48 protein-coding genes are annotated in these 57,162 nt (G+C 73.7%); 27 read left to right on the top strand and 21 right to left on the bottom strand.

Going from position 1 to position 57,162, the window contains the following annotated elements; translation table 11 throughout:
- The first annotated feature begins 53 nt into the window (after positions 1-53).
- The 3 genes from pcaDC (at position 54) to ACVWNX_RS05460 (ending at position 2,949) form a co-directional block, all read left to right on the top strand.
- Positions 54-1,343, top strand: a complete 1,290-nt coding sequence (pcaDC, locus tag ACVWNX_RS05470; protein WP_454412728.1) for a bifunctional 3-oxoadipate enol-lactonase/4-carboxymuconolactone decarboxylase PcaDC — start codon at positions 54-56, stop codon at positions 1,341-1,343.
- A 78-nt stretch (positions 1,344-1,421) separates the two neighbouring features.
- Positions 1,422-2,054 (top strand): MBL fold metallo-hydrolase, encoded by a 633-nt coding sequence (locus tag ACVWNX_RS05465; RefSeq protein WP_454412727.1) that lies wholly within the window; start codon positions 1,422-1,424, stop codon positions 2,052-2,054.
- 115 nt (positions 2,055-2,169) lie between these two features.
- Complete coding sequence (locus ACVWNX_RS05460; protein WP_454412726.1) at positions 2,170-2,949, top strand: exodeoxyribonuclease III; 780 nt, start codon at positions 2,170-2,172, stop codon at positions 2,947-2,949.
- 152 nt (positions 2,950-3,101) lie between these two features.
- On the opposite strand, the gene ACVWNX_RS05455 is transcribed toward ACVWNX_RS05460, so the two are convergent.
- Entirely contained in the window at positions 3,102-4,955 is a 1,854-nt protein-coding gene (locus tag ACVWNX_RS05455; protein WP_454412725.1) for a GDSL-type esterase/lipase family protein, read from the bottom strand.
- 683 nt (positions 4,956-5,638) lie between these two features.
- On the opposite strand from ACVWNX_RS05455, the gene ACVWNX_RS05450 reads away from it, so the two are divergent.
- The 5 genes from ACVWNX_RS05450 (at position 5,639) to ACVWNX_RS05430 (ending at position 9,600) form a co-directional block, all read left to right on the top strand.
- Positions 5,639-6,079: a DUF6278 family protein gene (locus ACVWNX_RS05450; RefSeq protein WP_454412724.1), complete on the top strand. Its 441-nt coding sequence runs from the start codon at positions 5,639-5,641 to the stop codon at positions 6,077-6,079.
- A gap of 143 nt (positions 6,080-6,222) precedes the next feature.
- On the top strand, positions 6,223-6,966 hold the full coding sequence (locus tag ACVWNX_RS05445) for an amino acid ABC transporter ATP-binding protein (protein ID WP_454412723.1): 744 nt from the start codon (positions 6,223-6,225) through the stop codon (positions 6,964-6,966).
- A gap of 11 nt (positions 6,967-6,977) precedes the next feature.
- Positions 6,978-8,024 carry a glutamate ABC transporter substrate-binding protein gene (locus ACVWNX_RS05440; protein ID WP_454412722.1) on the top strand — a complete coding sequence of 349 codons (1,047 nt, stop codon included), beginning with the start codon at positions 6,978-6,980 and terminating at the stop codon, positions 8,022-8,024.
- 11 nt (positions 8,025-8,035) lie between these two features.
- The gene (locus ACVWNX_RS05435; protein WP_454412721.1) at positions 8,036-8,680 is read left to right on the top strand and encodes an amino acid ABC transporter permease; all 645 of its coding nucleotides are present in this window, start codon (positions 8,036-8,038) and stop codon (positions 8,678-8,680) included.
- On the top strand, positions 8,677-9,600 hold the full coding sequence (locus tag ACVWNX_RS05430) for an amino acid ABC transporter permease (RefSeq protein ID WP_454412720.1): 924 nt from the start codon (positions 8,677-8,679) through the stop codon (positions 9,598-9,600). Before ACVWNX_RS05435 ends, ACVWNX_RS05430 begins: the two co-directional genes overlap by 4 nt.
- 254 nt (positions 9,601-9,854) lie before the next feature.
- On the opposite strand, the gene ACVWNX_RS05425 is transcribed toward ACVWNX_RS05430, so the two are convergent.
- From ACVWNX_RS05425 to ACVWNX_RS05415, 3 genes are all read right to left on the bottom strand, one after another.
- Entirely contained in the window at positions 9,855-12,494 is a 2,640-nt protein-coding gene (locus tag ACVWNX_RS05425) for an ATP-dependent Clp protease ATP-binding subunit (RefSeq protein ID WP_454412719.1), read from the bottom strand.
- A gap of 262 nt (positions 12,495-12,756) precedes the next feature.
- Positions 12,757-14,004 (bottom strand): L,D-transpeptidase, encoded by a 1,248-nt coding sequence (locus ACVWNX_RS05420; protein ID WP_454412718.1) that lies wholly within the window; start codon positions 14,002-14,004, stop codon positions 12,757-12,759.
- A gap of 762 nt (positions 14,005-14,766) precedes the next feature.
- Positions 14,767-15,522 carry a hypothetical protein gene (locus ACVWNX_RS05415; RefSeq protein WP_454412717.1) on the bottom strand — a complete coding sequence of 252 codons (756 nt, stop codon included), beginning with the start codon at positions 15,520-15,522 and terminating at the stop codon, positions 14,767-14,769.
- A 145-nt stretch (positions 15,523-15,667) separates the two neighbouring features.
- Here ACVWNX_RS05415 and ggt point away from each other — a divergent pair, with 145 nt between their 5' ends.
- A complete protein-coding gene (gene ggt / locus ACVWNX_RS05410; RefSeq protein ID WP_454412716.1) occupies positions 15,668-17,473 on the top strand; it encodes a gamma-glutamyltransferase in 1,806 nt (601 codons plus the stop codon).
- A 268-nt stretch (positions 17,474-17,741) separates the two neighbouring features.
- Here ggt and map read toward each other — a convergent pair whose 3' ends face one another.
- Positions 17,742-18,509, bottom strand: a complete 768-nt coding sequence (gene map, locus ACVWNX_RS05405) for a type I methionyl aminopeptidase (protein WP_454412715.1) — start codon at positions 18,507-18,509, stop codon at positions 17,742-17,744.
- Between the two features lie 32 nt (positions 18,510-18,541).
- Here map and ACVWNX_RS05400 point away from each other — a divergent pair, with 32 nt between their 5' ends.
- From ACVWNX_RS05400 to ACVWNX_RS05375, 6 genes are all read left to right on the top strand, one after another.
- Complete coding sequence (locus ACVWNX_RS05400; protein ID WP_454412714.1) at positions 18,542-18,793, top strand: helix-turn-helix domain-containing protein; 252 nt, start codon at positions 18,542-18,544, stop codon at positions 18,791-18,793.
- Positions 18,794-19,410: 617 nt separating this feature from the next.
- Positions 19,411-21,477 carry a hypothetical protein gene (locus tag ACVWNX_RS05395; protein ID WP_454412713.1) on the top strand — a complete coding sequence of 689 codons (2,067 nt, stop codon included), beginning with the start codon at positions 19,411-19,413 and terminating at the stop codon, positions 21,475-21,477.
- 367 nt (positions 21,478-21,844) lie between these two features.
- Positions 21,845-22,687, top strand: coding sequence for a nitrilase-related carbon-nitrogen hydrolase (locus ACVWNX_RS05390; RefSeq protein WP_454412712.1), 843 nt, complete (start codon positions 21,845-21,847; stop codon positions 22,685-22,687).
- Entirely contained in the window at positions 22,684-23,967 is a 1,284-nt protein-coding gene (locus ACVWNX_RS05385) for an aspartate aminotransferase family protein (protein WP_454412711.1), read from the top strand. Before ACVWNX_RS05390 ends, ACVWNX_RS05385 begins: the two co-directional genes overlap by 4 nt.
- A gap of 145 nt (positions 23,968-24,112) precedes the next feature.
- Complete coding sequence (gene hydA, locus ACVWNX_RS05380; RefSeq protein WP_454412710.1) at positions 24,113-25,501, top strand: dihydropyrimidinase; 1,389 nt, start codon at positions 24,113-24,115, stop codon at positions 25,499-25,501.
- A 72-nt stretch (positions 25,502-25,573) separates the two neighbouring features.
- On the top strand, positions 25,574-26,575 hold the full coding sequence (locus ACVWNX_RS05375) for a TIGR03842 family LLM class F420-dependent oxidoreductase (RefSeq protein WP_454412709.1): 1,002 nt from the start codon (positions 25,574-25,576) through the stop codon (positions 26,573-26,575).
- A gap of 255 nt (positions 26,576-26,830) precedes the next feature.
- Here the strand turns inward: ACVWNX_RS05375 and ACVWNX_RS05370 are convergent, their stop codons facing one another.
- On the bottom strand, positions 26,831-27,622 hold the full coding sequence (locus tag ACVWNX_RS05370; protein WP_454412708.1) for a VOC family protein: 792 nt from the start codon (positions 27,620-27,622) through the stop codon (positions 26,831-26,833).
- A 290-nt stretch (positions 27,623-27,912) separates the two neighbouring features.
- On the opposite strand from ACVWNX_RS05370, the gene ACVWNX_RS05365 reads away from it, so the two are divergent.
- From ACVWNX_RS05365 to ACVWNX_RS05315, 11 genes are all read left to right on the top strand, one after another.
- Positions 27,913-29,073, top strand: coding sequence for a serine hydrolase domain-containing protein (locus tag ACVWNX_RS05365; protein ID WP_454414644.1), 1,161 nt, complete (start codon positions 27,913-27,915; stop codon positions 29,071-29,073).
- Positions 29,070-29,843, top strand: coding sequence for a DUF4232 domain-containing protein (locus tag ACVWNX_RS05360; RefSeq protein WP_454412707.1), 774 nt, complete (start codon positions 29,070-29,072; stop codon positions 29,841-29,843). Before ACVWNX_RS05365 ends, ACVWNX_RS05360 begins: the two co-directional genes overlap by 4 nt.
- A gap of 111 nt (positions 29,844-29,954) precedes the next feature.
- Positions 29,955-30,782 carry an inositol monophosphatase family protein gene (locus ACVWNX_RS05355; protein ID WP_454412706.1) on the top strand — a complete coding sequence of 276 codons (828 nt, stop codon included), beginning with the start codon at positions 29,955-29,957 and terminating at the stop codon, positions 30,780-30,782.
- A gap of 59 nt (positions 30,783-30,841) precedes the next feature.
- Positions 30,842-32,281 (top strand): phytoene desaturase family protein, encoded by a 1,440-nt coding sequence (locus tag ACVWNX_RS05350; protein WP_454414643.1) that lies wholly within the window; start codon positions 30,842-30,844, stop codon positions 32,279-32,281.
- Between the two features lie 425 nt (positions 32,282-32,706).
- Complete coding sequence (locus tag ACVWNX_RS05345; RefSeq protein ID WP_445397348.1) at positions 32,707-32,862, top strand: hypothetical protein; 156 nt, start codon at positions 32,707-32,709, stop codon at positions 32,860-32,862.
- Positions 32,863-33,002: 140 nt separating this feature from the next.
- Positions 33,003-34,262, top strand: coding sequence for a phenylacetate--CoA ligase family protein (locus tag ACVWNX_RS05340; RefSeq protein WP_454412705.1), 1,260 nt, complete (start codon positions 33,003-33,005; stop codon positions 34,260-34,262).
- Positions 34,259-34,771: a glycine-rich domain-containing protein gene (locus ACVWNX_RS05335; RefSeq protein ID WP_454412704.1), complete on the top strand. Its 513-nt coding sequence runs from the start codon at positions 34,259-34,261 to the stop codon at positions 34,769-34,771. Before ACVWNX_RS05340 ends, ACVWNX_RS05335 begins: the two co-directional genes overlap by 4 nt.
- A gap of 63 nt (positions 34,772-34,834) precedes the next feature.
- On the top strand, positions 34,835-36,172 hold the full coding sequence (locus ACVWNX_RS05330) for an MFS transporter (protein WP_454412703.1): 1,338 nt from the start codon (positions 34,835-34,837) through the stop codon (positions 36,170-36,172).
- A gap of 112 nt (positions 36,173-36,284) precedes the next feature.
- Positions 36,285-37,769, top strand: a complete 1,485-nt coding sequence (locus tag ACVWNX_RS05325; protein ID WP_454414642.1) for an AlkA N-terminal domain-containing protein — start codon at positions 36,285-36,287, stop codon at positions 37,767-37,769.
- A gap of 46 nt (positions 37,770-37,815) precedes the next feature.
- A complete protein-coding gene (locus ACVWNX_RS05320) occupies positions 37,816-38,319 on the top strand; it encodes a methylated-DNA--[protein]-cysteine S-methyltransferase (RefSeq protein WP_454412702.1) in 504 nt (167 codons plus the stop codon).
- A 137-nt stretch (positions 38,320-38,456) separates the two neighbouring features.
- Positions 38,457-39,524, top strand: a complete 1,068-nt coding sequence (locus ACVWNX_RS05315; protein WP_454412701.1) for a hypothetical protein — start codon at positions 38,457-38,459, stop codon at positions 39,522-39,524.
- A gap of 74 nt (positions 39,525-39,598) precedes the next feature.
- Here ACVWNX_RS05315 and ACVWNX_RS05310 read toward each other — a convergent pair whose 3' ends face one another.
- The 5 genes from ACVWNX_RS05310 to ACVWNX_RS05290 form a co-directional block, all read right to left on the bottom strand.
- Complete coding sequence (locus tag ACVWNX_RS05310) at positions 39,599-39,781, bottom strand: DUF397 domain-containing protein (protein WP_454412700.1); 183 nt, start codon at positions 39,779-39,781, stop codon at positions 39,599-39,601.
- 119 nt (positions 39,782-39,900) lie between these two features.
- Positions 39,901-40,092 carry a DUF397 domain-containing protein gene (locus tag ACVWNX_RS05305; RefSeq protein ID WP_454412699.1) on the bottom strand — a complete coding sequence of 64 codons (192 nt, stop codon included), beginning with the start codon at positions 40,090-40,092 and terminating at the stop codon, positions 39,901-39,903.
- Positions 40,082-40,936: a helix-turn-helix domain-containing protein gene (locus tag ACVWNX_RS05300; RefSeq protein WP_454412698.1), complete on the bottom strand. Its 855-nt coding sequence runs from the start codon at positions 40,934-40,936 to the stop codon at positions 40,082-40,084. Before ACVWNX_RS05300 ends, ACVWNX_RS05305 begins: the two co-directional genes overlap by 11 nt.
- A 275-nt stretch (positions 40,937-41,211) precedes the next feature.
- Complete coding sequence (locus tag ACVWNX_RS05295; RefSeq protein ID WP_454412697.1) at positions 41,212-41,667, bottom strand: hypothetical protein; 456 nt, start codon at positions 41,665-41,667, stop codon at positions 41,212-41,214.
- A complete protein-coding gene (locus ACVWNX_RS05290; protein WP_454412696.1) occupies positions 41,601-42,227 on the bottom strand; it encodes a helix-turn-helix domain-containing protein in 627 nt (208 codons plus the stop codon). The genes ACVWNX_RS05295 and ACVWNX_RS05290 overlap by 67 nt, the downstream gene beginning before the upstream one ends.
- A 104-nt stretch (positions 42,228-42,331) precedes the next feature.
- Here ACVWNX_RS05290 and ACVWNX_RS05285 point away from each other — a divergent pair, with 104 nt between their 5' ends.
- The gene (locus ACVWNX_RS05285; RefSeq protein WP_454412695.1) at positions 42,332-43,123 is read left to right on the top strand and encodes an alpha/beta fold hydrolase; all 792 of its coding nucleotides are present in this window, start codon (positions 42,332-42,334) and stop codon (positions 43,121-43,123) included.
- Positions 43,124-43,428: 305 nt separating this feature from the next.
- Here the strand turns inward: ACVWNX_RS05285 and ACVWNX_RS05280 are convergent, their stop codons facing one another.
- The 10 genes from ACVWNX_RS05280 to ACVWNX_RS05235 all read right to left on the bottom strand — a co-directional run bounded on the left by ACVWNX_RS05280 (position 43,429) and on the right by ACVWNX_RS05235 (position 56,888).
- On the bottom strand, positions 43,429-45,171 hold the full coding sequence (locus ACVWNX_RS05280; RefSeq protein WP_454412694.1) for a BCCT family transporter: 1,743 nt from the start codon (positions 45,169-45,171) through the stop codon (positions 43,429-43,431).
- Positions 45,172-45,486: 315 nt separating this feature from the next.
- Complete coding sequence (pssA, locus tag ACVWNX_RS05275; RefSeq protein WP_454414641.1) at positions 45,487-46,269, bottom strand: CDP-diacylglycerol--serine O-phosphatidyltransferase; 783 nt, start codon at positions 46,267-46,269, stop codon at positions 45,487-45,489.
- Between the two features lie 91 nt (positions 46,270-46,360).
- A complete protein-coding gene (locus tag ACVWNX_RS05270; RefSeq protein WP_391307391.1) occupies positions 46,361-47,008 on the bottom strand; it encodes a phosphatidylserine decarboxylase in 648 nt (215 codons plus the stop codon).
- 180 nt (positions 47,009-47,188) lie between these two features.
- Positions 47,189-48,394 (bottom strand): acyl-CoA dehydrogenase family protein, encoded by a 1,206-nt coding sequence (locus ACVWNX_RS05265; RefSeq protein ID WP_454412693.1) that lies wholly within the window; start codon positions 48,392-48,394, stop codon positions 47,189-47,191.
- Between the two features lie 4 nt (positions 48,395-48,398).
- Positions 48,399-48,926 carry a MaoC family dehydratase gene (locus ACVWNX_RS05260; RefSeq protein WP_454414640.1) on the bottom strand — a complete coding sequence of 176 codons (528 nt, stop codon included), beginning with the start codon at positions 48,924-48,926 and terminating at the stop codon, positions 48,399-48,401.
- A 5-nt stretch (positions 48,927-48,931) separates the two neighbouring features.
- The gene (locus ACVWNX_RS05255) at positions 48,932-49,897 is read right to left on the bottom strand and encodes an HpcH/HpaI aldolase/citrate lyase family protein (RefSeq protein WP_454412692.1); all 966 of its coding nucleotides are present in this window, start codon (positions 49,895-49,897) and stop codon (positions 48,932-48,934) included.
- On the bottom strand, positions 49,894-51,921 hold the full coding sequence (locus ACVWNX_RS05250) for a protein meaA (RefSeq protein WP_454412691.1): 2,028 nt from the start codon (positions 51,919-51,921) through the stop codon (positions 49,894-49,896). Before ACVWNX_RS05250 ends, ACVWNX_RS05255 begins: the two co-directional genes overlap by 4 nt.
- On the bottom strand, positions 51,921-53,270 hold the full coding sequence (gene ccrA, locus ACVWNX_RS05245; protein ID WP_454412690.1) for a crotonyl-CoA carboxylase/reductase: 1,350 nt from the start codon (positions 53,268-53,270) through the stop codon (positions 51,921-51,923). Before ccrA ends, ACVWNX_RS05250 begins: the two co-directional genes overlap by 1 nt.
- Positions 53,271-53,965: 695 nt before the next feature.
- Positions 53,966-54,799, bottom strand: coding sequence for a TetR family transcriptional regulator (locus ACVWNX_RS05240; RefSeq protein WP_454412689.1), 834 nt, complete (start codon positions 54,797-54,799; stop codon positions 53,966-53,968).
- Positions 54,800-55,031: 232 nt separating this feature from the next.
- Positions 55,032-56,888 (bottom strand): 3-hydroxyacyl-CoA dehydrogenase family protein, encoded by a 1,857-nt coding sequence (locus ACVWNX_RS05235; protein WP_454414639.1) that lies wholly within the window; start codon positions 56,886-56,888, stop codon positions 55,032-55,034.
- Positions 56,889-57,162: the final 274 nt, after the last annotated feature.

Here is a 57,162-nt window from a genome sequence, read left to right as displayed (position 1 = left end):
GAGTTTTTCGACCCCTTCCTGTGGGCGGTGGTGAGATATGGGAGCGTGAGCGGGTGAGCGACACGACGACGAAGACCCTGCAGTACCGCGTTGACGGGCCGGAGGACGCGCCGACCCTGGTGATCGGCCCCTCCCTCGGCACCACCTGGCACATGTGGGACCGCCAGGTGCCGGAACTCTCCGGTCAACTCCGGGTGCTCCGGTTCGACCTGCCGGGTCACGGCGGCGCCCCGGCCCGGCCCGCCGCCTCGGTGGGCGAGCTGTCGGACCGGCTGCTCGCCCTGCTGGACGAACTGGGCGTGCAGCGCTTCGGGTTCGCGGGCTGCGCCTTCGCCGGGGCCATAGGACTCGACCTGGCGCTGCGCCATCCGCACCGGGTGGCCTCGCTGGCGCTGATCGCCTCCTCCCCCCGGTTCGGCACCTCCGACGAGTTCCGCCAGCGCGGCGTCGTCGTCCGCACCAACGGGCTGGACCCGATCGCCCGCTCCTCGCCCGAGCGCTGGTTCACCCCCGGTTTCGCCGCCGCCCAGCCCGCGATCACCGAGTGGGCCGTGCAGATGGTCCGCACCACAGACCCCGGCTGCTACATCGCCGCCTGCGAGGCGCTGGCCACCTTCGACGTGCGGTCGGCGCTGGGCCGGATCGGGGTGCCCACCCTGGTCCTCGTCGGCTCCGAGGACCAGGTCACCGGCCCCGCCGAGGCCCGGACCCTGGTCGCCGGGATCCCCGACGCCCGCCTCGCCGTCGTCCCCGGCGCCTCGCACCTCGCCCCGGTCGAGCAGCCCGCGGCCGTCACCGACCTGCTGGTGCGGCACTTCGCCACGCCCTGGGGCGGCTCCGTGGACACCACCGGGCAGCACCGGGTGGTCGCCCAGGCCGCCGCCCCCGCCGCCGTGCCCCCGCCCGCCCCGGTCCCGGTCGCCGCCATAGCGCCCGCCGCGGAGCAGTCCGGCGGGCTCCGGTCCGGGGACCGCTACGACACCGGCCTCAAGGTGCGCCGCGACGTCCTCGGGGACGCCCATGTGGACCGCACCCTGGAAGCCGCCGACGGGTTCTCCGAGGACTTCCAGCGCTTCGTCACCCGCTACGCCTGGGGCGAGGTCTGGGACCGGCCCGGTCTCGACCGCCGCACCCGCAGCACCGTCGCCCTGACCGCGCTGGTCGCCGGGGGCCACATCGACGAGGTCGCCACCCACACCCGGGCCGCCCTCCGCAACGGGCTCACCCCCGACGAGATCGCGGAGGTCCTCCTCCAGACCGCCGTCTACTGCGGGGTGCCCGCCGCCAGCCGGGCCTTCAAGGCCGCGCAGGAGGTCATCCGGGAGGAGACCACCCCCCAGTAGGCCCGGCGGCCCGGTACGCGCCGCGCGGCGGGCCGCACCCGGCGCGCCGCCGCCGGGGCCGCCCGCCAGGATGGTCCCATGCAGCTCACCAAGCACACCCACTCCTGCGTCCGGCTGGAGAAGGACGGTCAGAGCCTGGTCATCGACCCGGGCGGGTTCACCGAGGCGGACGCGGCGACCGGGGCCACCGCGATCCTCGTCACCCACGAGCACCCCGACCACTTCGACGAGGAACGGCTCCGCGCCGCCCTGGACGCGGACCCGGCCACCACCGTGTGGACGCTCCGGTCGGTCGCCGAGCGGCTGTCGCCCGCCTACCCGGGACGGATCAGGGTGGTCGGCCACGGCGACGCCTTCACGGCGGCGGGCTTCGACGTCCGGGTGCACGGCGAATGGCACGCCGTCATCCATCCGGACATCCCGAGGGTCGGGAACGTCGGCTTCCTGGTGGACGGCGCGCTCTTCCACCCGGGGGACGCGCTGACCGTCCCCGACGAGCCGGTGGACACGCTGCTGCTCCCGGTGCACGCCCCCTGGAACAAGATCTCGGAGGTCATCGACTACGTCCGCGAGGTCGCCCCGCGCCGCGCCTACGACGTCCACGACGCCCTCCTCACCGATCTGGCGCGCCCCATCTACGACCGTCAGATCGGCGCCCTCGGGGGAACCGCGCACCTGCGGCTCGCGCCGGGCGCCACCGCCGAGGTGTAGCGCCCCTCCGCACGCCCCTCTTCCCGTCCTTCCCGTCCTTCCCGCGCGCCCGACCCCGCCGGGAGGCCGCGCGGGAAGGCGGGGGCTGTCACACCCGCCCGGTAGGTTGGGGGACATGCGTATCGCCACCTGGAACGTGAACTCGATCACCGCGCGGACCCCCCGGCTGCTGGCCTGGCTGGAGAGCACCGGGACGGACGTGCTGTGCCTCCAGGAGGCCAAGACCACCGAGGCGCAGTTCCCGGCCGAGGCGCTGCGGGAGCTGGGCTACGAGGCGGCGGTGCACGCCACCGGCCGCTGGAACGGCGTCGCGGTGATCTCCCGGGTCGGCCTCGACGACGTCGTCAAGGGCCTCCCCGGCGACCCCGGGTACGAGGGCGTCCAGGAGCCCCGCGCGATCTCCGCGACCTGCGGCCCGGTCCGCGTCTGGTCGGTGTACGTGCCCAACGGCCGTGAGGTCGGTCACCCCCACTACGCCTACAAGCTGGAGTGGTTCGAGGCGCTGCGGGCGGCCGTCGCGGGCGACGCGGCGGGCGACCGTCCGTTCGCGGTGCTCGGCGACTACAACGTCGCCCCCGCCGACGAGGACGTGTGGGACCTCGCCGCCTTCGACGGGGCCACCCACGTCACCCCGGCCGAGCGCGCCGCGCTCGCCGCGCTCCGGGAGACGGGGCTGTCCGACGTGGTCCCGCGCCCCCTCAAATACGACCACCCCTACACCTACTGGGACTACCGCCAGCTCTGCTTCCCCAAGAACAGGGGCATGCGGATCGACCTGGTCTACGGGAACGCGCCCTTCGCCAAGGCCGTCTCCGACGCCTACGTGGACCGCGAGGAGCGCAAGGGCAAGGGCGCCTCCGACCACGCCCCGGTCGTCGTCGACCTCGACGTCTGACCCCCGACCGACCTGACCCGTCCCGTCCCGACCAGGCTTCGGCGTCCGCCCCTGACCCGACCCGCTCGACCGCCTCGGCCTGATCCGGTCCCGCCCCCGCGCTCTCCCTCGGCCCCTCGCCCACGGCATCCGGGCCCCGGCACCGGACCGGGTCAGGGCGCGAGGAGCGGTAGGTCCACGGAGTCGGTCAGGGCGACCAGTCCCGGGTCGTTCGGATGCAGATGGTCCCCGCTGTCGTAGTCGGGCGCCAGCCGCTCCGGACGCGCCGGATCGCGGAGCACCCGGTCGAAGTCGAGGACCGCGTCGAAGTGCCCCGGATCGGTGCGCAGGGCCGCGTTGACGGCCCGCCGCCGGACGTCCACGGCGGCCGTGCAGCGCCGCTCCCCGCCGCAGGGGGCGAGGGTCGTCACCACCGTCCGCAGCCCGTGCGCCCGGGAGCGCGCGGCGACGGCCCGCAGCCCGGCGACGACCTCCTCGGCGGTCGCCCCCCAGCGCAGGTCGTTGACGCCCTGGAAGACGAGGACCGTCCGCGCCGAGGTCTGGGCGAAGACGTCCCGGTCCAGTCGGCTCAGCACGCTCACGCCCGAGTTGTCCGCCGACTCGCCGTCCCCGGGGTACCGGTCGCTGATGACCCGGTTGGCGGAGATCCCCTGGTTGAGCACCCCGTACCGGGGCACCTGGCGCTGCCGGGCCAGCCGGGCGGCCAGCAGGTCCGTCCAGCGGCGGTCGGTGTCACGGGTGCGGCTGGAGGCGTCGGTGACCGAGTCCCCGACCACCACCACCGTTCCGGCGCCGCCGCGCACGTCCACCCCGGTCAGCAACGGCCAGAAGGCGATCGTCTCCGGGTACCCCGCGCCGCCCGTCTCCCGGGTGCGGTCGCCGCCGGGCGCGCCGACGTACGAGGTGTGCGCGGCCTCCCGGTGCAGCGGCGCCGCCCGGACGGTGCCGGGCAGGTGGAAGCTCACCAGCAGCGTGCCGCCGGGCGGGACGTCGAGGTCCACCGGATCGCTGACCGCCCGGGCCCCGGCCGGGACCCCGGTGCCGCTCCGCCCGTCGAACGTCACCGGCACCGGCCGGGCCCGGGCCGCCGCCCCGGCGGCCCGCAGGGCGACGCTGGCCGCCCCGATCCGCACCGGCTCGCGGGCGAACGTGTTCTCGAACCGCAGCCGCACCCGGGAGCCGCCCGCCGTGGTCCGGGTCACCAGCCGCAGGGTGCGGTCGGTCCACGGACCCACCCGGGCGTAGGTGCCGGTGGCGGCCGACCAGCCGCCGGTCCAGCCGTTCGCGGCGGGCCGGACGGCCAGCGCGAACACATGGAGGTCGGGTTTCCCCGGGTCGCGGGGGAGGGTCACCGAGACGACCTCCCGCTCCGGGTCCAGCGGCACCGTGACCGGGTACAGCCGGGCCCGCTCGGGGAGCCGCCCGGACCGGGTGAGGACCCCGGGGACCGTCACCGCCTTCCTCGCCAGCGGGCCGGTCCGCCAGTCGGGCGCGGTCAGCCGGAACGGGACGTCCGCCCCGGCGCGGTAGCGGACGGTGCCGGTGCCGGTGGCGGTGCCCCGGGTCCCGGCGGCCAGCAGGACCAGCGCGTCGCCCCGGCCGCGCACCCGCACCGACTGGCCGTCGGCCCGGACGTTGTCGAAGCCTGCGCGGGTCGGTCGGGGCCAGGTCAGCCGTGCGCCGCCCAGGCTCAGGACCCGTCCCGGCGTCCATCCGGCGGCCCGCAGACCGCGCGCTGACAGGGCGGAGCCCGCACCGTCGAAGTCCGCGCGCCGGGCGCGGTCGTCCTCGTCGACGCCCCGGTTGTCGAAGAGCTGGCGCAGGGGGCGCGGCCCGGTGCCACGGACGCCGTCCCCGCCGGTCGGCGCGCCCGCCGCCGGGACCGGTGCCGTCTCGGGAAGGGGCGGTGCCGTCCGGGCCACGGCGGGCGTCATCGCGGACACGGCGGCGAGGAACACCGTCGCCGTCCGGGTCGGCCAGCGTCCGGCCCGTCTCGCCCGGTGCATGATGCCGTTCCTTCCGCTCGGTGCCGTGCTGTGCCGATGCCTGTCATGCCTGTCGTGTCGTTCGCCGCCCGCCGCCCGCCGTCGTTGGTCGTCGTTCCCGCCTGCCGCCTGCCGCCTGCCGCCTGCTGCCTGCCGTCGTTGGTCGTTCCTGCCTGCTGCCTGCTGCCTGCTGCCTGCTGCCTGCTGCCTGCTGCCTGCTGCCTGCTGCCTGCTGCCTGCTGCCCTGCTGTCGTCGTCCCGGGGCCTTCCCCGGGCCGCCGTCCGTCCGCCGGGAGCCGTACTCCCCGGCCGGTGGAACCCGCGCGGTCGGTGGAACCGGTTCGGGCGGTACGGGCCCGACGACCCCGGCCCGCCGCCCGGCCGGGACCGCGCCGCGCCCCCGCCGTGACCAGGCCACGACGAACGCCGTGTCCGCGCCCGGCCGCGCCCGGTCGTGCCGTGGCCGCCCCGGACCCCCGGCGGGTCCGGCCGCCCCGCGCGGTCCCGCCGACGCTAGGCAGCGCGCCCCGACGCGTCAACGTACGACGCGCCTTCACCCGAGTATCACCCCACGGGCCCCATCGACCTCTCCCGGCCTCCCCGTCCCCGGGTCCCGACCCTCGCCGCCCCGCCCCCGCCACCCCGGCGGACGGTTCCGAGCGTGGCTGTCCGGCGGCGGCCGGACGGGATGTCAGGCTGCGGATATGAAGATTCACATCCTGGACAAATGGCGCGCCCGGCACGGTGATCGGCCGGGCCCCGGACCCGGGAGTGCGTTCGAGGGTGACTCCGAGGGGGTGGCCGAGCTGTTCGGGGAGTGTGCCCTGCTGCGCTCCCAGGCGGAGGCCGCCGGGGTGGAACTCGACGACACGGCGGCCTCGTTGAGCGGTCTCGACCAGCTCTCCCCGAGCTGGCGCGACGACCCCGAGACGCTGCCGTGGCTCGGTAACGACGCCGGGCTCTACCTCGGTACGGTGATCGTCCGCACGGTGCCCGGTGCCTCCTGGCGGCTCCGGTCGGACGGGACCCCGCTGGTGCGGCTCGCCTCCGGGCGGGAGGTGCCCGTGGTGCGGGCGGGGCTCGACTGGGCGGCCTACGGCACCCCCGGGCTCTCCCAGGTGTACGCGGAGGCGGCCGAGGGCTGAGGTCCCCGTCCGCCCCGGGCCCGCCCCGGGTCGCTTGCCGGGAAATACGGTTAATGCCCATACGTGCGTGTCGTCTGTTAAGTCCCATATTGACGTGGATAGTTTGCGCGGACCGAGACCGCCGAGAGTGGGCAGGGCAGGGCATGGCCGTCGATCCGTTGATCGAACTGCGTGACGTGAACAAGTACTACGGGAAGCTGCATGTCCTCCAGGACATCAACCTCACCGTCGGCAAGGGGGAGGTGGTCGTCGTCATCGGCCCTTCGGGGTCGGGCAAGTCCACGCTGTGCCGGACCGTCAACCGGCTGGAGACCATCCAGTCCGGAACGATCCTCCTCGACGGACGGCCCCTGCCGGAGGAGGGCAAGGCGCTCGCCGGACTCCGCGCCGAGGTGGGCATGGTCTTCCAGTCGTTCAACCTCTTCGCCCACAAGACCGTGCTGCAGAACGTCTCCCTCGCCCAGATCAAGGTCCGGCGGCGGGGCAAGGCGGAGGCCGAGACCCGCGCCCGGGAACTGCTCGACCGGGTCGGCCTCGCCAGCCAGGCCGACAAGTTCCCCGCCCAGCTCTCCGGCGGTCAGCAGCAGCGCGTCGCCATCGCCCGCGCCCTGGCGATGGACCCCAAGGCCCTGCTCTTCGACGAGCCGACCTCGGCCCTCGACCCGGAGATGATCAACGAGGTGCTGGAGGTCATGCAGCAGCTCGCCCGGGACGGGATGACCATGGTGGTCGTCACCCACGAGATGGGCTTCGCCCGCTCCGCGGCCAACCGGGTCGTCTTCATGGCCGACGGCCGGGTGGTCGAGGACCGCACCCCCGAGGACTTCTTCACCCACCCGGAGAGCGAACGCGCCAAGGACTTCCTCTCCAAGATCCTCAAGCACTGAGGGGGGACCGCATGAGCCGCACCCTTCCCCGGCCGCCCCGCTTCTCCCGGCTTCGCCGCACCCCGCCGCACCCCGCCGTCCACCCGCCCCGCGCCCACCGGCCCCTCCCCGCCCGGGGGTCCGCCGCCGGGGAACCGGTAGCCCGGGGCCCGCTGACCCGGGGGCTGGCCGCCCTGCTGTTCGCCGCCCTCGCCCTGCTCGGCGCGGCCTGCGGCAAGGAGGGCAGCCCGCCGGTCAAGGGCCCGTCCCCCGGCACCCTGCCCCAGTACACGGTGGACCGGGGCTTCCAGCTGCCCGACTCGCCCACCTGGGAACGCGCCCAGCGGCGCGGCCACTTCACCGTCGGCGCCAAGGAGGACCAGCCCTACCTCGGCGAGAAGGACCCGGCGACCGGCGTCTACTCGGGGTTCGACATCGAGATCGCCCGGATGATGTCCGCGTCCCTCGGGCTCGCCCCGGACACCATCCGCTTCCGCACCATCGCCTCCGCCAACCGCGAGACCGCCCTCCAGAACGGCCAGATCGACTACTACGTCGGCACCTACACCATCAACGACAACCGCAAGAAGCTCGTCGGCTTCGCGGGGCCCTACTACCTCGCCGGACAGGGCCTGCTGGTCCGCACCGACGAGGACGACATCCACGGCCCCCAGGACCTCGCCGGCAAACGCGTCTGCTCGGCCGCCGGATCCACCCCGTACCAGCGCATCCAGCAGGACTACCCGAAGGCCACGCTCGTCGCCTACGACACCTACTCGGTGTGCGTGGACAACCTGCTGACCTACCAGGTCGACGCCGTCACCACCGACGACGCGATCCTCATCGGTTACGCGGCGAAGGTCCCCGAGGAGCTGAAGGTCGTCGGCAAGCCCTTCTCCGAGGAGCCGTACGGCATCGGGGTCCCCCGGGGCGACAACGCCCTGCGCTTCGCCCTCGACGACGCGCTCGCGGCCCGCGAGAAGGACGGCGACTGGAAGAAGGCGTACGACGCCACCCTCGGCCTGTCCGGCGTCCCCGCGCCGAAACCGCCCGCCATCGACCGCTACCCGGCGAGCTGAACGAGGCCCCCGTGAACGTACTGATCGACAACTTCGACACCTACGCCGAGGGATTCCTCGGCACCGTCGAACTCACCGTGTACTCCTCCGTGCTCGCCCTGCTGCTCGGCTTCCTGATGGCGTCCTTCCGGGTCGCCCCCGTCGGCTCGCTGCGGGCCTTCGGCACCGCCTGGGTCGCGGTGCTCCGCAACACCCCGCTGACCCTGCTGTTCTTCGCGGTGCTCCTCGGACTGCCGCGCTTCGGGCTGGTGCTGCCCTTCGAGGTGTTCGCCGTGCTCGCGCTCGGCTGCTACACCTCCGCGTTCATCTGCGAGGCGCTGCGCTCCGGGATCAACACCGTGCCCCGGGGCCAGGGCGAGGCCGCCCGCAGCCTCGGCATGACCTTCGGCCAGACCCTGACCCTGGTGGTGCTGCCGCAGGCGTTCCGCTCCGTCATCCCGCCCGTCGGCTCCACCCTCATCGCCCTCGCCAAGAACTCCGCCATCGCCGGGGCGTTCAGCGTCACCGAACTGCTCGGCACCTACAAGACGCTCAGCGAACTCGGCTACAACATCATCTGGACCTTCGTCTGGATCGCCGTCGGCTACCTGATCATCACGCTCACCATCAGCGCCCTGTTCCATCTGATGGAACGCCACTGGGGGGTCGCCCGATGACCACCACCACGCCCACCTCCCCGGCCGTGGAGAGCGGCCCCGCCGAGGAGGCCACCGCCCTCTACGACGTCCCCGGCCCCCGGGCCCGCCGCAGGCACCGCCTCTACGGGCTGATCGCCACCGCCGTCCTCGTCGCCCTGTTCGGCTGGCTCCTCTACCTGCTGTTCGACACCGGACAGTTCACCGCGACCAAGTGGACGCCCTTCGAGTACAAGGGCATCCAGGAACTGCTGCTGCACGGGCTCGGCAACACCCTCAAGGCGTTCGCGATCGCCGCCGTGCTCTCCCTGGCGCTCGGCGCGCTGCTGGCCACCGGGCGGCTCTCCGACCACGCCCCGGTGCGCTGGGCGGCCACCCTCGTCGTGGAGTTCTTCCGCGCGATGCCGGTGCTGGTGATGATCTTCTTCATCTTCGTGGCGCTGAAGGTCCAGCCGCTGCCCGCCCTGGTCGCCGGGCTCACCCTCTACAACGGGAGCGTCCTCGCCGAGGTCTTCCGCTCCGGTGTCAACGCCGTGGAACGCGGCCAGCGCGAGGCCGCCTTCGCGCTCGGCATGCGCAAGACCCAGGTGATGACGTACGTCCTGGTGCCGCAGGCGGCGCGGGCGATGCTGCCCGCGATCATCAGCCAACTGGTGGTGGCGCTCAAGGACACCTCGCTCGGCTACCTGATCACCTATGAGGAGTTCCTGCACGCCGGGAAACTGATCGCGTCGAACCTCGACTACGATCTGCCTTTCATCCCCGTCGTGATGGTGATCTCACCGATCTACATCGGGATGTGCATGCTGCTTTCGTGGTTCGCCCACTGGGTGGCCCGCCGTCAGCGCCGCAATCCCCGGACGGAGGCCGTCGAGATCGCACCGGCCGAACCAGGGACGCTGCTGCCGGGCGGGGGTCCCCCCGCGGCCCCGAGGCTGTAAGGGGGGCAGCGGTTCACCGGGCCATGCCCGGACCGGTGGCGGCCGGAGATCACCCCCCTGCGGGGGGAAGGTCAGCCGCGCGCCGGACGGGCCGCTCCGAGCGGGTCGGCCGCGCCAGGGCCGGGACGTCACCGACGTCCGGTCACCACGGCGCGCCGACCGGCTGCCGAGGCCGAACGGCCCCCCGGCGCGGAAACCCCGCGCCGGGGGGCCGTTCGGGTTCCCGGCCCATGTTCGCGGACCGGACCGGGGCGTCACGCCGTGCCGGGCCCCTCAGGGCCTTCAGCGGCCGTCTCGGGCGCTCCGGGCGGCACGGACGGCTCAGGGGCCTCCGTGGGCTCCGGGGCCGCCCGTGGGGCCTCCCCGGCCTTCTCCGGGGCTCCGGTGGCGTCCTCCGGCTTGCGCACCAGACAGACCAGCGCGTCGTCCCGGACGTCGGCGACGACCGTGTCGCCCGGGTCCGCCTCCCCGCCGAGCAGCAGCGCCGCCAGCCGGTTGTCCAGCTCCGACTGGATCGTCCGGCGCAGCGGACGCGCCCCGAACTCCGGCTTCGTCCCGTGCGCCACCAGCAGCCGCTTCGCCGCGTCCGTCACCTCCAGCCGCAGCCCCTGCGCCCGCACCCGGCGCTCGCTGCGGTCCAGCAGCAGGTCCAGGATCCGGCTCAGATCGTCCGGGCCGAGACCGTGGAACACGATGATCTCGTCGATCCGGTTCAGGAACTCCGGCAGGAACCGCTCCCGCAGATCCTCCATCAGCCCGTCCTTGAGGTCGCCGCTCAGCACCCCGCTGGCGTCGTCCACCTCCCCGTGCCGGGCGAGGATGCGCTGCGCGCCGATGTTGCTGGTCATGATGACCACCGTGTGCCGGAAGTCGACCGTCCGGCCCCGCGCGTCCGTCAGCCGCCCGTCGTCCAGCACCTGGAGCAGGGCGTTGAACACGTCCCGGTGCGCCTTCTCGATCTCGTCGAACAGCAGCACGCTGTACGGCTGCCGCCGCACCTTCTCGGTGAGCTGACCGGCCTCCTCGTGGCCCACGTACCCGGGCGGCGCGCCCACCAGCCGGGAGACCGTGTGCCGCTCCTGGAACTCGCTCATGTCGAACCGCACCATCCGGTTCTCGTCCCCGAACAGCAGCTCCGCCAGGGCCTTCGCCAGTTCCGTCTTGCCGACCCCGGTGGGGCCCAGGAAGAGGAACGAGCCCACCGGCCGGTCCGGGTCGCCCATCCCGGCGCGGCTGCGGCGCACCGCCTCCGAGACGGCCACCACCGCCTCGTCCTGGCCGACCACCCGGGAGTGCAGGGCGTCCTCCAGCTTGAGCAGCTTCTCCTTCTCGCTGCTCGTCAGCTGGGAGACGGGGATGCCGGTCCGCCGGGACAGCACGTCCGCGATGTCGTCGGTGGTGACCTTCAGCACCCCCTCGCGCCGCTCCGCCACGCCCGCGATCTCGTCCTCGGCGGTGGCGATCTCCCGCTTCAGCTCCGAGGCGCGCTCGAAGTCCTCCGCCGCGACCGCCTGGTCCTTCTCCCGCTGGAGCCTCGCGATCCGGTCCTCCCGCTCCACCACCTCGGTGGAACGGCCCAGCGACCGCAGCCGGACCCGGGCCCCGGCGGTGTCCATCAGGTCGATCGCCTTGTCCGGCAGGAACCGGTCGGTGAGGTAGCGGTCGGACAGCTCGGCGGCGGCCACCAGCGCCTCGTCGGTGAACCGGACCTGATGGTGGGCCTCGTAGGTGTCCCGCAGGCCCTCCAGGATCTCGACGGTCTCCGCCACCGTCGGCTCGGGCACGGTGACCGGCTGGAAACGGCGCTCCAGCGCGGCGTCCTTCTCGACGTGCTTGCGGTACTCGTCGATGGTGGTCGCGCCCACCACGTGCAGCTCGCCCCGGGCCAGCGCCGGTTTGAGGATGTTGCCCGCGTCCATGGCGCCCTCACCGCCCGAGCCCGCGCCGACCACGGTGTGCAGTTCGTCGATGAACAGGACGGTCGACTCCGAGGCCGCCTTCACCTCGTCGATGACGTTCTTGAGCCGCTCCTCGAACTCCCCCCGGTACTTGGACCCCGCCACCAGCCCCGACAGGTCCAGGGTCACCACCCGGCGGTCCTTGAGGGTGTCGGGGACCTCCCCGGCGACCACCCGCTGGGCGAGGCCCTCCACGATCGCGGTCTTGCCGACGCCGGGCTCGCCGATCAGCACGGGGTTGTTCTTGGTGCGCCGGGAGAGCACCTCGACGGTCTGCTCGATCTCCTCGGCGCGGCCGACCACCGGGTCCAGCCGTCCCGCCCGCGCCTCCTCCGTCAGATCGCGGCCGTACTGGTCCAGGGTGGGCGTGGCGCTCTCCCGGGCCGGTTCCGCGCCGCCCCTGGCCGGGGCGTCGGCGGCCCGGCGCAGCCCCGCGGAGTCCGGCACGTGGCGGGCCAGGGTCCGGGCGGCGCCGGAGTCCCGGTCCTCCAGCAGGGCGCTCAGGATGTGCTCGGGGCCGATGTACGAGGACCCGGCGGCCCGTGACCGGGCGTGCGCGCCGATGAGGACCCGTTTGGCGGCGGGGGTGAGCCCCGGTTCGGAGGAGGCCGCGGCCGACTCGCCGGGCAGGGCCGCGGCCAGCCGCTCGCCCAGCGCGTCGGGGTCGGCCCCGGCGGACTCGATCAGCGAACGGGTGGGTTCGGTGCGGGTGGCGGCCCACAGCAGGTGCTCGGTGTCCAGGTCGGGGCTGCCGTCCTGTTCGGCCCGGGCCGAGGCGGTGGCCAGCAGTTCCCGCGCCGAGTCGCTGAGCAGCCGTCCGATCGGGACCCGCTGGACGGCCGGGGGAGCGGTTCCCGGGTCCATGCCGAAGAAGCGGTTCAGCAGGTCGGAGAAGGGGTCCGGGCCGCCGAGAGACCCGAAGGAGGACAGCGACATGGCACGCTCCGGAGACGTTCGTACGGGAACACACCCACACAAACACCGCGTGACACGCCTCGCAATCGGGCTCCGCGAACGGCTTCTCATGAGGACGGCGCGTACGGACGGTACGAGCGGACAGGGCGAGCGGGCAGGGCGAGTGGACGGTACGAGCGGACGGGGCGAACGGGCGAACGGGTGGGCCAACGGGCGGCGCCCCCGTCCGGGCCCGGTTCCACGGGGGAGCGGGTCGGACGGGGGCGCCGTGATCCCCCGGGCCTCAGCCCAGCGCGCTCCGCTGCTTCCACTCGGCCCACGACAGGTTCCACTCGCCGTAGCCGTTGCCCGCGGCGGGCTCGCCCTTGTGGCCGTCGCCGGACACCTCGAAGGGGTCACCGGGGCGGACCTGCCCGTACAGCCAGGCGGCGTTCTCGGTGCTCATCCCGAGGCAGCCGGAGCTGCGGTTGGCGTTGCCGAAGTACGCCGCGTTCCACGGGGCCGCGTGCGCGTACATCCCGGACCAGGTCAGCCGCATCGAGTAGTCGACCATCTTGTCGTACGCGTCGCCGAGGCCCACCGTCTCCGAGTTCATCCGGATGGTGCCCTCCTTGGCGATCAGCACGGTGGTGCCGCCCCAGGACCGCTTGACGCCGCCGGGCGTCCCCGCCGACATCGGCAGGGAGCGCACCACCTTGCCGTTCCGCACCAGCCGCAGCTGCTTGGCGTCCAGGTCCGCCTTGACGACCTGCGCCGCGCCGATGGTGAACGAGGTGTCGTAGTCGCGGACGAAGAAGCCGCCCTCGGGGCCCGAGTCGACGCCGTTGAGGTCCGCCTGGAGCCGCACGGTGGTGCCCGGCTTCCAGTACTCCTCGGGCCGCCAGTCGATGCGGTCCTTGCCGTCGTAGTGCTCGATCCAGCCCCAGGAACCGGTGGTGTTGTTGGAGGTGGTCACCTTCAGCGCCCGCTCCACGGCCGCCTTGTCCTTCACCGGGTGGTCGAAGACGACGGAGACCGGCTGGGCGATGCCCACGGTCTTCCCCCGGCCGGGGGCGAGGACGAGCTTGTTGACCTTCGTCGCGGCGGCGGTGGCGAACGACGCCGTCGCGGAGCCCCCGTCCTCGGTGGTCGCCCGCACCCGGTACGAGGTGCCGGGGGCGGCGGGCCGCTCGGAGGTCCAGCTGCGGCCGTCCTCGGCGACCTTCCCGCGCAGTGCGGCGCCCTCGGTCCCCTTGACCGTCACCCCGCTCAGCTCGCCCTCGGCCAGCCGGACCGTCACGGGCTTGCCCGCGGCGGCCTTCCGTCCCTTCAGGTTCACCGATATCTCGGCCTTCGCCGGGGCGGCGGCCGTGCTCCCGCCGCCCTTGCCGTCGTCGCCGGTCCCGCCGGAGGACGAGGAACAGGCGCTGACCAGGACGGCGAGACCGGTCGCCGCGGTGACGCTCAGCAGTCGTCCACGGCGGCGGGTCGCGGCGGCCGTGGGCGTCCGGGTGGTGCGGGGTGGTGCGGAGGGGAGCGGGGAGCGGGACATGGTCGTACCTCCGTGCGATTGGGGATCGACCGAAGAGAGTCCGTGCGCGGGCGGAGGGTTCCCGTTCGTCCGCCCGTGACCGCCGTTGTCACAGAACCGGGACATACGGGTGGCGGAACGCCCCGCGGCCGGACGGTCCGTCCGACCCGTACGGGGCCTGGGGCTGTCGCCGTCCGGCCCTGTCGGCAGGCGCGCTTGGGCCGCTCGCGCGGTTCCCCGCGCCCCTTCGGGCCCGTCGCGCCTGACCTCTGTCGTCCGGTGCGGGTGCGCCGTGGCCGTTCGCGCCGTTCCCCGCGCCCCTTCGGGCGCCCCGGTCGGTGTGCGCGGTCCGGTACGGGACACGGGGGTCCGCTCCCGCCGCTCCGTTTCCGCCCGCGGCTTCGGGTGGGTTGCTCGCGCCGTTCCCCGCGCCCCCCTTCGGGTGCGCGTCACTTGGTCCGGTGCGGGTGCGTCGGGGCTGTTCGCGCGGTTCCTCGCGCCCCTTCGGGTGCGTGCCGCCTGGTCCGCGTGGTCTGGTGCGGGTCCGTTGGGGCTGGTCGCGCAGTTCCCCGCGCCCCTGGCGGGGCCCGACACCCCTGGGCCGGTCGGGCGCCCAACAGGGGCGCGGGGAACTGCGCGAGCGGCCGTCCCCGGCGGGGAGTCGACGACCGGCCCCCGGGAGGTGCCCACCCGGGCGCCCGCCCGGGGACAACGCCCCCGAGCCCGCATCCCGCCCGGCAGGGCGACCAGCCACGGGCGGAGCCGCGCCCGCGCCCCGGGGCCTCAGGAGGCGCGGTGGGAGGTCCGGGGGGTCGGGGACGGGACGGGTTCCTGGGCCTCGCGGGTGACGTCCGCGACCAGCTCCACGACATCGGGCCCGTACGCCTGGGAGTTCACCACCTTCAACAGCAGCACCAGCGAAGCGCCCCCGTGCTTGCGGGCCAGCCGCTCGTGGTGGCGGGCCAGATAGCGGGTCGCCGCCTGGTTGGTGATGGCGCGCTGTCCGCAGAAGAGGAACACCGGCCGGGCCCGCTCCCCCTGCCCCGCCGTCAGCCGCGCCAGCAGCACGTACTCGGTGCGGCCGGTCTCCAGCCGGTACCGTTCCGCGCCGACCTGGAAGGCGCCCCGGTCCGGGCCCGCCTCCGGGTCGGCGTTGACCCGCACCCCGGGCAGCAGGCTCGCCATGTGGGCGGCCATCCGACGGTGCACGGTCGGATTTCCCACGCAGAACTCGGTGCGTTCGCCGAAGCCCTGCCGGGCCCCGTCGTGGGCGACGACCTCGGCGTGCGCCCCGCAGTCCTGCACCAGCGCGGCGAGTTCGAGCAGCGCGGACATGTCGTACCGGTTGACGGAGAGTTCCTGACCGCCCGGGTCGCGGCTGACGACGAGCAGCGACTCGGCGTGCTCGGGCAGCCCGAAGAACGCCTGCTTGCGGCGGAGTCTGCGCCGCCACGCCTGGGTGCGGACGGTCCATCCGATCAGGATTCCGCCGAGGGCGGCGGCGGTCCCGAGGACGAGGAGGGGGGCGACGTCGTTCATGGCCGGGCATGCTAGCGCCCACCCGTACGGAAGTTCGAGTCGGGACCGTACGGCTGGAATCGAGGGGGCAGTGGCGCGAAGCCGTGCTGTGAGTGGATGGGTGGTGAAGCTACGCTGCGCGGACGTCCGCTGACCGGAGGTACGCATGCGCCGTTCCGCCACCCGGAACCTGTTCTCGCTGACCGTCGCCGTCACCAGCGTGGTCTGTCTCGGTGCCGCGGCCCCGCCCGCCGCCGGGAGCCCCGCCCCGGTGAAGACGCCGGTGGCGGTCGGCCACGGGGGAGCGGTCGCCAGCGTGGACGCGGACGCCACCGCCGCGGGCATCGAGGTGCTGCGCGCGGGGGGCAACGCGGTGGACGCGGCGATCGCCACCGCCGCCGCCCTCGGGGTGACCGAGCCGTACTCGGCGGGCATCGGCGGGGGCGGCTACTTCGTCTACTACGACGCCGCCACCCGTACCGTGCGCACCGTCGACGGCCGGGAGACCGCGCCCCGTTCGGCGGACTCCGGGCTCTTCCTGGAGGACGGACGTCCCGTCCCGTTCGCGGAGGCGGTCACCAGCGGGCTCGCCGTCGGAGTCCCCGGCACTCCGGCGACCTGGCGCGCCGCCCTCGACGCCTGGGGCACCCGGAGCCTGGCCCGGCTGCTGCGGCCCGCCGAGCGGCTGGCCCGGGACGGCTTCACGGTGGACGAGACCTTCCGGGCGCAGACCGCGTCCAACGAGTCCCGGTTCCGGGACTTCCCGGACAGCGCGGAACTCTTCCTGCCGGGCGGGGAACTGCCCGTCGTGGGCTCCACCTTCACCAACCCCGACCTCGCCCGCACCTACGCCGAGCTGGCCCGCGAGGGCGTCGGCGAGCTGTACCGGGGCGACCTCGCCGAGGACATCGTCCGGACGGTGAACGCGCCGCCCGTCGACCCCGCCTCCGGCCGGGTGGCCCGGCCCGGTGACCTCACCGAGCGGGACCTGCGCGCGTACCGGGCGAAGTTCCAGGAGCCGACCCGGACCTCCTACCGGGGCCTCGGGGTGTACTCGATGGCGCCCTCGTCCTCCGGCGGGACGACGGTGGGGGAGGCCCTCAACATCCTGGAGGGCACCGATCTGTCGGAGGCCGACCGGACCGGGTATCTGCACCGGTTCGTCGAGGCGAGCCGGATCGCGTTCGCGGACCGGGGCCGCTGGGTCGGCGACCCCGCCTTCGAGGACGTCCCGGCCCGCGAACTCCTCTCCCAGCGGTACGCCGACTCCCGGGCCTGCCTGATCAAGGACGACGCGGTGCTGACCAGCCCGCTGGCTCCCGGCGACCCCCGGCGGCCGGTGCCCTGCGCGACGGGCGGCGAGCCCGCGCCGACGACGTACGAGGGGGAGAGCACCACCCATCTGACGACCGCCGACCGCTGGGGCAACGTCGTCTCCTACACCCTCACCATCGAGCAGACCGGCGGCAGCGCGATCACCGTCCCGGACCGGGGTTTCCTGCTCAACAACGAGCTGACCGACTTCTCCTTCACCCCCGCCAACCCGGCCGTCCACGACCCGAACCTGCCGGGGCCGGGGAAGCGCCCGCGCTCCTCGATGGCCCCGACGATCGTCCTGGACCGGGCCTCCCGGCCGGTGCTGGCGCTGGGCTCGCCGGGCGGGGCGACGATCATCACCACCGTGCTCCAGACCCTGACCGGGGTGGTGGACCGGGACCTGCCGCTGGTCGACGCGATCGCCGCGCCCCGCGCCAGCCAGCGCAACCAGACCACCACCGAACTGGAGCCGGGGCTGTGGGACAGCGCGGTGCGGGGCGAACTGGAGGCCATCGGGCACGGTTTCCGGCGCAATCCGGAGATCGGCGCGGCGACCGGGGTGCAGCGGCTGCCCGACGGCCGCTGGCTGGCGGCGGCCGAACGCGAACGCCGGGGCGGCGGTTCGGCGATGGTGGTCCGCCCGACCGGGGGCTGAGGGACGGCCCGGGACCGCTCTGAGGGCCGGGGGACGGAGCTTCCGGACCGGGTGGACGACGGCGGTCCGCTACCCGTCGGCGTCCCGGCTCCCGCGCCCTCCGCGCTGAGCGGCGGGCCGGGTCCGGGTCGTGGTCCGGGCAACGGTCCGGGTCGTGTTCCGGACCCGGCCGGACGGGGAAGTCCCGACCGGGTCGCGGCGGTGCCGACGGCTGCCGTCACGTCGGTCGCACCGGTGGCGGGGCCCCCGGCGCCAGTGCCACCGGCGCTCAGAGCGCCGTGAGGATCCGGGGGCCGTCGTCGGTGATCGCCACCGTGTGCTCCGCGTGGGCGGCCCGGCTGCCGTCGGTGGTGAACAGGGTCCAGCCGTCGGCGCCGGTGACGTAGTCGTTCCCGCCGCCCCCGATCACCATCGGCTCGATGGCGAGGACCATGCCGTGCCGCAGCGGCACCCCCCGCCGGGGACGGCCCTCGTTCGGCACCGACGGGTCCTCGTGCATCCGGCGGCCGATGCCGTGACCGCCGAAGCCGTGCGGGATGCCGTATCCGGCGGCCCGGCAGACCGTGCCGATCGCGTGGGCGATGTCCCCGATCCGGTTGCCGACGACGGCCGCCTCGATCCCCGCCGCGAGCGCCCGGTCGGCGGTGGCGATGAGGTCGAGGTCCGCCGGACGGGCCCGGCCCACGGTGAAGCTGACGGCCGAGTCGCCCGCCCAGCCGTCGAGCAGGGCGCCGAAGTCGGCGGAGACCAGGTCGCCGTCCCGCAGCGGCACGTCGGTCGGGATGCCGTGCACGATCGCGTGGTTCACCGAGACGCAGAGCACCGCCGGGAACGGCACCGGGGCGAACGAGGGGTGGTAGTTCAGGAACGGGGACCCGGCCCCCGCCCCGTCGAGCACCGCCCGGGCCACCTCGTCGAGCCGGCGGGGCGTGACCCCCGGTTCCGCCGCTTCCTTCACGGCGGCCAGGGCCTGGGCCACCACACGTCCCGGCGCGCGCATGGCATCCATGTCCGCGTCCGTCTTGAGTTCGATCATGCCAATTACTATACCGGTATTAGAATGGGCTCATGGTGCGGACACCCCTGACCCCGGAAGAGCGCGAGCGCGGCGAGCGGCTCGGGCTGCTGCTGCGCGAGGCGCGCGGCGCGCGCAGCATGGCGGAGGTGGCCGCCGAGGCGGGCATCTCCGCCGAGACCCTGCGCAAGATCGAGACGGGGCGCGCCCCCACCCCGGCCCTCTTCACCGTCGCCGCGCTGGCGCGGGTGCTCGGTCTCTCCCTCGACGAACTGGTGGTGCGCTGCGCCCTGGTCCCCGTCTGAGGTCCCTGCCCCGACTCCCGCCCCGACTCCCGCCCCGGGTTCCCGTTCCGGCTTCCGTCCCGGTTCCCGCCCCGGTTCCCGTTCCGGCTTCCGTCCCGGGGGTGCCCCTGTCCGGCTCTCCCCGTTGAACGTCCCGGTTCGCGGGGTCCTGGCGTGGGGTCGTCCGGTTTGGTGGCGTACATCCGGCCTGGGGGGCGGTGGGTGCTCTGGGTGGGCTCGGTGGCGTATCCTCCCCGCCTCCCGCGCCCGGCTCCGGAGGCGGTGGGGCGGGGGTGGCGGATCGTTGGTTTAGACACCTTTCCCGGTGTCTCATGTGCACCCCGTAGGAAGTTGTCCGCAGAGTGGCGTAGGCCGACTGCGCAGAACGAGGTGTTTCCGGATCTGGTGGCGTCGTGTTTTGTGTGCGCGCCCCGTGGTGCGGGAGCGCTCCCGTACCCGGACGACACCCGGTTCTCTGTCCGCTCTGTGGCGCTTCGCCGGGAGTTCCGTGTCCGGCGGGAGAACCGCGCGTAGTCATGCTGTAACACCGTGGGTGCCGGCCGCGGGGGCGGCACCGGATGGAAACCGGACTGCTAGCGGACTGGCGGGGACTCCAGTTCGGCACGGGGGTGGCATCGATGAACTTGCATCAACTCCCCGAACAGGTGAGGGAGTTCGCCGCATACCTCAAGGGCCTTCTGGCGCGCGTCGACCAGGGCGCCGGATGGTGCGGGGTGTTCTGGCAGCGCGATCCCGACGGGATGCGGGCCTGCCTCGACGGACGGGAGGTACCGCCCTGGGACGTGGTGGAGGCGCTGCTCCAGGACCTCGGGGCGAATCAGGGAGCGCGCGTCGCGCGGCTGGAGACCGCCCGCGCCCGCGCGCTGCACGCTGCCGCGCTGGCCGCCTTCGACGCCCGGCCGGGCGGGCGCGACATCCTCGGCGACCGGCTCGACGCCATGCTCAGGGAACAGCGCTACGCGGCCGGCCGACGGCAGGAACTGAGCCGGCTGCTGGACGCCGCCGAGCACCCCGAGGAGGCCGAGGCGCACCGTCGTGACCTGGCCTGGGCCCAGGACGACCACGAGCGCGCCACCGCCCGTTGCGCGGAACTGCGGGCCCGGCTGGCGGCGTACGACCGCCTGGCGGGACCGGGCGGGCGGACGGTCGCCCCCGCCGTCCCCTGGGAGACGGACGTGACGCCGCGTCCGGTCCGGGCGGTCCAGCGGACCTGGCCGGATCCGACGGGTCCCACCGGCCCCGCGGGGCCCTCGGGAACGGCGGGCGCGGCGGACCGGGACACCGGGGCCGTACCCCGCGTCCCGGACCCGGGGTTCGCCCACCGCGCGGCCCCGGCCGTCCGCCCGGCCCCCGGTGACGGACCGGGCGGCCCGGTCGGCGGGGCATCCGGGCCGAACGCCCCCGAGCACCCCCAGCGGTCCCGTCCCGCCCGTTCCTACCGCTCCGGCCCGGACGGCGAGCGCACCACCGACCCGGACTCCGGCCGCCAGTTCCGTACCCGGGAGCGCCCCGCGCCCAACCCGTACGGGCCCGGCACCCCCGCCGGGGGCACCCCGCTGTACGACCCGCGCGGTCACGCCGCGCCCGCCCCGGGCGGCCCGTACGGCACCCCCGGCGGCCCCGGCACCCCCGGCGGCCCGTCCGCCGGACCGGGTGGACCGGCCGGACCGGGTGGCCCGGGCTCCGATGGCCCCTGGCCGGAAACCGAGGCCCCCGAGGGCGGACGGCCCGGCCCGGGCCGCGCCGGCGGCCCCCGCTCCGTCCCGGCCGCCGCCGGGCCCCGCCCGGGGCCCGGCGCCTTCGACGACCGGTGGACCTCCCCGGACGACACGGGCGGCACCCCCGTTCCCCCGGACCTCACGGCCTCCTGGCCGCCCCCCGAGGCACCCGTCCCCCGCCCCTCCGCGCCCGAGCCCGCCGCCCCCGGCGGCCCCGCGCCGGAGCCGCCCACCGGCCGTCGCGGTCTGCTCCGCTCCGGACGCAGACCACGGGGTGCCCGGGGCGCCGGGGTGGAGGACACCGAGTCCACCGGAGGGACCGTCATCCCGCCCACGGGCGGCAAGCCCCCCAAGGGAGCCCGGTTCGCCGGGGCCCTCCGGCGCCCCGAGGCCCCGGCCGGTCCGGCCGGACCGGAAGGCGGCGACGGGGGCGGGGGCGGGGCCGCCGGGATCACGGCGGCGGCCGTGGAGTCACTGGTGCGGCTGCGCGCCGAGGGACGCGGCGGCGAGGCGCACGGGGTCCTGGTGGAGGCCGCCTACGGCCCCGCCGAGCACTTCCCGCTGCTCGCCGTGGAACTCCACCGGGCCGGGCTCGCCGCCGACTGGGCCACCCTGCTGTGGGAGGCGGCCTCCCTGCCGGTGGAGCGGCTGGTCTCCATCGCGGACGTCCTCGCCCTCGCGGGGCGCGCCGACGACGGCGCGCTGCTGCTGCGCCAGGGCGTGGGACGCCCCCCGGCCGAGATCGGAGAGGTGATCAGCGACCTGGTGGCCGAAGGGCGGCGGCGGGAGGTGAAGACCCTGGTCGAGGTGTACGCGCGGGTCCGCACGCCGGAGGAGATCGCCCGGTGCGCCGGGACCGATCCGACCCGGCTGGTGCCGCTGCTCCTGGAGGCGGCCGGACGGGTCTCCGAGTCGCGGCGGCGCGACCTGGTCCACGCGCTACGGGTGGCCGGACTCCACGGCTGAGCCACCGAGCGGCTGAGCCGTCAGGCGGTCGAACCCACCGGTCGCCGAGCCGCCGAGCCGCTGAGCCATCGAGCCGCCGAGCTGCTGAGACGCCGAGCCGAGCGGGCGGGCGCCGATCGCCGGATCGGGCGCCGGGTGCCGCGCGGCGGCGTGCCGTCCGGCGTGCCCGCCCCCTCCCCGGGGCGGGCCGCCGGGGCGTCTCCTGGTCCGCCCGGGTGCCAAACGCCGACCGGCCCGGCCGGTCCCCGGCGATGGCCTTGCCCCGTCCCGTCGACGGCCCTAGGTTCGTCCTTCTACGCCCCTTTATGTCCGGGTGGTGGTCTCCGACGCCCGTCGAAGGGCGTCGCAGGGGTCGAAGGAGCAGCCCATGGCCGACGTCGTCCGCGCCGCACTCGTCCAGGCCGCCTGGACCGGCGACACCGAATCCATGATCGCCAAGCACGAGGAGCACGCCCGTGAGGCCGCCCGCCGGGGCGCGCGGGTCATCGGCTTCCAGGAGGTCTTCAACGCCCCGTACTTCTGCCAGGTGCAGGAGCCCGAACACCACCGGTGGGCGGAACCCGTCCCGGACGGCCCCACCGTCACCCGGATGCGACGGCTCGCCGCCGAACTGGGCTTGGTGATGGTCGTCCCGGTCTTCGAGACCGAGGGGCCCGGGTTCCACTACAACACCGCGGCGGTCGTCGACGCCGACGGCCGCTACCTCGGCAAGTACCGCAAGCACCACATCCCCCAGCTGAAGGGCTTCTGGGAGAAGTACTACTTCCGCCCCGGCAACCTCGGCTGGCCGGTCTTCGACACCGCCGCCGGACGGATCGGCGTGTACATCTGCTACGACCGGCACTTCCCCGAGGGCTGGCGGCAACTCGGCCTCAACGGCGCCCAGCTCGTCTACAACCCGTCCGCCACCTCGCGCGGGCTCTCCGCCCACCTCTGGCGGCTGGAACAGCCCGCCGCGGCCGTCGCCAACGAGTACTTCGTGGCCGCGATCAACCGGGTCGGCCGGGAGGAGTACGGGGACGACGACTTCTACGGGACCAGCTACTTCGTGGACCCGCGCGGCCGGCTCGTCGGCGAGCCCGCCGGGGACCGGGAGGACGAACTCCTCGTCCGCGACCTCGACTTCGGGCTGATCGACGAGGTCCGCGCCCAGTGGGCGTTCTACCGCGACCGCAGGCCCGACGCCTACGGCGGGCTGGTGGCCCCGTGAACGGACTGCACGCCCGGCACCGGGCCGTCCTGCCTGAGTGGCTGACCCTGTACTACCGCGAGCCCCTGGAACTGGTCCGGGGCGAGGGCCGTCACGTCTGGGACGCCGACGGCACCCGCTACCTCGACTTCTTCGGCGGCATCCTCACCACGATGACCGCCCACGCCCTGCCCGAGGTCACCCGGGCCGTCGCCGGACAGGCCGGACGGCTGCTGCACTCCTCGACGCTGTACCTCGACCGTTCGATGGTCGAACTCGCGGAACGGGTGGCCGTCCTGTCCGGCATCCCCGACGCGCGGGTCTTCTTCACCACCTCCGGCACCGAGGCCAACGACACGGCCCTGCTGCTGGCCACCGCGTACCGGGGCTCCCGCCAGGTCCTCGCGATGCGCAACGGCTACCACGGCCGTTCCTTCGCCACCGTCGGCGCCACCGGCAACCGCGCCTGGTCCCCGACCGACCTCTCCCCCCTCCAGACCCTGTACGTCCACGGCGCGGTCCGCACCCGGGGCCCCTACGCCCGGCTGTCCGACGCGGAGTTCACCGCCGCGTGCGTAGCCGACCTGGAGGACCTGCTCGGCCAGGTCCACGGCCGGGTGGCCGCGCTGATCGCCGAACCCGTCCAGGGCGTCGGCGGGTTCACCTCGCCCCCCGACGGGCTCTACGCGGCCTTCCGCGAGGTGCTGGCCCGGCACGGGGTGCTGTGGATCAGCGACGAGGTGCAGACCGGCTGGGGCCGCACCGGCGACCACTTCTGGGGCTGGCAGGCGCACGGCGCGGCGGGCCCCCCGGACCTGCTCACCTTCGCCAAGGGCATCGGCAACGGCATGTCGGTCGGCGGGGTCGTCGCCCGCGCCGAGGTCATGAACTGCCTGGACGCCCACTCCATCTCCACCTTCGGCGGCTCGCCCGTCACCATGGCGGCGGGCCTCGCCAATCTGGGCTACCTCCTCGACCACGACCTCCAGGGCAACGCCCGCCGGGTCGGCGGACTGCTCATCGAACGGGTGCGGGCCGCCGCCGCCCGGGTCCCCGCCGTCCGGGAGGTCCGGGGCCGGGGCCTGATGATCGGCGTCGAACTCACCCGGCCGGGCACCGACGAGGCCGACCCCGACGCGGCCTCCACCGTCCTGGAGGCGGCCCGCGAGGGCGGACTGCTGATCGGCAGGGGAGGCGGCCACGACACCAGCGCGCTGCGGATCGCCCCGCCGCTCTCCCTGACGGTCACCGAGGCGGAGACGGGCGCCGGAATCCTGGAGGCCGCGCTCCACACCCTCTGACCGGCCCATCGGGCCCATCGGCGGCACTCGCGGTAGACCGGCGCGATGCTGGCCCCTGTGACCGACGGGGATACCGCATTCCGTGCGGTATCCCCGTCGATGGCCCTCCGCCTCCGGAATTCTGACGGGAAGGGATTCTTCGGATATGACCAGAACTCTCATCACCGGCGGCCTCGTGATCACCGCCGCCGAAGAGCTGCACGCGGACGTTCTGATCGAGGGCGGCCGCGTCGTGGCCATGGCGACCACGGGCAGCCAGGGCTGGACGGCCGACCGGGTGATCGATGCCTCCCATAAATACGTGATCCCGGGCGGGGTCGACGCGCACACGCACATGGAGATGCCGTTCGGCGGCACTTTCGCGTCGGACACGTTCGAGACGGGGACGCGAGCCGCGGCGTGGGGCGGCACGACGACGATCGTCGATTTCGCGGTCCAGTCGCGGGGGCAGTCCCTGCGGGCCGGCCTGGACTCCTGGTACGGCAAGGCTGACGGCAACTGCGCGATCGACTACGCGTTCCACATGATCGTGTCGGATGTGAACGAGCACACTCTCAAGGAAATGGACGGACTCGTCGAAGAAGGCGTGAGTTCGTTCAAGTTCTTTATGGCGTATCCGGGAGTGTTCTACTCGGATGACGGTCAGATCCTGCGCGCGATGCAGCGGGCGTCCTCCAACGGCGGGCTGATCATGATGCACGCGGAGAACGGCATCGCGATCGACGTGCTGATCGAGCAGGCCCTGGCCCGTGGCGAGACCGACCCCCGGTATCACGGCGAGGTGCGCAAGGCGCTGCTGGAGGCGGAGGCCACGCACCGGGCGATCCAGCTGGCCCGGGTGGCCGGCTGCCCGCTGTACGTGGTCCACGTGTCCGCGGAGGAGGCGTTGGCGGAGCTGGCGGCGGCCCGGGACCTGGGGCTGCCGGTCTTCGGGGAGACGTGTCCGCAGTACCTGTTCCTGTCCACCGACAACCTGGCGGAGCCGGACTTCGAGGGCGCCAAGTACGTCTGCTCGACGCCCCTGCGGCCGCGCGAGCACCAGACGGCCCTGTGGCGGGGGCTGCGGACGAACGACCTCCAGGTGGTGTCCACCGACCACTGCCCGTTCTGCTTCTGCGGGCAGAAGGAGCTGGGTCGCGGGGACTTCTCGAAGATCCCCAACGGCCTGCCGGGTGTGGAGAACCGCATGGACCTTCTCCACCAGGCCGTCGTGGAGAGGCGCATCAGCCGCCGCCGCTGGATCGAGATCGCCTGCGCGAACCCCGCCCGGATGTTCGGCATGTATCCGCAGAAGGGCACCATCTCGCCCGGTTCCGACGCCGACATCGTCCTCTACGATCCGCACGCCGAGCAGGTGATCTCCGCCCAGACGCACCACATGAACGTGGACTACTCGGCGTACGAGGGCAAACGGATCACCGGCCGCGTGGACACCGTGCTCTCGCGCGGTGAACTCGTCATCGACCGCCGCGAGTTCACCGGCCGGGCCGACCACGGAGCCTTCGTCCCCCGCTCCACCTGCCACTACCTCTAGCGGACGGCGGGCCCGCACTCCCCGGCGTCCGCACTCTCCGGCGTCCGCACCCCAGCAAGGAGCAGCCCGACCATGGACTTCGGCCTCGTCCTGCAGACCGACCCACCCGCCGCCCAAGTCGTCAGCCTCATGAAGCGAGCCGAGCGCAACGGCTTCCGCTACGGCTGGACCTTCGACTCCGCCGTGCTCTGGCAGGAGCCCTTCGTCATCTACAGCCAGATCCTCGAACACACCCGCGAGCTGCGCGTCGGCCCCATGGTCACCAACCCGGGCACCCGCACCTGGGAGGTGACCGCCTCCACCTTCGCCACCCTCAACGACATGTTCGGCAACCGCACCGTCTGCGGGATCGGGCGCGGCGACTCGGCGATGCGGCTCGCCGGGCGCCGGCCCAACACCCTCGCCCGGCTCGGCGAGGCCATCGACGTCATCCGGGACCTGGCCGAGGGGCGCGAGGCCCTCGTGGACGGCAACCCGATCCGCATCCCGTGGATCCGCGACGGGAAGCTCCCCGTCTGGATGGCGGCGTACGGGCCGAAGGCCCTCGCGCTCGCCGGCCGGAAGGCGGACGGCTTCATCCTCCAGCTCGCCGACCCCTACCTCACCGAGTGGATGATCAAGGCGGTCCGCGAGGCGGCGGTGGAGGCCGGCCGGGATCCGGCCGCGATCACGATCTGCGTGGCGGCCCCCGCGTACGTGAGCGAGGACCTCGCGCACGCCCGCGACCAGTGCCGCTGGTTCGGCGGCATGGTCGGCAACCACGTCGCGGACCTGGTCGGCCGCTACGGCGAGCACTCCTCGATGGTCCCGGACGAGCTCACCGGGTACGTCAAGGCCCGCCAAGGCTACGACTACAGCCACCACGGCCGCGTCGGGAACCCCTCGACGGACTTCGTCCCGGACGAGATCGTCGACCGGTTCTGTCTGCTGGGCCCGGTGGAGGCGCACATCGAGAAGCTGGGGGCCCTGCGCGATCTCGGCGTGGACCAGTTCGCGGTCTACGACATGCACGACGCGAGGGAGGCCACGATCGACGCCTACGGGCAGTACGTCATCCCCGCGCTCAACCGGTGACCGACGACCGAAGGGCACGGGCACCCCTCGACGGCCACGGCTGCTCGACCTCTTCCTCTTCCCGATGACGCGTCACGTGGAGCGTGCCGAGAGTGGTCCCCTCCACCGCCCGGGCCCGCGTCCGGCACGCCGACCGGGACCGGCGACACCGAAGACGGCGGGGTGGTCCGGAGCGCGAACCGGACGCCGACCACGGCGCGTGCCACCCCGGGGCGTGGGGACCCACCGCGACGGGTCGCGGCCTCCCGGGCGGGTCTACGGCCTCGGGTCCGGCTTCAGCAGTGCGAACACCGCCCCGGCCGGGTCGGCGGCCCAGGCGATCCGGCCGACGTCCGGCACGTTCGCCGCAGGCATCACCACGGTGCCGCCGCCGCCCTCGGCCCGTCCGACGGTGGCGTCGACGTCGGCCACATGGAAGTACGGAACCCAGCGGGGCACCTCAGACCCGTCGCCCGCGCCGTCGCCCTGGGGCGCGACCCCGCCGAAGGACCCGTCCTCCTGGTCTCCCTCACCGATGCTCAGCACCCGGTAGGTCATCCCGGGGGCCGGCATCTCGGCGCTCCGCCAGCCGAACACCCCGGCGTAGAAGCCGATCGCCGCGACCGGGTCCGGTACGTGGAGTTCCACCCACACCAGGGAGTTCTCCTCCGAGGCGGCTTCCAGTCCGGCGGTCCGCGCGGGCTGCCAGGAGGCGAACTCCGCTCCCTGCGGGTCGGTGAACTGGGCGAGCCACCCCTCTCCCATGACGTCCATGGGCTCCGCCCGCACGGTTCCGCCCCCGGCCCGCACGGCTTGGACGGTGGCTTCCGTGTCGGGGCTCTGGAAGTGCACCATCCACGCGGAGCGCGCCCCTTCCTCGGTGAGCGGGCCGAGCGCGGCCACGGTCCGTCCGCCGGACCGGAAGAAGCCGTACCCGCCCGCCTCGGGCCCCGCGGAGACGAACTCCCATCCGAGGACAGATCCGTAGAAGGCGGCGGCCGCGGCGGTGTCGGGGCTGCCGAGATCGAGCCAGTTGGGGGAACCGGTGCGGAAGTCGGTGCCGAGCATGGGGGGTCCTCCGGCGGGTGGGGCGACACGGTCGCCGACCACCATGCCCACGCGTCGAGCACGGGACGGCGTACGCGGCCCGGCCGTCCGGCGCGTTCATCCGTCGGAGTGCCGCCCGGCTGGCCCTCTCGGAGTGCTGAGCGGGGCTCACGCCGCTGACCGTCCTCGTATCGCGGGCGTATCGAAAACCGCATACGCCGACGCAACAGCCTTGCGTCTTCAGTGAAGGCATGAACCACAGCGCATCACTGCCAACGCCAGACCCGTTCGACCGGGAAAGGCCCGTGATCATGGATTCGGATTCGAAATCGGTACGGGGCATCGACCGGCGGCGGCTGTTCGGATGGGGCGGGCGGGCCGCCGCCGGTGTGGCGGCGGGCGTGCCGTTGGTGGGTGCCGGGACCGGCCACGCCCACGCGGCCCCGACCGGCTCGTCCGGGGACGACCGGATCCCGGGGGACACCCTGCCCGGCGGGGCTTTCGACCAGTACGTGGCGCGGCTGGCCGCCCAGGGCAGGTTCTCCGGCGTGGTGCTGCTGTCGCACCGGGGCCGCACGGTCCTGTCCCGCGGCTACGGCATGGCCGACGAGGAGAAGGGGATCCCCAACCGCGAGGGCACCGCGTTCAGCCTCAGTTCGGCGGGCAAGCCGTTCCACGCCGTGGCCGTCTCGCAACTGGCGCAGCAGGGCAGGCTGCGGCTGTCGGACCCGGTGGGCGCCCACCTGACCGGCTTCGCCAAGGACGTCGCCGAGCAGGTGACCATCCACCACCTGCTGTCCGGCACCTCCAGACTGGGCTCCCCGGACGAGGACGTGCGACGCGTCTTCCAGAGCCGGGACGAGGTGCACGAGCACTACGCGCGGCGGGCCCGGCAGGCGAGACTCGTGGGCGTCCCGGGCACTCCCCGCACCGGCCACTCGGAGGCGGAGGTCACCATGTCCGCGCTGATCGTGGAGGCCGTGGCCGGCACGACGTACTGGGACTACGTCCAGGAGAACATCTTCGAGCGTTGCGGCATGACCGGCTCGGCCTTCTTCACCAGGCCGCAGTGGCTCACCGACCCGCACATCGCGCACCCGTACGCCGTAGGCGGCCTTCCTCGAGCGGGCCCGTTCGGGCAACGCGCCGTTCCCGGCGATCAGGCCGAGCGCCGACGTCGGCCTGCTGGCCGCTGGGCGTCGACCGGTCTGCGCCGTACGCGACGCACGACGTCCGGGAGGCCGTCATCGACGCCTACGGGGAGTACGTCATCCCCGCTTCGTCTGACCGGATCGCTTCCCCCGCCCAACCGTCCGTCGTCCCCCGCCCGCCGCGCCCGCCCGCTCACCCGCCGCGTCCGTCTCTCGGACGCCGGTCCTGGACGCCTGCCCCGGGAGTCCGTCCGAGGGGACCGTCCGGCGGGAAACCGTGACACGTCCGGGACACGGCCCGTGCCAGGATCGGCCGGATGAGCGCGAAACGCGGACTCCCGCTCCCCGGCACCCCGCTCCTCCGTACCCCGCTCCCCGGCCCCAGGCTCCGGGACCGCCGTACGGTCCCGGTCCGCCGGGGCCGTACGGCGCTGGCCGTCGCGCTGCCCCTGCTGGCGGCGGTCTCCGGCTGCGGACTGTCGGCGGAGCTGGAACGGGAGCGCCACCCGACCGGACGCCCCACCCCGCCCCCGTACACCGCGGAGAGCCCGACCGCCCGGCCCGGGCCGTCAGCGACCGCTCCGTCGGCGGCCGTCCCGTCGGCGGCCGTCCCGTCCGCGCCCGGGGTCCGTCCCGGCCCGGACCCCGCGCGCAGCCCCGCCGGACGGACGGCGCCCGACCCCTGCGAGGAGCCCGGCGTCCGGCTGCGCGCCGAGCACACGGGCGCCGCGATGGGACTGCGCGCCCTGGTGGTCGTCCTCACCAACTGCGGGACGGAGCCGTACGCCCTGAACGGCCACCCCCGGGTCGACCTCGCCGACGCGCACGGGATCCGGCTCCCGGGCGTCCGGACCGTCGACGACCTGTCCGCCGTCCCCATGGCCCCCTCGGCGCCGCCCGCCACCGCGTTCGCGCTGGAACGGGGCGAGAGCGCGGAGGCCGACGTCATGTGGCGGGCGAACACCGGGGCGGTGCCGTCGCTGGGCGTCCGGGCCCGGCCCGGCGCGCCCCGGGTGCTGGTGACCCCCGCCGAGCCCCTGGACGCCGGTCCCCGCAACGTGGTCGGCGTCTCCGCCTGGCGCCCCCGCTGAGCCGTGGACCCGGCGCGGTCACCGGCCGCGCCGGGCCCCGGACCCGGTGTGATTCCGCCGTCGTCCCACCACTCCGCACGGGATGTCGGCGGCACGTGTTTCGATGGGGACATGATCAACGAATTCCTCGCCCATGACCTGACCCGGGTGGACGACGCGGTCCGCGAGGCCGCCGCCGCCGAGATCCTGCCCCGGTTCCGCCAGCTCGCCGTCGACGAGATCAGCCAGAAGAGCGGCCCCCACGACCTGGTCACGGTCGCCGACCGGCTGGCCGAGAAGCATCTGACGGCCGCGCTCACCGCCCTCCTCCCGGGCTCCGTGGTGGTGGGGGAGGAGGCCGTGTCCGAGGACCCCTCGATCTACGCCGCGCTCGGCGGCGACGCGCCCGTGTGGATCGTGGACCCGGTCGACGGCACCCAGCAGTTCGTCCAGGGCAGCCCCGCCTTCTGCACCCTGGTCGCCCTCGCCCACCACGGGGAACTGCTCGCCTCGTGGACCTACGCGCCGGTCACCGGGGAACTGGCCGTCGCGGTGCTCGGCGGCGGCGCCCACCTCGACGGCGCCCGGCTGACGACCGGCTCGCCCGAGCCCGGGGCGGACCTCAGAGTGGCCAGGTCCCACCCCGACTACACCACCCCGGCCGAGGAACGCGCCCTGCGCGGTCTGGACGTCCCCGGGGTCAACGCCCGCCGGTGCGGCTCCGCCGGGCTGGAGTACCTGGCCATCGCCCGGGGCGCGCTGGACGCCGTCGCCTTCTCCTGGGAGAACGCCTGGGACCACGCGGCGGGCCTGCTGCTGGTGGCCGAGGCGGGCGGCACCCACACCACCCTCGCCGGAGAGCCCTTCCGGCTGGCCGGGGGCAACACCCTGCCGTTCACGGCGGCCCGGGACGCCGCCACCGTCGCCCGGGTCCTGGAGCTGCTGCGACCCGTCGGCTGAGGGCGCGCCACCCGGCATATCCTGGGGCCACGGGCCATCCAAAACGGCTGACGAAACGGCTGACGAAGGAGTCGGAAGTGCCGTCGATGCGGGACGTGATCGTCGTGGGGGCGGGGCCGAACGGACTGACCGCCGCCGTGGAACTGGCCCGAAGAGGTCTCTCGGTGGCCGTCTTCGAGGCCCGCGACACGGTCGGCGGGGGCTGTCGCACCGAGGAACTGACGCTCCCCGGCTTCCGGCACGACCCGTGCGCGGCGGCGCACGCCCTCGGGGCCGCCTCCCCGGCCTTCTCGGGCATGCCGCTGGACCGGTACGGGCTGGAGTGGCTGAACGCCCCGCTGGCGATGGCCCATCCGTTCCCGGACGGCACGGCCGCCGTGCTGTCCCGCTCCATCGCGGAGACCGCCGCCTCCCTCGGCCCCCGGGACGCGGGCGCCTACCGCCGTCTGGTGACCCCGCTCGCCGCCCGCTGGGAGTCCCTGGTGCGGGACTTCATGGCGCTGCCGCTGACCGCGCTGCCCCGCGACCCGGTCACCCTCGCCCGGTTCGGCCTCGTCGGGCTGCCGCCGTCCACCTGGCTGCTGCGGCGGTTCCACGACGACCGGGCGAAGGCCCTGTTCGCCGGGCTCGTCGCCCATGTCATCGCCCCGCTGGGCGGTCTCGCCACCAGCGCCGTCGGCCTGGTCTTCGCGCTCGCCGCGCACACCGGGGGGTGGCCCGTCGCCCGGGGCGGCTCGCAGTCCATCGCCGACGCGCTCGCCGGCTACCTGCGGGACCTCGGCGGGGAGATCCACACCGACTTCGAGGTGAAGCGGCTCGACGACCTGCCGCCCGCCCGCGCCTACGTCTTCGACACCTCGCCGCGCGCCCTGGCCCGGATCGCCGACCTCGGCGGCTACTACGACGGCTACCGGTACGGCGCCTCCGCCTTCAAGATCGACTACGCCCTGGACGGACCGGTGCCCTGGACCTCCGAGGAGGCCCGCCGCGCCGGAACCGTCCAGATCGGGCCGAGCAGCCGGGAGATCAGCGCCGCGCTGCGCGCCGCCTCCCGCGAGGGCCGCGCCCCCGACGTCCCCTTCCTGATCACCGTGCAGCCCTCCCTCGTCGACCCGAGCAGGGCCCCCGAGGGCAAACACGTCTTCTGGGCGTACGGCCACGTCCCCAACGGCTGGGACGGCGACCTCACCGAGGCCATCGAACGCCAACTGGAGCGCTTCGCGCCCGGCTTCCGGGACCGGGTCCTCGCCCGCGCCACGGCGGGACCGCCGCAACTCGCCGACCGCAACGCCAACTACGTCGGCGGGGACATCGCCTGCGGCGCCGCCGACGGACTCCAACTGCTGCTCCGTCCCCGGCTCAGCCTGCGCCCCCACCACACCCCGCACCCCGCCGTGTTCCTCTGCTCCTCCGCGACCCCGCCGGGGCCCGGGGTGCACGGCATGTCCGGCCACAACGCGGCCAAGGCCGTCTGGCGGCGACTGCGGAACGGCTCCTGACCCACCACTGTCCTCCGGCCCGGGACCGCGCCACCGCTTTCGAGCCAGCGGCGGCGCGCCCGGTGCCTGTCCGGCGCGTGTCCGGTGCCGGGCCCACCCGTCGCGCCGCGCGCGGTTCCGGACCCGCCGCGCCCGCCGTGCCGCGCCCGGCGCCGCTTCCGCTCCCGCCCTCACGGCGGCACCTCCCGGGCTGATCGCGAACCGAACACGGACTGAACACGGACTGAACGTGGGCACACCACGCATCCCCCGCCGGATGTCCGGCGGAGGCCGCTCACCCCCGGTTCCGTTCCCCTCTCCGGGCCCGGATGACCATGAGCGTTTTCTCATTCCTGATTCCATTGACACGCATAGCCGCGGGCTCCTAGCTTCCCATCATCGAAAGCACGGCGATCACCGTGCTCCCCCCCCCACAGGAGGTCGAAATGGAACAGCTCATCAAGAAGATGGCCCAGGACGACAACTGGCAGGCGTGGAACGCGCTCAACTCCGCGACGGCCGGCGACAAGACCGGGTGCATCAGCGCCGCCCCGAAGAGCGGCTGCATCAGCGCGGCCCCCAAGACGGGTTGTATTTCCTGACGCCCGTCCAGCCCGGAGGCTGATTCGCGCACCGTCACCCCGGACGGTGGCGGCCAGTCGCCGTCCGGGTGCCGTCGGGCTTCCCCGGGCCCGTCACCGACCTTTCTGTTCCCCTGTTCCGCACCCCACGAAGGTTGAACATGGACAGCCAGCCCGTCCCTGATGTCATCGACCACATCAAGGACATCCCGATCTACCGGGAATCCCTCGCACGCGGCCACTTCCCGATCCTGGAGAAACCGGAGATAGCCCGCGGATTCCCCGAGAACTGGATGACGCCCCGGCTGGCCACCGCGCTGGACCGAGGCGAGGCGGAGTTCGTCCTGTCGACGGGCACCAACCACGCCCGCATGCAGCTCATCAGACCCCCGTACTTCCTGCTCAAGAGCTACTACAAGCTGTGGAGCGAGCACCCCGACATCGCCAGGACCTGGCACGCGGGCTGCCGCCGGACCTCCCTGACGACCGTGCTGGCGACCGAGCACGTGGCCCGGGTCAACGCCCGGAGCGCGGGCGTCCGTCCCGATGCCGTCCCCTCCCTCGACGACCGCAGGCTGGACGACCGCACGGTCTACCTCAACCTGCGCCTCGACCCCGACCTCTGGGAGCGCGCCGACGTCGAGCGGATGACGGAGGAGATCCGTGCCGAGCGGGCCGCCCACCCCGGGGGCTGGTACCACCTCGACTGCTCCGGCTACCACCTGGCCCATCTGGTCCGCAAGGCGGAGCGCTGGGGACTGTGGGACGCCTTCCCGAGGCCCGAGACCGTCATCACGGCGTACGAGTACACCCCGCTCAACGTCCGCCGTTTCCTGGAACGCCGTCTCGGCCGCCCGGTCATCGACCTGTTCGGCAGCACCGAACTCGGCTACCTGTACTACAGCGACAGCGCCGGACGGTACCACCCGTACCTGGACCGGATGAGCCTCGAACTGGTCCCGGTCACCCCCGGCGGCACGCTCTACGGACTCATCGTCACCAGTGTGCGCAACCCCTACATGCCACTGGTCCGCTACCGCTCGGGCGACTGCGTCCGCACCGCCGACGGCACCCCCGACCCGGCGAAGGTCATCCGCTTCTGCGGCCGGGAGAAGGAACTCCTGCACGCGCCCACGGGACCCGTCTCCCAGGGCGACCTGGACGAGTGCGTGGCCGCCGCCTCGCCGCGCGTCTTCCTCTACCAACTGCGTCCGACGGAGGCCGGGGACGTCCGCCTCGACTACACCACCTTCGACGACGCGCCCCTCGAACCGTCCGAGGCGCCGGCGCTGGAGAAACTCGTCGGAGACCTGACCGGAATGCGCTGCGCGGCCCACCACCGCGCCCATATACCGGTCGGTCAGTCAGGAAAGTACGCCTGGCTCGTGACGGAAACCCCCACCCGGTCTGGAGAACGATGAAAACGCAGCGGCGAACGACTGAAGCGGATCTCGTGAACCTTCTCGGAGAAAAGCTCCACGAGGAAGTCGTCACGTATTTCATGAAGGAGACCGGCGGTACCCGCCAGGAAATCGAGCGGCAGGTGACGGAATGCCTTCGCTATCTTTTCCTGGTCTCCCGTCACCGCACCGAACTCGCCGGTCTCTTCCTGCCCGTGGAACAGCACATCGACGAGATATGGCACTATCTGATCCTCCAGACCCGTGAATACCGGGAACTCTGCGAGGAACGCCTTCCGGGCCGCTTCTTCGTCAACCACCGCAGCATCGGGTACGAGGAGTACGCCGAGGAGCCCGGCCGTGAACGGACCATCGAGGAAGCCCTCCGCTGGATCCCGCTCTACTGCCAGGAGTTCGGCCCCTTCGAGGAGGAGGCCGTCCCGCACTGGACCATCGTCCGGTTCCTCCGCGACCGCATGAACCTCACCCTGGAGGACATCGCCACGCTGCGCTCGGCGCGCGCCGCGTAGCCGCACCGGAACACCGGGGCGCGTCCACCGCCGCCCTCCGCGCACCACGAGGAGAGCGAGCGCATGACGTCCCCCGCCACATCGTCCGTCACGCCGGACCGAGGAGAGCACCCCGCGCAGCGGCGGGTCCTCGCGGTCCTCGTGACCACCCAGATCCTGAACGGCGCGGCCCTCGCGGCCGGAATCACCGTCGGCGCGCTGCTCGCCGAGGAGATGCTCGGTTCCACCGGCCTGGCCGGGGTGCCGAGCGCGCTGTTCACCATAGGCGCGGCAGTGGGGGCCGCGGGGATCGGCCGGGCCTGTCAGCGCTGGGGCAGACGGCCCGGCCTCACCCTCGGCTACGGCGGGGGCGCCTTCGGGAGCCTCGTCGTGGTCGCCGCCACCGCCTGGGACAGCGTGCCGCTGCTCGTCCTGGGACTGCTCGTCTACGGAGCGGGCAGCGCCTCGATCATGCTCGCCCGCTACGCCGGTGCCGACCTGGCCGCCCCCGAACGGCGTGGCCGGGCCGTGAGCACCGTCCTGTTCGCCACCGCCGCCGGGGCCATCGCCGGACCCGGCCTCGTGGACGCCACCGGAAACCTCGCCGACGCCTGGGACCTGCCCCGGCTCTCCGGCCCCTTCCTGCTGGCCGCCGCCGCCTTCCTGGCCGCCGCGCTGACGCTGTGGGCACTGCTGCGGCCCGATCCGCTGCTGCTGGCCCGCGAACTGGCCGGGGCGGAGGCCGCCGGAACCGCGACGGCGGGCACTTCGGCGCCCGGTACCCCGACCACCGCCATCACCGGGCCGCCCGTGCCCCCCGGCACGTCCCGCCGCCCGCCGCGCGACGACCTGCGCCGGATGGCCGGGGGCGCCGCGGTGATGGTGCTCAGCCAGGTCGTCATGATCGCGATCATGACGATGACCCCGGTGCACATGACCGGCCACGGACACACCACCGGCACCGCCGGACTGGTCATCGGGCTGCACATGGGCGCCATGTACCTCTCCTCCCCGCTCTCCGGCCATCTGGTCGACCGCGCCGGACGGATGCCCACCGCCGCCCTCGGGGCCGTCGTGATGGGCGCCGCCGCGCTCCTCGCGTACACCGCCCCGCCCGGCTCGGCCCTCGCCCTGGGCGCCGCCCTGGTGCTGCTCGGCGTCGGCTGGAACCTGGGCTTCGTCAGCGGGACGACGATGGTCGCCGACGCCGCGCCGCCCGACCGCCGGGCCGACTACCAGGGCTTCATGGACGTGGGGGTGCTGGTCGCCGGGGCCTCCGGCGGACTGGCCTCCGGGGTGCTGGTCGCCTACGGCGGCTTCGGGCTGCTCACCGGGGCGGGAGCGGCGCTCGCCCTCCTGGCGACGGTCGTCCTCGCCGCCCGGGGCGGACTGCCCGGGGCTCGCGTCCACGACGGCCGCTGACCGCTCCGGCCCCGCCCGGCCTCCGTCCGGTCGACGGTCACCGGACAACGATGTCGGATTCCCGCCAGCCCCGCCCCCTTGGGTCCCCGATGCTGGAACCATGCCAAGCGCGATGCACGCCGACACCGAGCGGTGCGTGAGAGCGGTCCGGTCGAAGGACGGCCGGTTCGACGGCTGGTTCTTCACCGCCGTGCTCACCACCCGCATCTACTGCCGCCCCAGCTGTCCCGTGGTCCCGCCCAAGCCGGAGAACATGACGTTCTACCCCAGTGCGGCGGCCTGCCAGCAGGCCGGGTTCCGGGCGTGCAAGCGGTGCCGTCCCGACACCAGCCCCGGCTCACCGGAGTGGAACCAGCGCGCCGACCTCGTCGCCCGCGCCATGCGGCTGATCGCCGACGGCCTGGTGGACCGCGAGGGCGTCCCCGGACTCGCCGCCCACCTCGGCTACAGCACCCGCCAGGTCGAACGCCAGCTCCTGGCCGAACTGGGCGCCGGACCGCTGGCCCTCGCCCGTGCCCAGCGAGCGCAGACCGCCCGGCTGCTGATCGAGACCACCCCGCTGCCGATGGCCGAGATCGCCTTCGCCGCGGGCTTCGCCTCCATCCGCACCTTCAACGACACGGTCCGCGAGGTCTTCGCGCTCTCCCCGAGCGAACTGCGGACCCGGGCCGCGCGGCGCGGCGGCCGGACGGCCCCCGCCCCGCTGACCCCCGGCACCCTCTCCCTGCGGCTGCCGTTCCGCGCCCCGCTGACCCCCGACAACCTCTTCGGCCACCTGGTGGCCACGGCGGTGCCCGGCGTCGAGGAGTGGCGGGACGGGGCGTACCGCCGCACCCTGCGGCTGCCGTACGGGCACGGGGTCGTCGCCCTCACCCCCCACCCGGACCACATCGGCTGCCGACTGACCCTCACCGATCCCCGGGACCTCACCGTCGCCATCAGCCGCTGCCGCCGCATGCTGGACCTCGACGCCGACCCCGTCGCGGTGGACGCCCAGCTCGCCGCCGATCCGCTGCTGGCGCCCCTGGTCAGCGCCGCCCCCGGCCGCCGGGTGCCGCGCACGGTCGACGAGGCGGAGTTCGCCGTCCGGGCGGTGCTCGGCCAGCAGGTCTCCACCGCCGCCGCGCGCACCCACGCGGCCCGGCTGGTCACCGCGCACGGCGAACCGGTCGAGGACCCCGGGGGCGGCCTCACCCACCTGTTCCCCGCGCCGAAGGCGCTGGCCGCGCTGGACCCGGAGGCGCTCGCCCTGCCCCGCAGCCGCCGCACCACCCTGACCACGCTGGTCGGGGCGCTCGCCGACGGCTCGCTGCGGCTGGGCGCCGAGTCCGACTGGGCCGAGGCCCGTGCCCGGCTGACGGCGCTGCCCGGCTTCGGCCCCTGGACGGTCGAGGTCGTCGCCATGCGGGCGCTGGGCGACCCGGACGCCTTCCCCGCCGCCGACCTGGGGGTGCGCCGCGCCGCACGGGGCCTTGGACTGCCCTCGACGCCCGCCGCGCTCACCGCCCGCGCCGCCGCCTGGCGCCCCTGGCGTGCGTACGCGGTCCAGTACCTCTGGGCCACCGACGACCACCCGATCAACACCCTCCCCGACTGACCCGCCCCTCCCACCGCCCCTCCCGTCCCCGACCAGGAGCACGGACATGAGCACCACCAGCCCCACCACCCGCCAGCACACCCACGTCGACAGCCCCTACGGCACCCTCACCCTCGTCGCCACCGGGGGCGTCCTCAGCGGCGTCTACATGACCGACCAGCGCCACCGCCCGCCGGAGGAGTCCTTCGGCGACCGCGACCCCGGCCCCTTCACCGAGACGGCCCGCCAGCTCGACGCGTACTTCGCCGGGGAGCTGACGGAGTTCGACCTGCCCCTGCGGCTCGACGGCACCGGCTTCCAGCGGTCCGTCTGGGAGCAGCTGCTGCGCATCCCGTACGGGGAGACCCGCACCTACGGGGAACTGGCCGCCGCGCTCGGCAACCCGGCGGCGTCCCGCGCGGTGGGCCTCGCCAACGGCAAGAACCCGATCAGCGTGATCGTTCCCTGCCACCGGGTGATCGGCGCCAACGGCGACCTCACCGGCTACGGCGGCGGACTGCCCCGCAAGCGCCGCCTGCTCGACTTCGAACGCGGCACGGCCCTCTTCTGACGGCCCCGCCGCTGGGGGACCGGACCACGGAGCCACCGCCCCCGGACCCCTCTGACCTGCCCGGAAGCCGCGTGGCATCATGCGGTGGTGATCTTGCAGGAGGCGCCGGAGCCGGTGCGCGGCACGAGGGACCGGACATGAGCGCGGGGAACGGGCGGGGACCGTCGGTGTCCGACGGGGAGTGGGAGCGCTTCCTCGCGGAGTCGGTGGACGGCGTGCCCGACGCCCCCGAGGAGCCGTCGGCACGGGTCCGCGCCGTCGCCCGTCGGCTACGGGAGAACCCCGGACCCCCGCCGCCCTGGCGGGCTCCCGCCCCGCCTCGGCCGAAGCGGCGGAAGGGCTGGTACGCCGCCGGGGTGCTGGCGGCGCTCGCCCTGGCCGTGGTGGCGGTGGACCCGGACCGGGTGGTCGGCTGGTTCGACGGCGGAAGCGACACGGCCGACGCGAAGACGTCCACCACGACCCCGACCGGACCCCGGCCGACCCTTGAGGAACCCTTCCGGGGTTCCCCCGCCGAGCGCTGGGCGAGCGGTGCGGCCGGAATCCCGCTCCCTCCGGCCAAGGCCACCGGCTGGATGGACGAGCGCCGGGTGGAACGGGCCCTGGGCCGCAGCCGTGACTTCCTGGCCGCCGCCAACCTGGACCCCGTGGTGCTCCGGGGCGAGCGCCCCGCCCGCGCGGTCGCCCTGGTCAACCCGCGCCAGCGGGACGTACGGGGCCTGCTGACCACTGCGTTCGACGCGCCGGACGGGAAGAACGACCCGCTGCTGCTCTTCACCCGGTTCGACCGGGAACGCGCCCGGCTCGTCGGGGACGAGGTGCGGACCCGGGGCCGGGTCACCTTCCGCGAGGGCGAGCACGGAGCCCTGAGGGTGACCGCCGACGTCACCTTCGTGTACCCGGTCACCCCGGCGGACGGCGGGGGAGAGGTCGTACGGACGGTCGTGCGCCGCGAGGTGGTGATGGACTGGCACGACCCCGCGAAGGTCGACACCGAGCCCGGGACGTTCTCCCTCGTCTCGTACGCGGTCCACACCACCAACGGCGGCTGCGGTCCGACCACCGGCTTCCTCACCCCGGCCTTCGGCACCGAACGGCCCCGCTCCGGCGGCGGCCCCGGCATCGACCCGTACGACCGCGAGGCCCCGGTCCGGACCGGCGACGGCCGCTCCGAAGAGCAGTGCGAAACGGCCACCCGCTCCTGAGCGCCGGGCCCGACGCACGGTACGAAAACGCCCCCAACCGCAGTGGGCCGGGGGCGTGGGTGGTGCGCGGGGTGCTACAGGCTGCCGACGAACGCGTTCCAGGCGTCGTTGGAGACGGTGAGCGCGGGGCCGTCGGTGGTCTTGCTGTCGCGTACGGGGACGGTGCCGGTGGTGGTGGCGTGAGCGGGCGCCCATTCGACGCAGTCGCCACCGTTGTCGCTGTAGGAGGACTTCTGCCAGCGGGACTCACCAGTCATGGGTTTCCCTCTCGTGCTTGCGTGGTCACGTCCAAGAGCACAGGGTGGCATACGCCGGTCCCCGGGTACGAAAACGCCCCCAACCGCAGCAGTTGGGGGCGTGGGTAGTGCGCGGGGTGCTACAGACCGCTGACGAACGTGCTCCAGGCACCGCTGGACACGGTGAGTACGGGGCCGTCGGTGGTCTTGCTGTCGCGTACGGGGACGGTGCCGGTCGTGGCCGCGTGGGTAGGCGCCCACTCGACGCAGGTCCCACCGTTGCCGGAGTATGTGCTCTTCACCCAACGGAGAGAGGTGACTTCAGTTGGCATGGAGGAATCCATCCTTCACTTCATTGATCATGGCCACGGAGTCGGCCTGCGACAAGGACTCGATCTGCAACTGATGGTATTCCCTCACCAACCGGCGCACCCAAGGGCTTTCACGGTCCAGATCCAGGTACCCGTGGACCTCTGACTCCAAGTATGCGGCGACGCCACCACCCGCGAGCGTCAGCAGGTTCACCGAGCGGCCGAACGGCCGTCGCTCACCCATGGTGAACGGGGCGACCTGGAGGGAGGTGTGCGGCTGCTCGGCGAAGCGAATCAGACTCTCCAACTGTTCCGCCATGACCTCGGGGCCGCCGATCTGTCGTCGGAGGCAACTCTCATCCAGGACCACGAGGATGATCGGCGGTACGGGGCGAACCAAAGCGGCTTGGCGTTCCGCGATGAGCGAGACTCGTTCTTCGGCTTGCTCGGGTGTGATCGTTCCTCTCCGGACGTTGCCAGACTCCAGCGCCTGTGAGTACTCCCGCGTCTGGAGCGGGCCAGGGATCAGCCCGGTCTCGAACAGCCGGATCTCCACTGCGACGCGCTCATGCCGCACGTACTCGGGAAACCCTTCCAGCAGGGAGCCGCCGGACATCTCACGCCACGCGCGCTCGAACGTGGAATCCCGCCCCACCAGCCCGAACGCCCGGTCAGCGAACTTCGCGAAGCGCAAAGAGGCGGTTTTGCGGGCGGTTTCGATGGCTGAGATGTGCCCGCCGCTCGTCCTCATCCGCTCCGCGAGTTCGTCCTGCGTCCAGCCGCGAGCCTCCCGTGAGCTGCGCACGCGTGCTCCGAAGGCAGCCTGCGGTGACGCGTCCGGGTTCAGCTCTTTGCGGTTCACCATCCGTCCCCCAAGTGATCTTTTCCGTTGGCCAGGTTGAGCGTAGGGGCCCGTCCGTTCATGCTCTGGACTCCCAGGCGGTAACGGAGCCGCTACCGAGAGGAGTGATGATGGCCTTTCGGGGCAAAATGTGCAAGTGCCTTCAAAATGCCTGGGGTTGGGTGTCAGTGGTGCCACCTGACCCGACGGGAAACGCGCCGTTCCCCTCCGTTGCCCTGGCTCAACCCCCTTCATGGTCAAGGCTATTGACGGCCAAGGGGAAGCGGCATGGTCGCCGGTCAGCCGCGCGCCCCCGGTCCCTCGACCGCGCGGGCGAGCCCCGCGATCAGCCAGCCGTGCGCGGCCCCCGTGGTCGGCGGGCCGCCGTCGCCCCGCAGTTCCCGGGTCAGCCGCCAGTACAGTCCGAGGCGGGGGTCCCCGCCGGTGCGCAGCGATGCCAGCAGCCCGCTCCGGAACCGGGGGGTGTCGGGCTCCCCGTGGCCGAGGGCGAAGGCCCCGGCGAAGACGTCCAGGGCCTCGCCGGGCCCGGGTGCGGCGCCCTCGCCCATCGCGACGGCGGCCAGGGCGTGGGCCTCGCCGAGCGCGTCGTAGAGCCGGGCCGGGTCCCGGTGTCCGACCGCCCGGTCGTTGGCCCGCCGGACCCGGGTGGCGAACCCCTCGTCGGACGTCAGGGCGTGCAGCCGGGCGGCGCTGACCGCTTGGGCGGGCGTCGGATCGGCGGGCAGTTCCGGCACCGCCGTGTCCACCACCGAGTCCCGTACCCGGGCGGGCAGCCGCACGGGCAGCACCCGGCGCCAGAAGCGGGCGAACACCCCGGTGTCCGGCGGCTGCGGCAGTGCGCCCAGCGCCCGCAGCAGCGCGGGACGCTCACCGTCCGGGCCCCGCTCAGCGCCCGCAGCGCCGCCGCCCGCCACCGCAGCGCCGTGAGCCGCTCCTCCACCTCGGCGAGCCGGGCGGCCAGCGCCGCCTCCAGGGCCGGTCCGTCCGGGCCGCCGGAATCCAGCCTGCCGGAGCCACCGGAGCCACCGGAGCCACCGGAGCCACCGGAGCCACCGGAGTCGTCCGGGCCGTCGGCCAGCGCCGCGACGACCTCAGGCAGCGGCATCCCGAGGGCCCGTAGGTCCCGGATGCCACGCAGCCGCTCCAGCGCGCGCGGTCCGTACCTCCGGTGACCGCCGGGGGAGCGGCCCCCGGTCGGCAGCAGCCCCTCGTCGGAGTAGAAGCGCACCGTCTTGACGGAGACCCCGGCCCGCCGGGCCAGTTCGCCGATGCCCATCGTGGCCTCGCCGTCCACGGCGGCGCCCCCTCCACCCGTTCCGGCTGGTACCTCCCCCTACGGGAGTTCCTAGCGTAGGCGTCGTTCACGGCGACCGGGCGACCGGTGGAAGGAGCACGATCATGACGGAGTTCGTCCTGGTCCCGGGCGGCTGGCTGGGCGGCTGGGCGTGGCGGGAGGTGGCGGCGGAACTGCGCGCCGCCGGGCACGGAGCGCACCCGGTGACCCTGACCGGCCTGGGCGACCGGCGCCACCTCGCCGGTCCGGAGGTCCGGCTCGCCACCCACGTCGAGGACGTGGTGGCGGTGCTGGAGCACGAGGAACTGACCGACGCGGTGGTCGTCGGGCACAGCTACGGGATCCTCCCGGCGGCCGGGGCGGTGGACCGCGTCCCCGGCCGGACGGCCCGGCTCGTCCACCTGGACGGACCCGTCCCCCGGGACGGGCTGTCCTCGCTGGAGACGACGATGCCCCCGGAACCGGTCCGGTCCGTCGCGGCCTGGGTCGCGGAGCACGGCGCGGGGTGGCGCTGGCCGATGCCCCCGGTGGACCTGATCGACGACATCGCCCGGCTCGACGGGGTGTCGCCCGCCGACCGCGAGCGACTGGCCCGCCTCGGCGCCCCGCAGCCCTTCGGCACCGTCACCGAACCCCTGCGGCTGACCGGCGCGTACCGGGCCGTCCCGGCCACCGTGGTGCTGTGCGCCCGTAACGGCGCCACCCTCGCCGGGGTGCGCCGACGCCTCGCCGAGGGCGACCCGGAGTACGCGGACCTCGCCGACCGGGGGGCCACCGGCTTCGAACTGGACACCGGGCACTGGCCGATGTTCTCGGCCCCCGGCGAGCTGGCCCGGGTGCTCCGTGAGGCGGCGGAGGGCGGCGGCGTCCCCCTCCGGCAGCCCATCGGGTCCTGACGCCCGCCGGGCCCTGACACCCGCGCCCGTCCTGTCCGCCAGCGCCGCCCCTCGTACCCATCGGGCCCACCCGTCTCATGCTCGGGAGCCGGGAGCCGGAGGGAGAGGGCGATGGCGCTGGCGTCGGTCCCCGGCCGCCCGCCCGACACCCGGGGGAGGGCCCGGTCCGTCGTCATCCGGTCAGAGGGCCGACGGCGGGCGGAGGTCGTCCGTCCGGTGGCGGGTTCTCCCACCACCGGGGGCGCCGCCGACGAATGCCGCCGGGGAACGCCGCTGGAGACGCCGCCGGGGAACGCCGCCGGGACTCAGTCGGAGTCGCCCGGCCCCTTGCGGGCCAGCCGTCGCAGTCGCCGGTGCCGCTCCGGGCCGACCTCGGAGATCGCCTCGCCGACCATCGTCCGCACCGCGTCCCGCAGCCCGTGCAGCCGGTGCTGGCGGTGGGCGCCCGCCCCGGGGTCCACCCGCAGCTCCGCCAGCAGCGCCCAGCACAGCAGCAGCATCACCACCACGAACGGCAGGGCCACCAGAATGGTCGCCGTCTGGAGTGACTGGAGCCCCCCGGCGACCAGGAGCACCGCCGCCACCGCGGCCATCAGCACGCCCCACAGCACCACCAGCCAGGTGCGGGGGTGCAGCGCGCCCCGGCTGGTGAGCGACCCCATCACCAGCGAGGCCGAGTCCGCGCTGGTGACGAAGTACGTCATCACCAGCACCATCGCCACCCAGGAGGTGACCGTGCCCAGCGGCAGCGCGTCGAGCATCGCGAAGAGGGATTCCTCTGCCCCCTCCCCGATCTTCGCGGCCATGTCGACCTGCCCGGTCTCGTCCAGCCGGATGCCCGTCCCGCCCATCACGCAGAACCACACCACGGTGGCGCCGCTGGGCACCAGCAGCACCCCGATCAGGAACTCCCGGATGGTGCGGCCGTGCGAGATCCGGGCGATGAAGGTGCCCACGAACGGCGCCCAGGACAGCCACCACGCCCAGTAGAAGATGGTCCAGGCCCCGAGCCAGGAACTGTCGGTGAAGGCGCCGGTCCGGGTGGCCATGGACAACAGGTCGTTGAGGTAGCCGCCGACGCTCGCCGGGATCGCGTCGAGGATGAAGACGGTCGGCCCGAGCAGGAAGACGAAGACCATCAGGGCGGCGGCGAGCACGATGTTCAGGGTGCTCAGCCATTTCACGCCCTTGTGGAGCCCGGAGAACGCGGAGATCACGAACGCCCCGGACAGCACGACCACGATCAGCAGTTGCAGCGAGGTCGAGTCGTCGATCCCGGCGGTCAGTCCCAGTCCGGTGGAGACCTGGAGGGTGCCGACGCCCAGACTGGTCGCCGTCCCGAAGACCGTCGCGAACACGGCCAGCAGATCGATGACCCGGCCCGGCCACCCGGCCGCCCGGCGCTCCCCGAGCAGCGGGACGAACACCGAACTCAGCCGGTTGCCGCGCCCTTTGCGGAACCCCGCGTAGGCGAGGGCGAGGCCCGCGATCCCGTAGATCGCCCAGGGGGTCAGCGTCCAGTGGAAGAACGAGTACTCCAGGGCGACCCGTGCGGACCCCCCGGTGCGCGGTTCCACCCCGCTGTCCGGGGGCGGTTCCAGATAGTGCGTCAGCGGCTCCCCGACCCCGTAGAACATCAGGCCGATGCCCATGCCCGCGCTGAACATCATGGCGATCCAGGCCAGGTTGGTGAACTCCGGCTCGCTGTCGTCCGCACCGAGCTTGACCCGTCCGAACCGGGAGAACGCGAGCACCAGGCACAGCACCAGGAAGGCGTCCGCCGCGATGACGAACAGCCAGGCGAAGTTGGCGAGGACCCATTGCAGGGCGGTGTCCGACACCGTGTCGAAGGAGTCCTTGCCGATCGCCGCCCAGGCGACGATCCCGAGGACCACGGCCACCCCGATGCCCACCAGGAGGCCGTCGGGGGAGGTGTCCGCCGCGCCCTCCGGTGGTGTGGCGGGGTCGTCGGGCCCACCCGGTCCGCCCGGGCCGTCGGGCCCTTCGGGGCCGTCCGGTGCTGACTGGTCCATCGTCTCTGCGCTCATCGCGCCCCACTATGGTGGGAAAAGCCCCGGTTGGATGTGGTGGCGCGCCGGGCCCTTCGCAGGGCGGGCGCCGGGCTCTTCGCAGGGCGGGCGGCGTCCACCTGCACCTCCACGAGCCCGTACGTGCCGGTGGCGCCCTGTACCGGGCGGGCCCAACGGCCCCCGGGCCCAGCCCCCGACGGGCGCCCAACCCCCGACGCGCACCCGGCGCCCCTGCGGCACCCCGGACCCCGGGACCCCGGGACGCACACGGAAACGGCGCGGCCCCCGGTCACCAGGACCGGGGGCCGCGCCGTTCGGACGCTTCGGGGTCGCTCACGGCATGTGCGCCGCGCGCGCCTCCCGACGGTTGTCGCGGAAGTTGTTCACCCGGCGGGCCGTGGCGAACAGGGGGATCACCGCGCCCATCACCAGCTGGAGCGCGCAGCCCGTCTGGAGCAGCAGCAGCCCGTTGGGCGCGTCGAACGCCCAGGCCGCCAGCAGCCCCATGCTGAGCACGATCCACGACAGCACGGCCACCGCGAGGATGCCGCGCGGCTTGGGGTACTCCACCCGGCTCACCATCAGCCACGCGGTGCCCACGATCGCGAGCAGCGTCGCGAAGAAGGGCAGTCCGAGCAGGACGATGGAGACCACGGTCAGGGCGCCGAAGGGACTCGGCATGCCCTGGAAGACCCCGTCACGCACGGTGACGCAGGAGAACCGGGCGAGTCTCAGCACCACCGCCAGCAGCACCACGATCGCCCCGACCGCGGCGACCTTCTGGTACGCGTCGTCCGCGACCATGCCGTAGACCAGCACGAAGTACGCCGGGGCCAGGCCGAAGCTGATGAGGTCGGAGAGGTTGTCCAGCTCCGCGCCCATCGGCGAGGACCGCAGCTTGCGGGCGACCAGACCGTCGAAGAGGTCGAAGATCGCGGCGCACAGCATCAGGATCACCGCGGTGGCGGCCGAGTGCCGGGCCATGCCGGACTCGTCGCTGCCGGTGAGGTGCGGGATCAGGATGCCGGTGGTGGTGAAGTACACCGCCATGAAGCCACAGGTCGCGTTGCCGAGCGTGAGGGTGTCCGCTATCGACAGCCGGAGGGAGAGCGGCATGTCCTCCGCGTCGTCCTCCGTGCCCTCGCGCCCCTCGGCGGCCCCGGTCTCCGGGGCCCAGCCCGGTTGGGCCTGAGGCGATGTCTCGGGATCAATCACGGTCAATGCGAGTCACCCCCGCGGTTGTCTTCTGGCCGACCTCCACGTCCACGTCCACGCCCTCGGGGAGGTAGATGTCCACGCGCGAGCCGAAGCGGATCAGACCGATCCGGTCGCCCTGCTCCACCTTGGTGCCCTGCGGCACGTAGGGGACGATGCGGCGTGCGACCGCTCCGGCGATCTGCACCATCTCGATGTCGCCCAGCTCGGTGTCGAAGTGCCAGACGACGCGCTCGTTGTTCTCGCTCTCCTTGTTGAACGCCGGGACGAACCCGCCGGGGATGTGCTCCACCGAGGTCACCGTGCCGGAGAGCGGGGCGCGGTTGACGTGGACGTTCAACGGGCTCATGAAGATCGCGACCCGGGTCCGTCCGTCCTTCCACGGCATGATGCTCTGCACCACGCCGTCGGCGGGGGAGATGACCCGGCCCTGGGCGATCTCGCGCTCGGGGTCGCGGAAGAACCACAGCATGCCCGCCGCGAGCGCGGTGGCGGGCACGGCGACGACGGCCGCCTTCGAGGAGCGGCGCGACCGGGCCAGGCTGAGGGCAGCGGTGGCGACGGTCGGCAGGAGCCACGGCGACGCTCCGCGAGCGAGGCGGACCCGGCCGCGAGGTGCAGAGATTTGGCTGTCGGGCATGGATGACCTTCGTAGCGGATGGTGCCGCGCTGGACGGGGGACGGCGGCTGTTCCGCGATCGTATCGGTTGCGGGCCGCAACTGGGCAAGCCAGGAAGCCGAGTCGGAGCCCGAACAGGATGGACAGGATGTGACGTTCTTCTCGAAGAAACCACCCTTATCGGGGCAACCGGCCCGATGCTCACCCGGGGAGCCGGTACTCCTCTAGGAGTCTGCGCCCGATGATCATCTTCTGGATTTCCGCGGTTCCTTCGCCGATCAGCAGCATCGGGGCCTCGCGGTAGAGGCGCTCGATCTCGTACTCCTTGGAGAAGCCGTAGCCGCCGTGGATCCGGAAGGAGTCCTCCACGACCTCCTTGCAGTACTCGGAGGCGAGGTACTTCGCCATCCCAGCCTCAAGGTCGTTTCGTTCCCCGGAGTCCTTTTTGCGTGCTGCGTTCACCATCATCGCATGGGCGGCCTCGACCTTGGTAGCCATCTCGGCCAGTCGGAACTGGATGGCCTGGTGTCCGGCGATCGGCTTTCCGAAGGCGTGTCGTTGCTGTGCGTAAGAAACCCCCAACTCGAACGCACGCTGTGCGACGCCGCAACCACGGGCGGCGACATTGACCCGCCCGACCTCCACTCCGTCCATCATTTGATAGAAACCGCGGCCCGTGATGCCCCCTAGGGCGCGATTGGCCGGAATGCGCAGGCCATCCATGATCATTTCAGTGGTGTCGACCCCTTTGTACCCCATCTTGTCGATCTTCCCGGGGATGGTGAGACCCGGCCTGACCTCGCCGAACCCCGGTTCCTTCTCGATCAGGAAGGCCGTCATCGACCTGTGCGGGGCGGTGCCCTCCGGATGGCCCTCGTCGGTGCGCACCAGCACCGCCACCAGGTTCGCGGTGCCCCCGTTGGTCAGCCACATCTTCTGACCGTCCAGGACGTACGCGTCGCCGTCCCGCACCGCCCGGGACGTGATGGCCGACACGTCCGAGCCGAGCCCCGGCTCCGACATCGAGAACGCCCCGCGCACCTCCCCGGTCGCCATCCGGGGCAGGAAGCGCTTCCGCTGCTCCGGCGTGCCGTGCCGGGTGAGCAGGTACGCGACGATGAAGTGGGTGTTGACGATCCCCGAGACGGACATCCACCCCCGGGCCAGCTCCTCCACGCACAGCGCGTACGTCAGCAGCGACTCGCCCAGCCCCCCGTACTCCTCGGGGACCGTCAGTCCGAACAGTCCGAGCGCGCGCAGCCCGTCGACGATCTCCTGGGGGTACTCGTCGCGGCGCTCCAGCTCCGCGGCGACCGGGATCACCTCCTTGTCGACGAAGGCGCGGACGGTGGCGAGGATCTCCCGCTGGACCTCGGTGAGGCCGTGGGTCTGGGCGAGTCGGCTCATGACGTCACTTCTCCTGCGGCTGCCGGGACGGGGCGGACGGGACGGGACGGCCGGGCTGCTCGCCGCCGCGCCGGGCGACGTACTCCCGGGTGGGGACCATCACCTTGCGGCGGAACACGCACACCAGCGTCCCGTCCTGGTTGTGGCCCCGGGTCTCCACGTGGACGACGCCCCGGTCCGGCCGGGACCGCGATGGGGTCTTGCCGAGGACCGTCGTCTCCCCGTAGACCGTGTCCCCGTGGAAGGTCGGCGCCACGTGCCGCAGCGACTCGACCTCCAGGTTGGCGATCGCCTGGCCCGACACGTCCGGCACGGACATCCCGAGCAGCAGCGAGTAGACGTAGTTGCCCACCACCACGTTCCGGCCGAAGTCGGTGGACCCCTCGGCGTAGTGCGCGTCCAGGTGCAGCGGATGGTGGTTCATGGTGAGCAGACAGAACAGGTGGTCGTCGTACTCGGTGACCGTCTTGCCGGGCCAGTGCTTGTACACCGCGCCGACCTCGAACTCCTCGTAGGTGCGGCCGAACCGCATCGCGCTCATCCCTCCGGTGCCTCGAAGGACGAGGTGCGCGTCAGCCCGGCGGCGCGGCCCTTGCCCGCGATCACCAGGGCCATCTTCCGCGACGCCTCGTCGATCATCTCGTCGCCGAGCATCGCCGACCCCTTCCGCCCGCCCGCCTCCGAGGTGTGGAAGGCGTAGGCGTCGAGGATCAGCTCGGCGCGGTCGTAGTCCTCCTGGGCGGGCGAGAACACCTCGTTCGCCGCCTCCACCTGGCCGGGGTGCAGCACCCACTTGCCGTCGAAGCCCAGGGCGGCGGAGCGCCCGGCGACCTCGCGGAAGCCCGGCACGTCACGGATCTGGAGGTAGGGGCCGTCGATCGCCTGGAGCCCGTGGGCGCGGGCGGCCATCAGGATGCGCATCAGCACGTGGTGGTAGGCGTCCGCCGGATAGCCGGGCGGCTGGTGGCCCACCACCAGCGTCTTCATCCCGATCGAGGCCATGAAGTCCGCCGGGCCGAAGACGATCGTCTCCAGCCGGGGCGAGGCGGCGGCGATCGCGTCCACGTTCACCAGCCCCCGCGCGTCCTCGATCTGCGCCTCGATGCCGATGCGGCCCACCTCCAGGCCGGTCGCCTTCTCGATCTGCGTCAGCAGCAGGTCCAGCGCCACCACCTGTCCGGCGTCCTGGACCTTCGGCAGCATCACGCAGTCCAGGTTGGCCCCGGCGCCCTCGACCACCGTCACCACGTCGCGGTAGGTCCACTCGGTGGTCCAGTCGTTGACCCGGACCACCCGGGTCTTGCCGCCCCAGTCCCCCTCGTTGAGGAACTTCACGATGGTGTGCCGGGCCTCCGGCTTCGCCAGCGGCGCGCAGGCGTCCTCCAGGTCCAGGAACACCTGGTCGGCCGGGAGTCCCTGGGCCTTCTCCAGGAACCGCGGATTGGAGCCCGGCACCGCCAGGCAGGAGCGGCGCGGACGCGGTCGGTCGACGGGGGCGTTCATACGGGGACCTCCAGGGGGTCGAGGTGGTTCGCTGTCCGGATCTCGTCGACGATACGGCCGATGATCGAGGTGATGCCGAAGTCCTTCGGGGTGAACACGGCGGCCGCTCCGGCCCGCCTCAGCTCCCGCGCGTCGCCCGGCGGGATGATCCCCCCGACGACCACGGGCACGTCCGCGGCACCGGCCCGGCGCATCAGGTCCAGCACCTCCGGCACCAGCGCGGTGTGCGCGCCGGACAGGATCGACAGCCCCACGCAGTGCACGTCCTCCGCCAGCGCCGCCGTCACGATCTGCCCGGGCGTCAGCCGGATGCCCTGGTAGACCACCTCGAAACCGGCGTCCCTGGCCCGTACCGCGATCTGCTCGGCGCCGTTGGAGTGCCCGTCCAGGCCCGGTTTGCCGACCAGCAGCCGCAGCCGTCCCGTCCCCAGGTCGGCGGCGGTGCGCGCGACCCGCTCCCGGACCAGCGCCAGCGGGGTGCCCGGCGCGGCGTCGACGGCCACCGGGGCCGAGGAGACCCCGGTGGGCGCCCGGTACTCCCCGAACACCTCCCGCAGCGCCCCCGCCCACTCCCCGGTGGTCACCCCGGCGCGGGCGCACTCCAGGGTGGCCGCCATCAGGTTCTCGGTGCCCGCCGCGGCCTCCTTGAGGCGTTCCAGCGCCCGGCACGGCCGGGGGTGGTTGAACGGCGGCTGGTAGCGGCTGTCCCGCCAGGCGGCCAGGTCGGCGACCACCCGGGCCTCCACCGCCGGGTCCACCGACTGGACCGCCGCGTCCAGATCGGCGGTCAGCGGGTTCGGCTCGGTGGCCTCGAAGACGTTGACGCCCACCACCTTCTCGGCGCCCGTCTCGATCCGGGCCCGCCGCTCGGCGTGCGAGGCCACCAGCCGCTCCTTCAGGTACCCCGACTCCACGGCGGCCAGCGCCCCGCCCCTCTCCTCGATCCGCGCCATCTCCGCGAGCGCCCCGGAGACCAGCGCCGACACCTTCTCCTCGACCACGGGCGAACCGGCGAACAGGTCCTCGTACTCCAGCAGGTCCGACTCGTGGGCCAGCACCTGCTGGATGCGCAGGCTCCACTGCTGGTCCCAGGGCCGGGGCAGCCCCAGCGCCTCGTTCCAGGCGGGGAGCTGCACGGCCCGCGCCCGCGCGTCCTTGGAGAGGGTGACGGCCAGCATCTCCAGCACGATCCGCTGCACGTTGTTCTCCGGCTGGGCCTCGGTCAGCCCCAGCGAGTTGACCTGCACCCCGTACCGGAAGCGCCGCCGCTCCGGGTCCGTCACCCCGTACCGCTCCCGGGTGATCCGGTCCCAGATCCGGCCGAAGGCGCGCATCTTGCACATCTCCTCGACGAAGCGGACCCCCGCGTTCACGAAGAACGAGATCCGCGCCACCACCTCCCCGAACCGCTCCTCGGGGACCTGGCCGCCCGCGCGCACCGCGTCGAGCACCGCGACGGCCGTGCTCATCGCGTACGCGATCTCCTGGACGGGGGTCGCCCCCGCCTCCTGGAGGTGGTACGAGCAGATGTTGACGGGGTTCCAGCGCGGCAGGCGGGCCACCGTGTACGCGATGGTGTCCGTGGTCAGCCGCAGCGAGGGGCCCGGCGGGAAGACGTGCGTCCCGCGCGAGAGGTACTCCTTGACGATGTCGTTCTGGGTGGTGCCCCGCAGCGCGGACACGTCCGCGCCCTGTTCCTCGGCGGCCACCTGGTAGAGCGCCAGCAGCCACATCGCGGTGGCGTTGATGGTCATGGACGTGTTCATCCGCTCCAGCGGGATGTCCCGGAACAGCCGCCGCATGTCCCCGAGGTGGGAGACGGGCACCCCGACCCGGCCGACCTCGCCGCGCGCCAGCGGGTGGTCGGGGTCGTAACCGGTCTGGGTCGGCAGGTCGAACGCCACCGACAGCCCGGTCTGGCCCTTGGCGAGGCCCCGCCGGTACAGCTCGTTGGACGCCTCGGCGGTCGAGTGGCCCGCGTAGGTCCGCATCAGCCACGGACGGTCCTTCGGCCGTTCGCTCATCACGGGGCCCCGCACGCGGTCCGGAACCGGTTGATGGCGCCCAGGTGCCGGGCGCGCAGCTCCGGGTTCCGGACCCCGAGCCCCTCGCCGGGCGCCAGGCACAGCACGCCGACCTTGCCCTGGTGGACGTTGCGGTGGACGTCGTGGGCCGCCTGCCCGGTCTCCGCCAGCGGGTAGACCCGGGACAGGGTGGGGTGGACGCGGCCCTTGGCGACCAGCCGGTTGGCCTCCCACGCCTCGCGGTAGTTGGCGAAGTGCGAGCCGACGATCCGCTTCAGCGACATCCACAGGTAGCGGTTGTCGTAGGTGTGCTGGTAGCCGGAGGTGGAGGCGCAGGTCACCACGGTGCCGCCCTTGCGGGTGACGTAGACGGAGGCGCCGAAGGTCTCCCGGCCCGGGTGCTCGAAGACGATGTCCACGTCCTCGCCGCCGGTCAGCTCCCGGATGCGGGCGCCGAACCGCTTCCACTCGCGCGGGTCCTGCTCGTGCTCGTCGCGCCAGAACCGGTAGTCCTCGGCCGCGCGGTCGATGACGGCCTCGGCGCCCATCGCCCGGCAGACCGCCGCCTTCTCGGGGCTGCTGACCACGCAGACCGGATGGGCGCCCCCGGCCAGCGCGAACTGGGTGGCGTAGCTCCCGAGCCCGCCGCTCGCCCCCCAGATGAGGACGTTGTCGCCCTGCTTCATGCCCGCGCCGTTGCGGGAGACCAGCTGGCGGTAGGCGGTGGAGTTGACCAGACCGGGCGCCGCCGCCTCCTCCCAGCTGAGGTGCTCCGGCTTCGGCATCAGCTGGTTGGACTTGACGAGGGCGAGTTCGGCGAGCCCGCCGAAGTTGGTCTCGAACCCCCAGATGCGCTGTTCGGGGTCGAGCATGGTGTCGTTGTGCCCCTCGGAGCTCTCCAGCTCGACCGACAGGCAGTGCGCGACGACCTCGTCGCCGGGCCGCCAGGCGTTGACCCCGGGACCGGTGCGCAGTACCACGCCCGCGAGGTCGGAGCCGATCACGTGGTAGGGCAGGTCATGGCGGCGGGCCAGTTCGGAGACCCTGCCGTACCGCTCCAGGAAGGCGAAGGTGGGCACCGGCTCGAAGAGCGCCGTCCACACCGAGTTGTAGTTGACGGAGGAGGCCATCACGGCCACCAGGGCCTCGCCCGGCCCCAGTTCGGGCACCGGGACCTCGTCGAGGTGGAGCGAGCGGCGGGGGTCCTTCTCCCGGGTGGTCAGGCCCTCGAACATCCCGGTCTCGTCCCGGTGCACGGTGACGGCGCGGTACGAATCCGGGATGCGCAGGGCCGCGAAGTCGGCGGACGTGCTGTCCGGCGACTGGATCGCGTCCAGGACTTCCTTCACGGTGGTGCCTCCGGCGATGCGGGTCCCCCGGCGGGAGCGCGGGGGAGCGAGGGTGTGCGGGAACGCTGGGGCTGCCCCGGTGCGGGGCGGACGGGGGTGGCCGCGGCCGCCGTCGGGTGCGGCGGGACGCGGGACGCGAAGCGTCGTGCGCGGGTGGTGCGGGGGCGCGGTGGCGCCGGGGTGGTGCGGCCTGTGACGCGGGCGCCGGGGCGCGTGGACGGGTGTCCACGGGGACGGTCACGGTCCGCGCGGAGCCCCGCGCGGCCGGTCGCCCCGACCTCTTCACCGTATTGGCACCCCGTGCCGCATCGCAAGGCACCCGGTGCCAAAAACTTGTCTCATCTGTGGAGAGTGGGCGTCAGATGAGCGATGATCGATCGTTGGGGGATGCGTGCGTGGCGGATGGGTGGAGCGGGGTGGAGTGGGGTGGGTGGGCCCGGGAACCCGTGTCTTCGCCCCGACGGGACGGAACGCGCCGCCCGGGCCGGTGCGGGTGGTGCGTTCCGGAGGTGGTCGGCGGGCCGGCCGGTTCTCCGGCGGCGCCGACGGGACGGGCGGCAGCCGGTGACGGCCGTGGCCGGGGGGCGGCGCCCGGTCCCGGGAGCGGGCGGGGAAGCGGCCCGGCCGCTCTGAGGGGCGGGGGTCGGTACGGGACGGGGGCGGAGGACGGGGCCGGGCGTGGGCCCGGCGCGGGGTCAGCCCTCCGAGCGCAGGGCGTTCTCGATCGTCCGCATGACCTCGTCCAGCGGGGCGTCCGTCCGGGCGACCGCGACCAGCACCTGGCCGCCGTGGGCCGGGCTCTCCGTCGTGGTGACCGTGGTTCCGCGCCCCGAGCCGATCCCGGTGCCGAACGTCCGGCGGACGATGGCGAAGGCGTGGTCCAGCTGGGCCTCGACGTCCCCCTCGCCCCCGGCCCGCAGCCATCGCCGCAGCACGTGGTTGTGGGCGGTCACCACGGCGGACGCGGCCACCTCGGCCAGCAGCGGGTCGTCGTTGCCGTCGTGGTGGGCCTGCTCGTCGAAGTGGGCGAGGAGGTAGCGGGTGAACAGCCGCTCGTACCGGGCCACGGAGGCGATCTCCCGCTCCCGCAGGGTCGGCACCTCCCGGGTCAGCCGGTAGCGCTCGACGGACACCGCGGGGGAGGCGGCGTACATCTTCATGACTTCCTTGATGCCCCGGCACACCGTGTCCAGCGGCGGCTCGTGCGGCGGGGCCGCGTTGAGCACCGCCTCCGCGCGGACCAGGGTGTCGTCGTGGTCCGGGAAGATCGCCTCCTCCTTGGACCGGAAGTGACGGAAGAACGTCCGCCGCGCGACCCCCGCCGCCGCCGCGATCTCGTCGACGGTCGTCGCCTCGTACCCCTTGGTCGCGAACAGTTCCATGGCCGCCGTCGCCAGTTCCCGGCGCATCTTCAGGCGCTGGGCGGCGGCCCGGCTCCCGGCCGCGCTCTCGGGGGCGTCGGACACGGGCGTACGGGGCGGACGGCGGGCGGGATCCGCGGACTGGGACATGCCATGAACGTACTGCATCTGAGCGCGCGGGCGCGCACACGCCCCGGCCCCCGACCGGGCGGGGAAGGGCCGGTCGGGGGCGTGCGGAGGGTGCGGCGCGAACGGTCCGCGCCGGGCCCCGCCACCCGTACGGACCGGCCGCCCGGCGCGGTGCCGCCGCGCCGCCGTTCCGCTCCGCCGTCCGGGCCGGGGCCGCTGTCCGGGACCGTGGGGGACAGGGGCCGTGGAAGGGGTGTCCCGGGCCCGGGGCTCAGCGGCGGGTGTGCTCGCGGAATCCGCGTCCCGTCTTGCGGCCGAGGCGGCCCGCCGCCACCAGGTGCTCCAGCAGGGGCGCGGGGGCGAGTCCCGGCTCCCGGAACTCCCGGTGCAGCGCCTTCTCGATGGCCAGGGAGACGTCCAGCCCGACCACGTCGAGCAGTTCGAACGGTCCCATCGGGTAGCCGCCGCCCAGCTTCATCGCCGTGTCGATCTGGTCGGGCGAGGCGTAGTGGTCCTGGACCAGCTTCACCGCGTTGTTCAGATAGGGGAACAGCAGAGCGTTCACGATGAACCCGGCCCGGTCCCCGCACTCCACCGGACGCTTGCCGAGGCCCGCGCAGACCTCGCGGACCGTGGTGTGGGCGTCGTCCGACGTGAGGACCGTCCGCACCACCTCGACCAGCCGCATCGCGGGCGCCGGGTTGAAGAAGTGCATCCCGACGACGTCCTCGGGCCGACGGGTCGCCCGGGCGCAGGCGATGACCGGCAGCGAGGAGGTGGTGGTCGCCAGCACCGCGCCGGGGCGGCACACCGCGTCCAGCGTCCCGAACAGCGTCCGTTTGACGGCCAGGTCCTCCGCGACGGCCTCCACGGCGAGGTCCACCCCGGCGAACGCCCCGTACCCGCCGGCGGGCGTGATCCGGCCCAGCGCCGCCGAGGCCGCCGCGCCGGACGCCCGGCCCCGGGCCACCGACCGGTCCAGGGAGGCGGCGATCCGCGACCGGGCGGCGTCGGCCCTCCGCCGGTCGCGGGCGGCGAGCACCACCTCGTACCCGGCGGTGGCGAACACCTCCGCGATCCCGGCCGCCATGGTCCCCGAACCGGCGATCCCCACCGACCGCACCGGCCGTCCCGGCGGTCCCGGGGGGCCGCCCGGTCCGGCCCCGGGCGGGGTGAGGGCGTCGGGGACCACGGCGGCGGCGCCGGGTTCCGCGTAGGTGTAGAAGCCCCGGCCCGCCTTGCGGCCCGTCAGCCCGGCCGCGCTCAGCTGGCCGAGGACCGGCGCGGGCGCGTACAGCCGGTCGTGGGAGGCCGTGTGCAGGGCGTCGAGGACGGCGCGCGCGGTGTCGACGCCGATCAGGTCGAGCAGGGCGAGCGGACCCATGGGCAGTCCGCACCCCAGTCGCATCGCCGCGTCGATGTCCTCCCGCCGGGCGTACCGCGACTCGTACATCACGGCCGCCTGGTTGAGGTAGCCGAACAGCAGCCCGTCCGCGACGAACCCGGGCCGGTCGCCCGCCGCCACGGGCTCCTTGCCCAGCTCCCGCGCCAGTTCCGTGACGGCGGCGACGGCGGCCGGCGAGGTGAGCACCGAGGAGACCACCTGGACCAGCCGCATCACGGGCGCCGGATGGAAGAAGTGCAGCCCGAGGACGCGTTCGGGGCGGGCGGACTCCGCGGCGAGCCGGGTCACCGAGAGGGCGTTGGTGCAGGTCGCGATGATCGTGTCCGGGGCCACGAGCGCGTCGAGTCCGCTCAGGACGTCCCGTTTGGTCGCGTGGGACTCCGGGGTCGCCTCGATCACCAGCTCCGCGCCGACGACGGCGGACAGTTCGGTGGTGGCCCGGAACCGGGCCAGCGCGGCGGCGCGTTCGCCCTCGCCGAGCAGACCGCGCCCGACCGCGCGGAGGGTGGAGGCGGCCAGGTCGGCGGTGGCCCGCGCGACGGCCGCGTCGCTGACGTCGACGCCGACGACGTTCCGCCCCGAACGGATCAGCACCTCGACGATGCCGGTGCCCATGGTGCCCAGCCCGACGACGGCGACCTCGCTGAGCGGACGGGACCGGGGAGAGGAGGGGGACGCGTGGGCTGCCGGGGACGCGGAAGGAGCGGGGTGCGCGGGGGACACCGGGGGCGTGGCGGGAACGACGGACGAGGGGGGCGCGGGAGACGCGGCGGTCGCGACGGGGGCGGGAGGCGCGGGGGACGGGGACGGGGGAGCGTCCATCGAGGGACTCCAGTCGGGAAGGGTGACGGCTTGATGGCCGGGCGTGCGCGCGGGGGCCCGGCGCGGCGGGGGCCTGCGGGGGTCGCGCGCCGGGGCCGAGGGCGGCGCCCGGAGATCCCGGCGCGCACCGGGCGCGCGAGGTGAGGGCGGCGCGTCCTGTCCCGGGGCGCGCCGT

The sequence above is a fragment of the Streptomyces sp. JNUCC 64 genome, from assembly GCF_054484115.1.
The sequence above is the reverse complement of the archived record's forward strand: the minus strand, read 5'-3'. Positions and strand labels throughout refer to the sequence as shown.

Coding starts and splice junctions, on each gene's coding strand:
- ACVWNX_RS05310 (WP_454412700.1), bottom strand. CDS start 39,781: ATGACTGGTGAGTCCCGCTGGCAGAAGTCCTCCTACAGCGACAACGGT.
- ACVWNX_RS05285 (WP_454412695.1), top strand. CDS start 42,332: ATGACGGAGTTCGTCCTGGTCCCGGGCGGCTGGCTGGGCGGCTGGGCG.
- ACVWNX_RS05255 (WP_454412692.1), bottom strand. CDS start 49,897: ATGAACGCCCCCGTCGACCGACCGCGTCCGCGCCGCTCCTGCCTGGCG.
- ACVWNX_RS05325 (WP_454414642.1), top strand. CDS start 36,285: ATGCACGCCGACACCGAGCGGTGCGTGAGAGCGGTCCGGTCGAAGGAC.
- ACVWNX_RS05280 (WP_454412694.1), bottom strand. CDS start 45,171: ATGAGCGCAGAGACGATGGACCAGTCAGCACCGGACGGCCCCGAAGGG.
- ACVWNX_RS05375 (WP_454412709.1), top strand. CDS start 25,574: ATGGACTTCGGCCTCGTCCTGCAGACCGACCCACCCGCCGCCCAAGTC.
- ACVWNX_RS05320 (WP_454412702.1), top strand. CDS start 37,816: ATGAGCACCACCAGCCCCACCACCCGCCAGCACACCCACGTCGACAGC.
- pssA (WP_454414641.1), bottom strand. CDS start 46,269: ATGCCGCTCTCCCTCCGGCTGTCGATAGCGGACACCCTCACGCTCGGC.
- ACVWNX_RS05270 (WP_391307391.1), bottom strand. CDS start 47,008: ATGCCCGACAGCCAAATCTCTGCACCTCGCGGCCGGGTCCGCCTCGCT.
- ACVWNX_RS05360 (WP_454412707.1), top strand. CDS start 29,070: ATGAGCGCGAAACGCGGACTCCCGCTCCCCGGCACCCCGCTCCTCCGT.
- ACVWNX_RS05250 (WP_454412691.1), bottom strand. CDS start 51,921: ATGAGCGAACGGCCGAAGGACCGTCCGTGGCTGATGCGGACCTACGCG.
- ACVWNX_RS05425 (WP_454412719.1), bottom strand. CDS start 12,494: ATGTCGCTGTCCTCCTTCGGGTCTCTCGGCGGCCCGGACCCCTTCTCC.
- ACVWNX_RS05345 (WP_445397348.1), top strand. CDS start 32,707: ATGGAACAGCTCATCAAGAAGATGGCCCAGGACGACAACTGGCAGGCG.
- ACVWNX_RS05340 (WP_454412705.1), top strand. CDS start 33,003: ATGGACAGCCAGCCCGTCCCTGATGTCATCGACCACATCAAGGACATC.
- ACVWNX_RS05330 (WP_454412703.1), top strand. CDS start 34,835: ATGACGTCCCCCGCCACATCGTCCGTCACGCCGGACCGAGGAGAGCAC.
- ACVWNX_RS05450 (WP_454412724.1), top strand. CDS start 5,639: ATGAAGATTCACATCCTGGACAAATGGCGCGCCCGGCACGGTGATCGG.
- hydA (WP_454412710.1), top strand. CDS start 24,113: ATGACCAGAACTCTCATCACCGGCGGCCTCGTGATCACCGCCGCCGAA.
- ACVWNX_RS05265 (WP_454412693.1), bottom strand. CDS start 48,394: ATGAGCCGACTCGCCCAGACCCACGGCCTCACCGAGGTCCAGCGGGAG.
- ACVWNX_RS05355 (WP_454412706.1), top strand. CDS start 29,955: ATGATCAACGAATTCCTCGCCCATGACCTGACCCGGGTGGACGACGCG.
- ACVWNX_RS05370 (WP_454412708.1), bottom strand. CDS start 27,622: ATGCTCGGCACCGACTTCCGCACCGGTTCCCCCAACTGGCTCGATCTC.
- ACVWNX_RS05260 (WP_454414640.1), bottom strand. CDS start 48,926: ATGCGGTTCGGCCGCACCTACGAGGAGTTCGAGGTCGGCGCGGTGTAC.
- ACVWNX_RS05400 (WP_454412714.1), top strand. CDS start 18,542: ATGGTGCGGACACCCCTGACCCCGGAAGAGCGCGAGCGCGGCGAGCGG.
- ACVWNX_RS05465 (WP_454412727.1), top strand. CDS start 1,422: ATGCAGCTCACCAAGCACACCCACTCCTGCGTCCGGCTGGAGAAGGAC.
- ACVWNX_RS05460 (WP_454412726.1), top strand. CDS start 2,170: ATGCGTATCGCCACCTGGAACGTGAACTCGATCACCGCGCGGACCCCC.
- ACVWNX_RS05365 (WP_454414644.1), top strand. CDS start 27,913: ATGGATTCGGATTCGAAATCGGTACGGGGCATCGACCGGCGGCGGCTG.
- ACVWNX_RS05415 (WP_454412717.1), bottom strand. CDS start 15,522: ATGAACGACGTCGCCCCCCTCCTCGTCCTCGGGACCGCCGCCGCCCTC.
- ACVWNX_RS05445 (WP_454412723.1), top strand. CDS start 6,223: ATGGCCGTCGATCCGTTGATCGAACTGCGTGACGTGAACAAGTACTAC.
- ACVWNX_RS05455 (WP_454412725.1), bottom strand. CDS start 4,955: ATGCACCGGGCGAGACGGGCCGGACGCTGGCCGACCCGGACGGCGACG.
- ACVWNX_RS05390 (WP_454412712.1), top strand. CDS start 21,845: ATGGCCGACGTCGTCCGCGCCGCACTCGTCCAGGCCGCCTGGACCGGC.
- ACVWNX_RS05240 (WP_454412689.1), bottom strand. CDS start 54,799: ATGCAGTACGTTCATGGCATGTCCCAGTCCGCGGATCCCGCCCGCCGT.
- ACVWNX_RS05430 (WP_454412720.1), top strand. CDS start 8,677: ATGACCACCACCACGCCCACCTCCCCGGCCGTGGAGAGCGGCCCCGCC.
- ACVWNX_RS05420 (WP_454412718.1), bottom strand. CDS start 14,004: ATGTCCCGCTCCCCGCTCCCCTCCGCACCACCCCGCACCACCCGGACG.
- ACVWNX_RS05305 (WP_454412699.1), bottom strand. CDS start 40,092: ATGCCAACTGAAGTCACCTCTCTCCGTTGGGTGAAGAGCACATACTCC.
- ACVWNX_RS05395 (WP_454412713.1), top strand. CDS start 19,411: ATGAACTTGCATCAACTCCCCGAACAGGTGAGGGAGTTCGCCGCATAC.
- ACVWNX_RS05315 (WP_454412701.1), top strand. CDS start 38,457: ATGAGCGCGGGGAACGGGCGGGGACCGTCGGTGTCCGACGGGGAGTGG.
- ggt (WP_454412716.1), top strand. CDS start 15,668: ATGCGCCGTTCCGCCACCCGGAACCTGTTCTCGCTGACCGTCGCCGTC.
- map (WP_454412715.1), bottom strand. CDS start 18,509: ATGATCGAACTCAAGACGGACGCGGACATGGATGCCATGCGCGCGCCG.
- ACVWNX_RS05440 (WP_454412722.1), top strand. CDS start 6,978: ATGAGCCGCACCCTTCCCCGGCCGCCCCGCTTCTCCCGGCTTCGCCGC.
- ACVWNX_RS05300 (WP_454412698.1), bottom strand. CDS start 40,936: ATGGTGAACCGCAAAGAGCTGAACCCGGACGCGTCACCGCAGGCTGCC.
- ACVWNX_RS05335 (WP_454412704.1), top strand. CDS start 34,259: ATGAAAACGCAGCGGCGAACGACTGAAGCGGATCTCGTGAACCTTCTC.